The sequence below is a fragment of the Neisseria sp. RH3002v2f genome, from assembly GCF_014596375.1.
GTDB lineage: Bacteria > Pseudomonadota > Gammaproteobacteria > Burkholderiales > Neisseriaceae > Neisseria > Neisseria cinerea.
On the sequence record NZ_MAYZ01000024.1, the window covers coordinates 1 to 55,385 of the forward strand.

Below are 55,385 nucleotides of genomic sequence, written 5' to 3' on the forward strand. Positions count from 1 at the left end.
AAATGAACATTTCGAGCAAGACCTTATCCCTTACACCGTCCGTTTCAGGCTCAATCAAATCCTTCCCGAACTCGACTGCCATTGGCAGGAAAATCTGACAGAAATCTTCAAAACACTTTCTCCCGAAGCCAGACAGGACGCCTGTACGCAAATCCTTTCCCGAAAAGGCATCGGCTACAATGAATCCGACGGTTCTTTCACTTGCCTTCCCAAAAAACGTATTTCGTTCGCATCGCTGGCGGCAGACATCCCCATCCCCGATCTCAAACGGCTGGCAGGGCATATCGCGGAACGCCTGAATATATTGGCGCAATGCGAATCGCCGATTGATATTGCCGACATTCTCGAAAGCGTGCTGTCCGTCATTAAAAACGTAAATACCGAGAATAAACGCGCACGGGAAAATTTCAAACAGATTCTGAAAACCGAATTCATCTACGCCGCTGCTGCAATATTGAAAAACAAAACCCAATGGGAAATCCCCGAAAACACCCGCAACCTCGATTCGGACATCATCTGTACCTATATCTGCGAAGTGTTCCTAAAATCGCACCTGCTCGGCAACAGTTTTCCGGTGATGCGCCCGCGCGAAGTGAAGCAGATGCCCGAACCGGTGTTTAACAAAGTATTGTTTGCCGAACAGCGCACCCGTCAGTTGGAAGTTATCCGAACATCGGAATACATCTTCGCCATCGCGCCGTACTACACTGATGACCTTCCGTTTTCCTTGCGCCGCTTCCTGTCGGAAGACAAGCTCTATACCAGCTACAACCGCTATTACACCGCCATCCACATCCCCGTCCGCAACATCACTCAGAATGATGCTCTGAGCTTTGCCAACGGTTTGAAACAGATTCTCTCGATGCAAGCCGGTGTGAGCTGGGAAATCATCGATATGATGGATAAGATGGAGGAAAACTACAATGAGAAAGTATTGCCGCTGCTGTTTTCGCCATTCCCCGCGCAAGTCGAACGCACGCAGGCGATTGCTGCCAGATTGGAAGAGTTCGAGCGGTTGTTGGGCGACACTGTCCTTGATCCGTTCTACTATTGTCTGACGCGCATGGCGAAGGGAGAGGAAGATTTAAGATATATTTATATCGCCTTCCGCCAGTCTTTCGGCGGCATCTTTAATTCGTTTGAAACCTTCCGCCTGCTGCCTGTGCTGTGGATGAACAGGGATGCGGAAAACATGTCCGACCGCATGAACGCCTATATTTCCGCAATGGAACACCGCAGCCGCGAGATATTGTCTATTCAAAAAAGGAAACCGGAAGAAGAGTTTTCCGGCAAGGTGAGTGCCTGCCTGAACGACTTGGAACGTTGTTTGGAAAAGTATTCCAAGCAGCTTGAGTTGGTCTCGGAAAGCATCGAAACCTGTACTGCCAAGCTGGAAGGCAAACCGTCGTTTTTCAACAGGCTTCTGAAAACCGGTGACAAGCTCCGTAGGCAGTTAGATGTGTTGCAGAAACAGTCGGCAACCATCCACAACGAAGCTTATATTGAGATGAACACGCTGCTTTACCGCCATCGAGAAGTGGTTTCCGTCCGTACCCGTAGGGCGGATTATGTAGAAAAGGGCAAAGAGCGGATTGCGCTGTTCCCGCGCGGCTTGAACGGCATCACCAAGCTGCCTGCTGCCGTTTTGCTGCCCGAGCGTTCCGATTGTTTTGATATGAAGGAAGTTTGGCAAATGTTTAATAGAATACCGAGGTAAGCGTATTGGCTGCCTGATAAAAATGCCGTCTGAAACGGAAGCGTTCAGACGGCATTGTTACATTTAGACGGCGAGCCGTTTATTTGAATTTGTAGGTATATTGCAGGCCGATGATGTCGGCTTTGTTTCTGAAATGTGCGGAAGACGCGCCTTTGCTGTCTACATCGCTGCCGCTTGCCTTCGCCGTGCGGTAGCTGGTGTCGTTGATGTGGATGTGGGTGTAGGCAGCATCGACGACGTGGTTTTTACCGATATTGTATTTCATGCCGGTGGAGAACCAGATGCGGTTGCCGTCGGGCAGGCTGTTCATACGGTAGTCGGCGTTGCGGACGGGCGATTTGTCAAAAGCGATACCGGCGCGCAGTTGCAGCGGTTCGCTGATTTGATAAGAACCGCCGAATCCGACTTTGTAGGTGTTGCGCCAGTTGGGGGTGATGGTGGTACGGTCGGATTTGCCTCTGATGACGGCTTTTTCGTTTTCAAAAACCAGTTCCGCCTTATTGAAGCGGCTGTGGCGCGTCCAAGTTACGTCGCCGAACAGGTCGGTTTTATCAGACACTTTGTACATGCCGTGTACGGACAAAGACTCAGGCGTTACGATTTTGACGCTGGCTTTTTCATTCGGCACATAACCGCGCGCCTCCAATAATTTTGCCGCCCATAACTGTTTCGCCATTGCACTGTCTGCCGCCCATTCGGCAGTGCCTTCGAGCGTGTGTGAAACTTTGGAACGGTAGTTCACGCCCACGCGCGCGCGGTCGTTGATGTCCCACATCCACGCCAGTTGGTAGCCGAAGCCCCAATCGCTGCCTTTGACATCGGCGTGTCCGTCGGCCTGAATGGCGGCTGCACCGGCGGGATTGGACGGTGTTGCTTTCAGCATTGCTGCTTTTTGCTGGATACCCCAGTCGGCATATTTACGTAGTTCGGCGGAAGTATGTTGGGCGATGATGCCTGCGCCGAAGGAGTGACGGTCGTTGAGTTTCCATGCGGCGACAGGTTCGACGGCGATGCTGGTCAGACCGAGTTTGTTGATGTTGTGGCGCAACACAGAATCTTTTTCGTATTCGGTGGCGGAGCCGAAGGGGACGTACACGCCCAAGCCCACGGTCAGGTCGTCGGTGGCTTTGTATGCGCCGTAGATGTGGGGCGCAACCGTGGTTTTGGTGATTTTGCCGCTTTTCGAACCTTGGACGGGAATACCGGTAAAGTCGGTGGCGGAATCTGCCTCATAACGAATGCTGGGCAATACGATGTTGGCGTTGACGGAAATCTGACTGCTGTCGAGTTTGGTCAGGCCGGCAGGGTTGTAGAAGATGGTCGATGCGTCGGCGGCTTCTGCGGCGGCGGCATTTGCCGTGCTTTGCGCATTGACCGACTGTGTGCCGAAGTGGTAGCCGGATGCATGGACGGATGCGGCGGCAAAGGCAGTGCCGAGCAGCAGGACGGTTTTTTTCAGTGTGGAAGGGGTCATTTCAGTTTCCGTAAAAAGGGCAGACAAATAAAAAAGGCAGTTAAATGCCTTGTTTCTCTTTAGTATAGACACTCAATTCTATACCACGTTGCCGAATTTGCACAATTCTTTCGGCTTCGCCGAAGCGTGCCGATTGGGTTGGTTTGCTGCGGAGGGCAAATAAGATGCCGTCTGAAACCCGGCGGCATCGGTTTCAGACGGCATGGTGTACGGCTCGGATTATCGGGTGCGCAATGTTTCGGCGGCGAGTCGGGTTCGGTCGGTTTGCGGTTTGTGTTGTCCGTATGGAATTTCCCTCGGTTCGGAATCTTATGGTTTGATTTTAAAAATGGTTTAAATGGGCGGACTGATGTTTTACCTGTATCGGTGCCGGTGTGGTGCGGCATGATGGTTCAAGCTGAATTTATTTTTGTTCGGCAGCCTGCACGGTCGGGTAAAATAAAGTTTTGAACAGCTGGACGGATGAAAAGATGTGGCGGCTTTTGAGTGCTTTGCCGATAGGCGTGGTATTGGCGGATTTGGTGTACGGTTTTGTATTGAATGTGTTGCAGGGTTTGGATTTGCAGCGTGCCGTGCCGGATTCTGAAGGCGTATTGGCCGTTACCCCCGATATTGCGTTCAACAGTTTGCAGATTGTTGCAAACGGAGGTATGTCGGCGGTGGTCGGCTTCGGGTTGGTGGTTTTGTTTTTGCTCAACCGTTCGGTGTTGCGGCGGCAGGTTTTGGAAATCGGAATATTCCGGACGTTGGGTTTGGTGGCGGTTTTGGCGTTTAGCGTGCCTTCGGTGTGGGAGTGGGCAAACGCGCTGTTGTCGCTGATGCGTGGCGTTGATGTGGTCAATACGGGTAATGCGCGCTATGTCCTGACAGCTTTGTGTATGCCGTGGCTGGCGGTGTTGTGCGTGGTCAGACTGTTTGGCTGGTATAGGCTGCAGACGGTTTCGGTCAGGGCTGCAAAGGCAGGCAACGTTGAAAAATAGAATGCATATTGTGAAATGCCGTCTGAAGCATCGGGGTTCAGACGGCATTTTTTAACGGCTGTGCCGGGTTTCGATACCGGTTTTGATTTCGCCGTAAATCCGGCTGCCGCCTTGTCCGGAAAAGGCGGTGCAGGCGGCAAGGGGCAACAGGGTGCAGATGAGGAGGAGTGTTTTCATTTGGGGTCGCAACGGAAGTGGTAGGCGTAGATTTCAAAACCGTTTTTGAAATACAGGCGGTGCGCGTCGGTACGGTCGTGGTTGACGTGGACGTTAAGGTGGATTTTGGTAACCCCTGTTTCCGCACCGATTTTCCGGACTTCTTCCAGCAGGCGGGAAGCATAACCTTTGCGGCGGCTTTGCGGCAGGGTAACGATGTCGTCGATATGGATATGTCGGCCGCTGGCGAGGTTGCAGGCTTCGTGGAAACCGCAGACGGCGACGGCATTGTGTTTGCCTTCTTCAAAAATACCCAGCAGGCGGTAGCCGGCGGGACGTTGGATTTTGTTGATCTGTTCGGTAAAACGGTTGATGTCGGTCAGCATGGAGCGCAGCACGCTTAAGGCGGCAAAGGCGGTGGACGTGTCTTCCGCACCGATTTCGCGCAAGGTGTAGGCTGCAACCGCGGCGGCGGTTTCTCGTGCTTTTTCGGCAGAATGTTTTTCTTCGATTGCTTGTGCCAACGGGATGTGTTCGGCTGCGGCTTCGTCTGCTTTTCCGTGTTCGCGTTCTTCGAGCAGTGCCTTGCAGTCGATGACGCGCAGGTCGTTGTCGGCGGCAAAGTCCATCAGGAAGCGGAACATCTGGGGATTGTCGGTTTCCAGTTTTTTATCGACGGCAACGCAGCGGATGTTGTCCACCAGCATGGGGCGCACCCATTTCGAATAGGAAAGCCTGTTGTCTTTGGTAAACGAGGACAGAATGCCGCACAGGCGTTCTGCCCAGTCGCTGGGACGGAAAATCTTGCCGGAACTCGTCGTACCGTGGATGACTACCTCGTAAGGGTTGCAGACTAACATGGCGGTTTCCTGAAAAGAAATGTCTGACCGGATTATACCTTATGCTTATGCGGGCGTGTTTGGATATGCCGTCTGAAAACCGTTTGATGTGCACGGTTGAAACTTTGCGGCGGCAAATGTGCGATAATACGCGGCGTATTGCCGCTTTCGGAAACACTCGGGCGGTGTGGACGCATAACCGGATGCCTGCTTGGCGCGGGTCTTTTACGGAGGAAGGGTGAAATGCCTAATCCGCTATATAAACAGCATGTTATTTCTATTTCTGATTTGACGCGGGAACAGCTCGAGCTGCTGCTTCAGACGGCATTGAAACTGAAGTCGGAGCCGCACGGCAACCTGTTGGAAGGGAAACTTATCGGTTCGTGCTTCTTTGAACCGTCCACGCGTACGCGCCTGTCGTTTGAAACGGCGGTACAGCGGCTGGGCGGCAAAGTTATCGGTTTCTCGGACGGCGCGAATACCAGTGCGAAAAAAGGCGAGACGCTTGCCGATACCGCCCGCATCATTTCCGGATATACCGATGCTATCATCCAGCGCCATCCCAAAGACGGCGCGGCGCGTGTGGCGGCGGAGTTTTCGCGTGTCCCCGTTATCAACGCCGGCGACGGCACGAACCAGCACCCCAGTCAGACGCTGCTCGACCTGGTTACCATTTATGAAACGCAGAGACGTTTGGACAACCTCAAAATCGCCATGGCGGGCGACTTGAAATACGGACGTACCGTGCATTCGCTTTGTCAGGCGTTGAAACGCTGGAATTGTGAATTTGCCTTTGTTTCGCCGCCCAGCCTGGCCATGCCCGACTATATTACCGAAGAGTTGGACGAAGCCGGCTGCCGATACCGTATCCTCGGCAGTTTGGAAGAAGCGGCGGAATGGGCGGATATCCTGTATATGACCCGTGTTCAACGCGAACGTTTCGACGAACAGGAATTTGCCAAAATCCAAGGCAAATTCAACCTCGAAGCGTCTATGCTCGCCCGCGCCAAACCGAACCTGCGCGTGCTGCACCCTTTGCCGCGTGTGGACGAAATCCATCCCGATGTCGATGCTACGCCGCATGCCTATTATTTCGAGCAGGCAACCAACGGCGTTTATGCGCGTATGGCGATATTGTCGCTGGTGTTGAACGAAGAAGTGTGAGGAACAGATATGGAAACCCCGAAACTCAGTGTCGAAGCCATTGAAAAAGGTACGGTGATCGACCATATTCCCGCCGGCAGGGGGCTGACCATCCTGCGCCAGTTCAAACTTTTGCACTACGGCAGTGCGGTAACCGTAGGCTTCAACCTGCCCAGTAAAACCCAGGGCAGCAAGGACATCATCAAAATCAACGGAGTATGGTTGGACGACAGTGCCGCTGACCGCCTTGCCCTGTTTGCACCCGAAGCAGTGGTTAATACTATCGACAATTTCAAGGTCGTGCAGAAACGGCATTTGAACCTGCCCGATGAAATTGCCGAAGTGTTCCGTTGCCCGAACACCAATTGCGCCAGCCACGGCGAGCCGGTCAAAAGCCGGTTTTATGTTAAAAATCAAAACGGGCAGACAAGGCTGAAATGCCATTACTGCGAAAAAACCTACAGCAGGGATTCGGTGGCGGAAGCCTGAAGAATTCCCGCAGCCCGGCGGCGGAATTTTGCCTGCCGCCATTTTGCCAACTTGAAATGGAATAATGATGCACGCTTCTATCCAAAGCCGCTTTGCACCGATATTGTATGTCTTGATTTTCTTTGCCGGTTTTTTAACCGCGCAGGTTTGGTTTAACCAAAAAGCCTATACCGGAGAGCTGTTCAGGCTGGTGGCCGTCATCTCCGCCATCGCGCTGGTATGGCTGGTGTGGGCCGTCGTCTCTGTTCGTTCGAAGGTTGCGGGGGAGAAGTTTTACCGTGAGAAAATGATACAGAACGAAAGCATCCATCCGGTTCTCCATGCTTCCTTGCAGCATTTGGAACATAAACCGCAGATGCTTGCCCTGCTGGTCAGGAACCACGGCAAAGGTATGGCGGAACAGGTCAGGTTTAAGGCGGAAGTGCTGCCTGACGATGAAGACGCGCGTGTGATTGCGGCCGAGTTGGCAAAAATGGACATGTTCACATTGGGCACGGATGCGGTTGCTTCGGGTGAAACCTACGGACGCGTGTTCGCCGATATTTTCGCATTGTCTGAAGCTTTGGAGGGGCGTGCGTTCAAAGGGGTGCTGAAACTGACTGCGGAATATAAAAACATCTTCGGCGATTCCTGCCGTTCGGAAACGGTGTTGGATTTGGAGGGGCTCAATCAGGCGTTGCAGGAGATTTCAAAAACATCGGAAAAGCCTAAGCGGATATTTTATTGAAGATGGAAAAATGCCGTCTGAAACGAAAGGTGTTTCAGACGGCATTTTTGTCGGATGATGAATTATTCGGAGCGGTCGAAGCCAACCTTCACACGGCTGCGGTCCGAATCCGGCATATTTTCCAAATCGCGTCCCGGATTGGCGGCGGTATCGCCTACGGAAATATCGGAGATGTTTTCCAGAATGATGGCGGACGACAGGTGTTCGGAGGTACGGTAAACCATTGCCAGGCTCACTTCTTCTGCAGGAGTGGAAATCAGCTCGACCGTATCTTTACTCTTGGGTGCTTGTGCCAAGTTGTTGGAGAGATCGACTTTCATAACCTTGTTGCGTTTGTAGAGGCTCAGTACCGTGCCTTTGTCCAATCCGTCCGCCTCGCCTTTGTCTATCGTAATGGTTTGGAACTGGCCGGCAACCTCCGTACCTTCAAATACGGAAACGATTTTTGCCTGAACCGGACGGGACGGCTCATGCGGTATCATGTTGAATTGGTCGGTGTTTTCCGGCATTTTCAACAGATAGTCTCCCTGCTGTATTTCAGAGATGGCGGTTTCTACCACCAGCGGCTGTATCGAATGGGTGCGCAGCGGAGTAATCGAAGGATGGACGCGGGTGTAGTATTCGTTGTCTTTCAACTGTTCCGCCGCCTGTTCGGAGCGTTGTTCGAGGGCGGTATCGGTATAGGGCAGGGAGCGTACGATGCCGCTGAATGCGACTTCTTGTCCGAGGAATTTACCCGTATCCGGATCGGTGATATTTTTATTGATACGGTAGGTCAGGTAGCGGCCCGGCTCTTGCAGCCCTTTAGTGTAAACACGGTCTCCTTTGGTATACATCATCCTGCTGTCGGGCCCGGCAACCAGTCGGGGCGCGGCGGCTGTCTCTTGGTGGGAAATGATTTGCGGATGCTGCATGAAGACGCGGTAGAAGTTGACATCGATAGCGGGAATACCGTATCCGGACACTTCTTTATTCGGACTCATTTTGACAACCGGGATGTTGTCTGTTTGTTCCAGGCTGAGGCGCGGTTCGCCGTTAACGTAGCGCAACACCAAAACCTGACCCGGATAAATCAGGTTAGGATTGTGGATTTGGCTGCGGTTTGCACCCCACAGGCGGCTCCATTGCCACGGGCTGTACAGGTATTTGCCGGAGATGCCCCACAGGGTGTCTCCCTGTTTGACTGTGTACCGTTGCGGCGCATTCGGACGCACCTTCAGATTTGCCGCCAAAGTTTGTGTCGAGAATACCATGCCTGCCATGCAGAGCAGGGTTATAATACGATGTTGCATAACCGTTCCCCTTATAACTGAATTTCGGTTTGTTTGTTTGATTGGGTTGGAAAGAGTGGCGGAGGTCTTTGTGGGACGTGCCGCATTACAATAAATTGTTTGTATTTTAACATTGAATTAACCATACCATCACGGTAATTGTGAAAAACAGGCAGCGTATCTGCCGACGGAAAGAGAAAATTATGGCTTTACTGAATATCCTCCAATATCCCGACGAGCGTCTGCACACGGTGGCAAAGCCTGTCGAACAAGTTGACGAGCGCATCCAAAAGCTGGTTGCCGATATGTTTGAAACCATGTACGAGGCGCGCGGTATCGGGCTGGCGGCGACGCAGGTCGATGTGCACGAGCGCATCGTCGTGATGGATTTGACCGAAGACCGCAGCGAGCCGCGCGTGTTCATCAACCCCGTCATTGTTGAGAAAGACGGCGAAACCACTTACGAAGAAGGTTGCCTGTCGGTGCCGGGTATTTACGACACCGTTACCCGCGCCGAAAGCGTCAAGGTTGAGGCTCTGAACGAAAAAGGCGAGAAATTCACGCTGGAGGCAGACGGATTATTGGCGATTTGCGTACAGCACGAGTTGGACCACCTGATGGGTATCGTATTTGTCGAACACCTTTCCCAGCTTAAGCAGGGTCGGATTAAGACCAAACTGAAAAAACGTCAGAAACATACGATTTGACCTGTTTTGCCATGCCGTCTGAACGCTGCGGCGTTTTCATACGGCATGGCATTATCCGACAACCTTACGCATACGCAGGAATATGCTATGAAAGTTATCTTTGCCGGCACGCCCGATTTTGCGGCTGCCGCCTTAAAAGCCATTGCCGCCGCCGGTTTTGAAGTCCCGCTGGTATTGACCCAGCCCGACCGTCCCAAAGGCCGCGGTATGCAGTTGACCGCATCGCCGGTCAAACAGGCTGCCTTGGAATTGGGTTTGACCGTGGTGCAGCCCGAAAAACTGCGCAACAACGCCGAAGCCCTGCAAATGCTCAAAGAGGTCGAGGCAGACGTAATGGTGGTTGCCGCGTATGGTTTGATTTTGCCGCAAGATGTGTTGGATACGCCGAAACACGGCTGCCTCAATATCCATGCTTCACTGTTACCCCGTTGGCGCGGCGCGGCGCCGATTCAACGAGCGATTGAAGCCGGCGATGCCGAGACGGGTGTGTGCATCATGCAGATGGACATCGGTTTGGACACCGGCGATGTGGTCAGCGAACACCGCTACGCCATTCAACCGACCGATACCGCCAACGAAGTGCATGACGCGCTGATGGGTTTGGGTGCCGAAGCGATTGTTGCCGACTTGCTGCATCTGCAGGCGGAAGGCCGTCTGAACGCGGTCAAACAGCCCGAAGAAGGTGTTACCTACGCCCAGAAATTGAGCAAAGAAGAAGCGCGTATTGATTGGAACGAAAGCGTGGCAGTGATTGAGCGCAAAATCCGCGCCTTCAACCCCGTACCTGCCGCATGGGTGGAGTATCAGGGCAAGCCGATGAAAATCTGGCGGGCGGAAGTCGTGGTGCAACAAGGCTGTGCGGGCGAAGTATTGTCCTGTTCCGCGGACGGTTTGGTTGTTGCCTGTGGCGAAAACGCGCTGAATATTACGGAATTGCAGCCTGCTGGCGGCAGACGTATGAATATTGCGGCGTTTGCTGCAGGACGGTCTATTGAAGCAGGGACAAAGCTGTAAATTCCTTCAGACGGCATCTTGAACCGCAAACGGGAATACCGTCCGGAAACCATCAGTTGAAGAAAGCGAATCACATAATATGAGCATGGCACTTGCCCAAAAACTTGCCGCCGACAGCATTGCGGCAGTTGCCGAAGGATGTAACCTTCAGGACGTGTTGGCGCAAATCCGCACCGCGCATCCCAACCTTACAGTACAGGAAAACGGCGCGTTGCAGGACATCGCCTACGGCTGTCAGCGTTATCTGGGCAGTTTGAAACATATGCTCGCGCAGATGCTGAAAAAACCGATTGACAACCCGCAGCTCGAAAGCCTGCTTTTGGCGGCGTTGTACCAGCTGCATTACACGCGCAACGCGCCCCATGCCGTGGTCAATGAGGCGGTGGAAAGCATCGCGAAAATCGGGCGCGGGCAGTACCGTTCGTTTGCAAACGCGATTTTGCGCCGCTTTTTGCGCGAACGCGATAAGCTTGCGGCTTCCTGTAAAAAAGACGATGTGGCGAAATACAACCTGCCGCTGTGGTGGGTGGCTTATTTGAAAAACCATTATCCGAAACACTGGCACAACATCACCGCTGCGCTGCAATCCCATCCGCCGATGACTTTGCGCGTCAACCGCCGACACGGCAATGCCGAAAGCTATTTGGAAAAACTGGCTGCGGAAGGTATTCCGGCCAGGGCGTTGGACGAATACGCCGTGATGTTAGAAGAAGCAGTGCCGGTGAACCGCCTGCCCGGTTTTTCAGACGGCATTGTTTCGGTACAGGACTTCGGCGCGCAGCAGGCGGCGTATCTTCTTAACCCGAAAGACGGCGAACGGATTTTGGATGCCTGCGCCGCTCCGGGCGGCAAGACGGGGCATATTTTGGAATTGGCGGATTGCCGTGTTACCGCCTTGGATATTGATGCAGGCCGTCTGAAACGGGTGGAAGACAATATCGCGCGCCTGGGTTTTCAGACGGCATCGACGGCGTGTGCCGATGCACAGGAACTGCCGGCATGGTATGATGGGAAACCGTTTGACGCCGTCCTTGCCGACGTGCCGTGTACTGCCTCGGGCGTGGCGCGGCGCAATCCCGACGTCAAATGGCTGCGCCGACCGACCGACGGCATGAAAACCGCCCGTCAGCAGGAAGCCCTGCTGGATGCATTGTGGCAGGTGCTGAAAAGCGGGGGAAGGATGTTGATCGCCACCTGTTCCGTGTTCGTCGAGGAAAACGACGGACAATTGCAAAAATTCCTCAACCGCCATGCCGATGCAGAACTGATCGAATCGCGGGTACTCTTACCGAACAAACACCAAGATGGCTTTTATTACGCGCTTATTCAAAAGCAGTAAATGGCTGATTGTGCCGCTGATGCTCCCCGCCTTTCAGAATGTGGCGGCGGAGGGGATAGATGTGAGTCGTGCCGAAGCGAGGATAACCGACGGCGGGCAGCTCTCAGTCAGCAGCCGTTTCCAAACCGAGCTGCCAGACCAGCTCAAACAGGCGTTGCGCCGGGGCGTGCCGCTTAATTTCACCTTGGGCTGGCAACTTTCCGCGCCTACTGTTGCCTCATACCGGTTTAAATTCGACCAATTAATCGGCGACGACAGCAATATTTATTACAAACTGACCTTCCATCCGTTGACCAACCGTTACCGTGTTACCGTCGGTGCATTTTCCACCGACTACGATACCTTGGATGCGGCATTGCGCGCAATCGGTGCGGTTGCCAACTGGAAAGTCCTGCATAAAGGCACGCTTTCCGGTACGGAGGCAAGGGAAACCAAGGCCGAAATCCGTCTGCTGTTGTCCACTTCAAAACTGCCGAAACCTTTCCAAATCAATGCATTGACTTCTAAAAACTGGCATTTGGATTCGGGTTGGAAACCTTTAAACATTCTTGGGAACAAATAATGCGCCGTTTTCTACTGATAGCAGCCATATGCGCCGTCGTCCTGTTGTACGGACTGACGGCGGCAACCGGCAGCACCAGTTCGCTGGCGGATTATTTCTGGTGGATTGTCTCGTTCAGCGCAATGCTGCTGCTGGTGTTGTCCGCCGTTTTGGCACGTTATGTCATATTGCTGTTGAAAGACAGGCGCAACGGCGTATTCGGTTCGCAGATTGCCAAACGTCTTTCCGGAATGTTCACGATGGTTGCCGTATTGCCCGGCGTGTTCCTATTCGGCATTTCCGCGCAGTTTATCAACGGGACGATTAATTCGTGGTTCGGTAACGACACTTACGAGGCGCTTGAACGCAGCCTCAATTTGAGCAAGTCCGCATTGAATCTGGCGGCAGACAATGCCCTCAGCAATGCCGTCCCCGTCCAGATAGACCTCATCAGCACTGCCTCCCTATCCGGCAATATGGGCAGAGTGCTGGAACATTATGCCGGCGGGTTTACCCAGTTGTCCCTTTACAATGCGGCAAGCGGTAAAATCGAAAAAAGCATCAATCCGCATAAGCTTGACCAGCCGTTTCCGGATAAGGAACATTGGGAGAAAATCCAACAGGCCGGTTCGGTCAGGAGCTTGGAAAGTATAGGCGGCGTATTATACGCGCAGGGCTGGCTGCTGGCGGGTACGTACAACGGACGCGATTATGCGCTGTTTTTCCGTCAGCCCATTCCCAAAGGCGTGGCAGAGGATGCCGTCTTAATCGAAAAGGCAAGGGCGAAATATGCTGAGTTGAGTTACAGCAAAAAGGGTTTGCAGACCTTCTTTCTGGCGACGCTGCTTGCCGCCTCGCTGCTGTCGATTTTCCTTGCCCTGGTGATGGCGCTGTATTTTGCCCGTCGTTTCGTCGAGCCCATCTTGTCGCTTGCCGAAGGGGCGAAGGCGGTCGCACAGGGCGATTTCAGCCAGATGCGCCCTGTACTGCGCAACGATGAGTTCGGGCGTTTGAGCAAGTTGTTCAACCATATGACCGAGCAGCTTTCCATTGCCAAGAAAGCGGACGAGCGCAATAGGAAGCGCGAAGAAGCCGCCAGGCATTATCTCGAATGCGTGTTGGAGAGCCTGACCACGGGTGTGGTGGTATTTGACGAAACAGGCCGTCTGAAAACCTTTAACAAAGCTGCAGAACATATCTTGAGTATGTCGCTCGTGCCGCTGTGGGGCAGCAACCGGCACGGTTGGCACGGCGTTTCGGTGCAGCATACCCTGCTTGCCGAAGTGTTTGATGCTATCGATGCGACAGCGGGTACGGACAAACCGGTTCAGGTGGGATATGCCGCTCCGGACGATGCCAAAATCCTGCTGGGTAAGGCAACGGTCCTGCCTGAAGACAACGACAACGGTGTGGTTATGGTCATAGACGACATCACCGTATTGATACACGCGCAAAAAGAAGCGGCGTGGGGCGAAGTGGCCAAACGGCTGGCACACGAAATCCGCAATCCGCTCACGCCCATCCAGCTTTCTGCCGAACGTCTGGCATGGAAATTGGACGGGAAACTGGATGAGCAGGATGCGCAAATCCTGGCACGTTCGACCGAAACCATCGTCAAACAGGTGGCGGCATTGAAGGAAATGGTCGAAGCATTCCGCAATTATGCGCGTTCCCCTTCGCTCAAATTGGAAAAACAGGATTTGAACGTATTGGTCGGCGATGTTTTGGCGTTGTATGAAGCCGGTCCGTGCCGGTTTGCGGCGGAGCTTGCCGGAGAACCGCTGATGGTGGCGGCTGATACGACCGCCATGCGGCAGGTGCTGCACAATATTTTCAAAAATGCCGCCGAGGCGGCAGAGGAAGCCGATATGCCCGAAGTCAGGGTAAAATCGGAGGCGGGGAGGGACGGACAGATTGTCCTGACGGTTTGCGACAACGGCAAGGGATTCGGCAAGGAAATGCTGCACAATGCTTTCGAGCCGTATGTGACGGATAAGCCGGCGGGAACGGGACTGGGTCTGCCCGTAGTGAAAAAAATCATTGAAGAACACGGCGGCCGCATCAGTTTGAGCAATCAGGATGCGGGTGGCGCGTGTGTCAGAATAATCTTGCCAAAAACGGTATAAATTTATGCGTAGCAGCGATATTTTAATTGTAGATGACGAAATCGGCATCCGTGACCTGCTGTCGGAAATCCTGCAGGACGAAGGTTATTCGGTCGCATTGGCTGAAAATGCCGAAGAGGCGCGCAAGCTGCGCCATCAGGTACGCCCGGCGATGGTGCTGCTGGATATTTGGATGCCGGATTGCGACGGTATTACCCTTTTGAAGGAATGGTCGAAAAACGGGCAGCTTAATATGCCGGTCGTCATGATGAGCGGGCATGCCAGCATCGACACAGCAGTGGAAGCCACCAAAATCGGTGCGCTCGACTTTTTGGAAAAACCGATTTCCCTGCAAAAGCTGCTGTCCACAGTCGAAAACGCGTTGAAGTACGGTGCGGCGCAAACCGAAACGGGGCCTGTATTCGACAAGCTGGGCAACAGTGCGGCGATTCAGGAAATGAACCGTGAGGTAGGTGCGGCGGTGAAACGTGCCTCTCCTGTACTTTTGACGGGCGAGGCGGGTTCACCGTTTGAAACGGTGGCACGCTATTTCCATAAAAACGGTACGCCGTGGGTGAGTCCGGCAAGGGTCGAATATCTGATTGATATGCCGACGGAACTGTTGCAGAAGGCTGAAGGCGGTGTTTTATATGTGGGCGATATTGCCCAATACAGCCGCAACATCCAAGCCGGCATTGCCTTTATTGTCGGCAAGGCGGAACACAGCCGCGTCAGGGTGATTGCTTCGTGCAGCCACGCGGCAGGTTCAGACGGCATTTCATGTGAAGAAAAATCGGCCGGGCTTTTTTCGGAATCGGTCGTCCGTATTCCTCCCCTGCGTATGCAGCATGAAGACATTCCCTTCCTGATACAGGGGATTGCCTGCAATGTGGCGGAAAGCCAAAAGATTGCGCCCGCCTCATTCAGTGAAGATGCGCTTGCCGCATTGACCCGTTATGAATGGCCGGGAAATTTCGACCAGTTGGGCAGTGTCGTTGCAACGCTGTTGTTGGAGGCGGACGGGCAGGAAATCGGTGCGGCGGCGGTTTCTTCCCTTTTAGGTCGGGGCGTGCATGAGGACGGCACGGAAAATATGGTGGGCGGGTTCAATTTCAACCTGCCGCTGCGCGAATTGAGGGAAGAATTGGAGCGGCGTTATTTCGAGTACCACATTGCCCAAGAAGGTCAGAATATGAGCAAAGTGGCACAGAAGGTCGGGTTGGAACGTACCCACCTCTACCGCAAGCTCAAGCAGCTCGGTATCGGCATTTCCCGCCGTGCGGGTGAAAAAGCCGAAGAGTAGGTGCAAACCGCCGGTTTTCAGATTGCAGGGCTTCCGTTTTCAGACGGCATTTGGAGCAAATGCCGTCTGAAATCATAAGGGGACAGATTTCATGACAGAGAACGAACGTTTCGCATGGTTGCAGCTGGCTTTTACGCCCTATATCGGTGCGGAAAGTTTCTTGCTGCTGCTGCACCATTTCGGCAGTGCGCAAAATGCCTTGTCCGCACCGGCGGAACAGGTGGCGGCACTGATACGGCACAAACAGGCGCTTGAGGCTTGGCGCGGCGGCGACAAACGTACTGCGGCACGGCAGGCCGCCGAAGCGGCATTGGAATGGGAAATGCGGGACGGATGCCGTCTGCTGCTACTGCGGGATGATGATTTTCCTGAAATGCTGACTCAGGGTATAACCGCGCCGCCGGTTTTGTTTTTGCGCGGCAACGTGCAACTGCTGCACAAACCTTCCGCCGCCATCGTCGGCAGCCGTCATGCCACGCCGCAGGCAATGCGGATTGCCAAAGATTTCGGCAAGTCGTTGGGCGGGCAAAATATCCCCGTTGTGTCAGGTATGGCTTCCGGTATCGATACTGCCGCCCATCAGGGCGCACTGGAGGCAGAAGGCGGCACCATCGCCGTGTGGGGGACGGGTATAGACCGCATTTACCCGCCGTCCAATAAAAACCTTGCCTATGAAATCGCCGAAAAAGGATTGATTGTCAGCGAGTTTCCCATCGGTACGCGGCCGTATGCCGGCAATTTTCCGCGCCGCAACCGCCTGATTGCCGCCCTGTCGCAAGTAACGCTGGTGGTTGAAGCCGCGTTGGAATCCGGTTCGCTGATTACTGCCAGATTGGCGGCGGAGATGGGGCGCGAAGTGATGGCGGTACCCGGCTCGATAGACAATCCACACAGTAAAGGCTGCCACAAACTGATTAAAGACGGCGCAAAATTGGTGGAATGCCTGGACGACATCCTTCATGAGTGTCCGCGGCTCTTGCAAAATGAGGGTGCTTCATCATATTCTATAAATAAAGGAATACCTGAAAAGCGCATCACTGCCGTTCAGACGGCATCCGACCAGCCGTTTTCGTCTGAAGGCAAAATGCCGTCTGAAAAGACGGAGAACCGACCCATCGGCGGCGGTATCTTGGACAGGATGGGTTTCGACCCGGTTCATCCCGATGTGCTTGCCGAGCAGTTGGGTATGCCTGCCGCAGACTTATACGCCGAACTGTTGGAATTGGAACTGGACGGCAGCATTGCCGCCATGCCCGGCGGAAGATACCAGCGTATCCAAACCTGAACGCATAATTTAAGGAACATGAATGACCGAAGTCATTGCCTACCTCATCGAACATTTCCAAGATTTCGATACCTGTCCGCCGCCCGAAGATTTGGGTCTGCTGCTCGAAGAAGCGGGTTTCGATACCATGGAAATCGGCAACACCTTGATGATGATGGAAGTACTGCTCAACAGCTCGGAATTTTCAGTCGAACCTGCCGACAGCAGCGCATTACGCGTATACAGCAAAGATGAAACCGACAACCTGCCGCAGGAAGTGATGGGGCTGATGCAGTATCTGATTGAAGAAAAAGCCGTAAGCTGCGAACAGCGGGAAATCATCATTCACGCGCTCATGCACATTCCGGGCGACGAAATTACCGTAGATACCGCCAAAGTGCTGACCCTGCTGCTTTTATGGGCAAACAAGAGCGAGCTGCCCGTGTTGGTCGGCGACGAGCTGATGAGCGCACTCTTGCTCGATAACAAACCTACTATGAACTGAAACAGGTTCAGACGGCATTATCCTGATAATATGCCGTCTGAAATACCGGAACCGAGACATTTATTACCAGAGGAAACACATGGCGAAAAACCTATTAATCGTCGAGTCCCCATCCAAAGCCAAAACCCTGAAAAAATATTTGGGCGGCGATTTTGAAATCCTCGCGTCCTACGGACATGTCCGCGACCTTGTTCCCAAAAGCGGCGCGGTCAATCCGGATCAGGATTTCGCCATGAAATACGAGCTGATAAAACGCAACGCCAAACACGTCGATGCCATCGTCGCCGGAGCCAAAGAAGCCGAAAACATCTACCTCGCAACCGACCCGGATAGGGAAGGCGAAGCGATTTCCTGGCACCTTTTGGAAATCCTCAAATCCAAACGCGGCCTGAAAAACATTAAGCCGCAGCGTGTCGTGTTCCACGAAATCACCAAAAACGCCGTACTCGATGCGGTTGCTCATCCGCGCGAAATTGAAATGGACTTGGTCGATGCACAACAAGCCCGTCGCGCTTTGGACTATTTGGTCGGTTTCAACCTCTCGCCATTGTTGTGGAAAAAAATCCGCCGAGGTTTGAGCGCAGGCCGTGTACAAAGCCCTGCTTTGCGCCTGATTTGCGAACGTGAAAACGAAATCCGCGCGTTTGAAGCGCAGGAATATTGGACGGTGCATCTCGACAGCCACAAAGGCCGCAGCAAGTTTACCGCCAAACTCGCCCAATACAACGGCGCGAAACTCGAACAATTCGACCTGCCGAACGAGGCCGCGCAAGCCGATGTGTTGAAAGAACTCGAAGGCAAAGAGGCCGTCGTTACCGCCATTGAAAAGAAAAAACGCAGCCGCAATCCTGCCGCGCCGTTCACCACATCCACCATGCAGCAGGATGCCGTGCGCAAACTCGGCTTCACCACTGACCGCACCATGCGTACCGCCCAACAGCTTTATGAAGGTATAGACGTAGGGCAGGGCGCCATCGGTCTGATTACCTATATGCGTACCGACAGCGTGAATTTGGCCGATGAAGCGTTAACCGAAATCCGCCATTACATCGAAAACAAAATCGGCAAAGAATATCTGCCAAGTTTGGCCAAGCAGTACAAAACCAAATCCAAAAACGCCCAAGAAGCCCACGAAGCAATCCGCCCGACTTCCGTGTACCGCACGCCCGAAAGCGTCAAACCTTTCCTGAGCGCAGACCAGTTCAAACTCTATCAGATGATTTGGCAGCGTACCGTCGCCTGTCAGATGACACCCGCCAAATTCGACCAAACCACCGTCGATATTACCGTCGGCAAAGGCGTGTTCCGCGTAACCGGGCAAGTGCAAACCTTCGCAGGCTTTCTCAGCGTTTACGAAGAAAGCAGCGACGATGAAGAAGGCGAAGACAGCAAAAAACTGCCTGAAATGAGCGAAGGCGACAAATTGTCCGTGGACAAACTCTACGGCGAACAACACTTTACCACTCCGCCGCCGCGCTACAACGAAGCCACACTGGTTAAAGCCCTCGAAGAATACGGCATCGGCCGCCCCTCGACCTACGCCAGCATCATCTCCACGCTCAAAGACCGCGAATACGTTACCCTTGAGCAAAAACGCTTCATGCCCACCGACACAGGCGACATCGTCAATAAATTCCTGACCGAACACTTCGCCCAATACGTCGATTACCACTTCACTGCCAAACTTGAAGACCAGCTTGACGAAATTGCCGACGGCAAACGCCAATGGATTCCGGTTATGGATAAATTCTGGAAGCCGTTTATCAAGCAAGTGGAAGAAAAAGAGGGCATCGAACGCGCCAAATTTACCACGCAGGAACTTGACGAAACCTGCCCGAAATGCGGCGAACACAAACTGCAAATCAAGTTCGGCAAAATGGGTCGTTTCGTCGCGTGTGCCGGTTATCCCGAGTGCAGCTACACCCGCAACGTTAACGAAACTGCCGAAGAAGCCGCCGAGCGCATCGCCAAAGCCGAAGCTGAACAGGCGGAACTTGACGGGCGCGAGTGCCCGAAATGCGGCGGTCGCCTAGTGTACAAATACAGCCGCACCGGCAGCAAATTCATCGGCTGCGCCAATTACCCTAAATGCAAACACGTCGAGCCGCTGGAAAAACCGAAAGACACCGGCGTCCAATGCCCGCAATGTAAAAAAGGCAACCTCGTCGAGCGTAAATCCCGCTACGGCAAACTGTTTTACAGTTGCAGCACCTATCCCGACTGTAACTACGCCACCTGGAACCCTCCCGTCGCCGAAGAATGCCCGAACTGTCATTGGCCGGTTTTAACTATCAAAACCACCAAACGCTGGGGCGTGGAAAAAGTCTGTCCGCAAAAAGAATGCGGCTGGAAAGAACAAATCGAACCGCCTGCACCGAAAGAGTGAAGCGGTTGGGATTGAGATGAAAGAAATGCCGTCTGAAAACTTTTCAGACGGCATTTTGTTTATCAGAATAGACTACTTTGGATATCCTGGCTCGATGAAGAAGTTGTCGTTTTTTCAACTTCTTGTAAAATTTGATTTATTGCATCTTCAGGCTGATGAGGATTAATCACAAGCGTTGTTTTATCCTTAATTAATTCACGATTTAAATCGTATTTGGGGTTTTCTTTGTTGTTTTCATCATAAATAACAGCCCGTGATATCCCATACTGTTTTGCTTTCTCAAGTGCATGGCGTGAGCCACTATCAATTTTTTTGCTTTTTTTATCAATGCTTTCAGGTGTGTAACTGGCACTTAAAATAACAGCATCACTAAACAGTGCCTGCAGACGGTCTCGCTTAATAAAACGGCTAATAAGTTCATTATGATTTTTTGGCGGTTCATAATATTCAGTAATCAACAATCCATCGTTTGATGCAATTTCTTCTGCTAAATCTCGATTGCTAGCAGGTAAAATATCCGTTAACGGACTTGGTAAAACGGCAACGGTTGCACCTGATGATAGTAGTGCCTGTTTGTGTGCCACTGTATCACAGCCCACCGCTAGTCCACTAACAATAACGGCGTTTTTTTCCACTAATTTTTGAACAACTTTTCTTTCATCATTACAAGTATGGTCATCTGGATTTAATAAACCAATAACTGCAACATTGGAATTTTTTTTACTGAGAAGTAACAAGTCACCTTTATAAAATAAGACAACAGGTTTGTCACTGTCGGGTACATTACCACGAATTAATGGGAAGTCAGGCTCTCCTATGGCAGTAACACCATCACAGTAATTTTCAATCCCAATAAACTTTTGTTCGATTTGTTTTCTTACTCTTATAAAAGTTTCATTTGTTGCTTGTTCTTCTTTAGAAAGCTTGTTATTTAGTAAAGTTACAATTTCTTCGTATGGGGGGCGATGACTTAAGTTTCGTATAATCCATGCGTTTCCGATGCCGTTAAATTCTAAAGTAGTTAATATATTCAAGCTATGTTCTGTATATTTCATGAGAAGTTCCTGTTTGTTTTTTATAAGTTAAAACAAATTGTTCAAATAAAATCGGAAATATCTAGTAGACCTAGGTTTTTTAGGTCTTCTAGGTCTTCAGTATTTACGTTATCCTCTAAGCGGGATTTGGTTCGGGCAATAGTGAATAGGACTACTTTTTCTGCACCTTTATCCAATAAAGCCTGTATGCAGTCTTCATCAACATTAACCGTTTTGGTGTAAATATCATCAATAAGTAAAATACGTTTTCCTCGGATTTCATCTGACAAAGAACAAGTATCCATCGTTATGCCCGGGTAGGGTAAATCCCCATCTCCACCATGACCTGATTTATTCAAATGAGTTGTACGAGTATCCGTATGTCGAATAATATAGTCAGAACCATCAAAACATGAAACCTCACAAGACATCTCACTGTATTTTGATTGGATTGCAGTAATTATTTTGCGAATAACCTCTAAGAAAAATAATTGATTATCCCGATAAGAAGACCTTGCTTTAGAACGTGGAACAACACAGATCGTATTGAGATTTTCTTCTTTAAGAAGCTTTAGTATTTGATGATAGAATGGAAGAAGTTCGTGTACAGCATCAGATAACTGTTTTCCGGTAGCCGTTGCATAGGTATTTTTAAATGTAACAAGGAAATCAGGATTCCCTGGGTTACGAAATTTGGTATAGTCTAAGCAATAGTATGCATCAATATTTGTTTGCAGGAAGCGCAGGAAGCGATCTTTCTGAATAATATGATGCTTAAGAGGAAGGTTATTATCTGGATAATCTTTAATAAAATCGTGAACAGGCATTGTTATTCTCCAATTAAATAAAGTTGTGAAGTCTGCAAGCCTAAAGTGGCTGCTTGTTGAAGCTGTAATTTGTCATCATCAAAAATTAGAACACTATTTGGCAGGAGATTTAGCCTTTTAAGGGCAAATTCATATTTGTTTGGTATGGATGGGCAAAATATTTTTTCTTTGAACAAATCGTGAAGATGATGATATTCAATAAGTGAGTTGGCTCGATTCTCATCAGCGTTACTAACGAGAAAAACATCTCGATTGCTATTTTTGAGCAATTGGAATAGAGTCTCATTAAGGATAGTTTGGTTTAGAAAAGAGTGATAAATTTTTTGTTTTTGAATAAAAATCTTTTGCTGCACAGATTCTGATAGTGATGTTAAATCTGTACGAGTAATCCTAAATTGATTATGCTTTGAAAAAAGTGTAGGGAATCCCAACGAATTGGCAGCAGATAAATACGCAGCATTATTAGCTGCATTCGTAAAAATAAGAGTGTTATCTAAGTCAACAAGGAAATTCCTGTAAGGAGAGTTCAAAATATCCTGTTGAGATATATTTGAGTAAGTCATAAAGATGGTGCATAATCACTATTTATTTGAATAATATAAAAAACATTCTTGTTTAGCCAGTTAGCAAAAGTTTAAAATCTATCCCAATAATTTAACCATCTATACAGAAAGTTCAGCCTATGGAAACCCACGAAAAAATCCGCCTGATGCGCGAATTGAACAAATGGTCGCAGGAGGATATGGCGGAAAAGCTGGCGATGTCGGCGGGCGGGTATGCCAAAATCGAACGGGGCGAGACGCAGTTGAATATCCCGCGTTTGGAGCAGTTGGCTCAGATTTTCAAAATCGATATGTGGGACTTGCTCAAATCGGGCGGCGGGATGGTGTTTCAGATTAATGAAGGTGATAGTGGTGGCGATATTGCGTTGTATGCGTCGGGTGATGTTTCGATGAAAATAGAATTTTTAAAAATGGAGTTGAAACATTGTAAAGAAATGTTGGAACAAAAAGACAAAGAAATCGAGCTGCTCCGCAAGCTGACCGAAACCGTTTAAACAGATATGCCGTCTGAAAAAAGTTTTCAGACGGCATATTCTTTGACAGGTCTTGTATAATACCGTTTGAACTTACAGGTTTTTGATTATGGCGGCAGGCAAACATACCAAACACAGCAACCAGGTACGCATTATCGGCGGGCAATGTCGGGGCAGGAAATTGAGTTTTGCATCCGCCGACGGTCTGCGTCCGACACCCGACAGCGTGCGTGAAAAGCTGTTTAACTGGCTGGGACAGGATTTGACGGGTAAAACGGTTTTGGATCTCTTCGGAGGCAGCGGCGCACTCGGTATGGAGGCGGCATCGCGTAATGCAAAACGGGTCGTGATTGCAGACAACAACCGTCAAACGGTACAAACCCTTGAGAAAAACAGTCACGAACTGGGTTTGGGTCAGGTGCAAATCGTCTGTTCGGACGGCATTGCCTATTTGACAAACCTAAAAGAGAAATTCGATGTCGTCTTCTTTGATCCGCCGTTTGCGTGGCAAAGTTGGGAAAGCCTTTTCAATGCATTGGGCGCACGCCTGAATGACGGTGCATACGTCTATATCGAGGCAGGCAGGCAGCCGGACAAACCTGCTTGGCTGACGGGATATAGAGAGGGGAAATCAGGGCAGAGTACATTCGAATTAAGGGTTTTCCAAGTGGCTGAATAATATGTGCTTGATTATCATTTTTGGTTTGTAAACATTCGTTTGCGTCAGCATGGTTTAAAAAAGCTTTGTGCTATAATCCGCGCCCGAACGGTTTTGATAATTTAGTGGAAAAGGAAAAGAAATGTCGCTCTTTATTACCGATGAGTGCATCAACTGCGACGTGTGCGAACCGGAATGCCCGAATGATGCAATCTCTCAAGGTGAGGAAATTTATGAAATCAACCCCAGCCTCTGTACGCAGTGCGTCGGACACTACGATGAGCCGCAGTGTCAGCAGGTTTGTCCGGTTGATTGCATCTTGATTGACGAAGAACACCCTGAAACCCATGATGAACTGATGGCGAAATACGAGAAGATAATTCAGTTTAAATAAATTAATTACTTTTAAAAACATAATATTATTTTTGTTTTAAGATAAAGTGAAAAAAAAACTTGACGGGGAAACGAGCCGCTAATAAACTAGCGCTCTCTTTTGGAGGGATTCCCGAGCGGTCAAAGGGGGCAGACTGTAAATCTGTTGCGAAAGCTTCGAAGGTTCGAATCCTTCTCCCTCCACCAAAATTCTTACTTGGGGCAGTAGCGAGTAATGCGGGTGTAGCTCAATGGTAGAGCAGAAGCCTTCCAAGCTTACGGTGAGGGTTCGATTCCCTTCACCCGCTCCAAACAATTAGGCCCATGTAGCTCAGGGGTAGAGCACTCCCTTGGTAAGGGAGAGGTCGGCAGTTCAAATCTGCCCATGGGCACCATCTTACTCAATTATTCATTTCTTTAAAGCTTAGATATAGGAAATTGCCATGGCTAAGGAAAAATTTGAACGTAGCAAACCGCACGTAAACGTTGGCACCATCGGTCACGTTGACCATGGTAAAACCACTCTGACTGCTGCTTTGACTACTATTTTGGCTAAAAAATTTGGTGGCGCTGCAAAAGCTTACGACCAAATCGACAACGCTCCTGAAGAAAAAGCCCGCGGTATTACCATTAATACCTCACACGTAGAATACGAAACCGAAACCCGCCACTACGCACACGTAGACTGCCCGGGTCACGCCGACTACGTTAAAAACATGATTACCGGTGCTGCCCAAATGGACGGTGCGATCTTGGTATGTTCCGCAGCTGACGGTCCTATGCCGCAAACTCGCGAACACATCCTGTTGGCCCGCCAAGTAGGTGTACCTTACATCATCGTGTTCATGAACAAATGCGACATGGTTGACGATGCCGAGCTGTTGGAGCTGGTTGAAATGGAAATCCGTGACTTGCTGTCAAGCTACGACTTCCCAGGTGACGACTGCCCGATCGTACAAGGTTCTGCACTGAAAGCCTTGGAAGGCGACGCAGCTTACGAAGAAAAAATCTTCGAATTGGCTGCTGCATTGGACAGCTACATCCCGACTCCTGAGCGTGCCGTGGACAAACCTTTCTTGTTGCCTATCGAAGACGTGTTCTCTATTTCCGGTCGCGGTACAGTAGTAACCGGTCGTGTAGAGCGTGGTATCATCCACGTTGGTGACGAGATCGAAATCGTAGGTCTGAAAGAAACTCAAAAAACCACTTGTACCGGTGTTGAAATGTTCCGCAAACTGCTGGACGAAGGTCAAGCTGGTGACAACGTAGGTGTATTGCTGCGTGGTACTAAACGTGAAGACGTAGAGCGTGGTCAAGTATTGGCTAAACCGGGTACTATCACTCCTCACACCAAGTTCAAAGCAGAAGTATACGTACTGAGCAAAGAAGAGGGTGGTCGTCACACTCCGTTCTTCGCTAACTACCGTCCACAATTCTACTTCCGTACTACCGACGTAACCGGCGCGGTTACTTTGGAAGAAGGTGTAGAAATGGTAATGCCGGGTGAGAACGTAACCATTACTGTAGAACTGATTGCGCCTATCGCTATGGAAGAAGGTCTGCGCTTTGCGATTCGCGAAGGTGGCCGTACCGTAGGTGCCGGCGTGGTTTCTTCTGTAATCGCTTAAGTTTAGAGGCCAATAGCTCAATTGGTAGAGTATCGGTCTCCAAAACCGAGGGTTGGGGGTTCGAGACCCTCTTGGCCTGCCAAATAAAAAAATTAACCGGCCTTGTGCTGGTTAATTTTTTTGTATTTATAATTCGGTAAATTCTCTTGCCATTTGTATGGATCAAGAAAAGTCAGATACTGTAGTGGGTAAATAATATGACAGAACATACGTCTGAGAAAAAGACTGCCAAGGTAGGTCAGTTGGTCGAGGGGAATAAGGAGCCTTCATCCAATATTGGTAGGGAAGGGCTCTTCGCATATTTCTCAAACTCTTGGTTAGAGTTTAAAAAAGTAGTTTGGCCCAAGCGAGAAGATGCTGTCAAAATGACTATGTTTGTTATAGTGTTTGTAGCTGTGCTTTCTATATTTATCTATGCGGCAGATACGGCAATCTCATGGTTATTTTTTGATGTGTTGCTGAGAAGGGAAGGTTAAAATGGCAAAAAAATGGTATGTTGTACAAGCGTATTCAGGATTTGAGAAGAATGTCCAACGAACATTGGAAGAGAGAATTGCCCGTGAGGAGATGGGAGATTATTTCGGACAAATTCTGGTGCCTGTAGAGAAAGTTGTTGATATTCGCAATGGTCGTAAGACTATTAGTGAAAGAAAGTCATATCCGGGGTATGTGTTGGTGGAAATGGAAATGACGGATGATTCTTGGTATCTTGTAAAGAGTACGCCTCGTGTTTCCGGATTTATCGGGGGAACGGCTAATAAACCCATGCCTATTAGCCAAAGAGAAGCTGAAATTATTTTGCAACAGGTTCAAACTGGTGCTGAGAAACCCAAACCAAAAATCGAATTTGAAGTTGGTCAGCAGATACGTGTAAATGAGGGGCCGTTTGCTGATTTTAATGGTGTTGTTGATGAAGTTAATTATGAGCGGAACAAGTTGCGTGTATCTGTTCAGATATTTGGTCGTGAAACACCTGTCGAGCTGGAGTTTGGGCAAGTTGAGAAGATTAACTAATTTTATACTTGAAAAATAAGTATTAAAACGATAAAATTAAAAATTAATTTGGGGAGCGGAAATGGTTCCGCGTTATACCCGTTTCTAGGAGTCCTATAAAAGTGGCAAAGAAAATTATCGGCTACATTAAACTGCAAATTCCTGCAGGTAAAGCCAATCCATCTCCCCCAGTTGGTCCTGCTTTGGGTCAACGTGGTTTGAATATCATGGAATTCTGTAAAGCATTTAATGCTGCAACCCAAGGTATGGAACCTGGTTTGCCAATTCCAGTCGTTATTACTGCATTTGCGGATAAATCATTCACTTTTGTGATGAAAACCCCGCCGGCTTCTATCTTGTTGAAAAAAGCTGCCGGTCTGCAAAAAGGTAGTTCTAATCCTCTGACTAACAAAGTGGGTAAACTGACCCGCGCTCAGTTGGAAGAAATTGCTAAAACTAAAGAGCCTGATTTGACTGCTGCTGACTTGGATGCTGCTGTTCGTACTATTGCCGGCTCTGCTCGTTCAATGGGTTTGGATGTGGAGGGTGTTGTATAATGGCTAAAGTATCTAAACGCTTGAAAGCTCTGCGCTCTTCTGTTGAAGCTAACAAACTGTACGCAATCGACGAAGCAATTGCTTTGGTTAAAAAAGCTGCTACTGCTAAATTTGACGAGTCTGTTGACGTGTCTTTCAACCTGGGTATTGACCCTCGTAAATCTGACCAAGTTATTCGTGGTTCAGTCGTTCTGCCTAAAGGTACCGGTAAAACAACTCGCGTAGCTGTATTTACTCAAGGTGCAAATGCAGATGCTGCTAAAGAAGCTGGTGCAGATATTGTCGGTTTTGAGGATCTGGCAGCTGAAATCAAAGCTGGTAACCTGAACTTTGACGTTGTTATTGCTTCTCCTGATGCAATGCGTATTGTTGGTCAGTTGGGTACCATCTTGGGTCCTCGTGGTCTGATGCCAAACCCCAAAGTAGGTACTGTTACTCCTAACGTTGCTGAAGCAGTTAAAAATGCAAAAGCAGGTCAAGTACAATACCGTACAGATAAAGCCGGTATCGTTCACGCAACTATCGGTCGTGCTTCTTTCGCTGAAGCTGACTTGAAAGAAAACTTCAATGCGTTGTTGGATGCTATCGTCAAAGCTAAACCTGCTGCTGCTAAAGGTCAGTATCTGAAAAAAGTTGCTGTATCCAGCACTATGGGTTTGGGTGTTCGCGTTGATACTGCAAGCGTGAACAACTAAGAAATTTTCAGGTAATCCGGTTTTCTGGATTATCTGAATTTGGGCTACTTAAAATTAAGTAGATGTCCAAGACCGTAGGGATCGTAAGATTTAATTGTAACTGCCCTACGCAGACGGTAGTCCTGAAACACATTGCAAGATTGCTTGTAAGATGTCTTTTTAGGTTACCGCGCTGGTGGGATATCATTTCGGTATCCTGTTTATAAACAGTGGGAGGTAGACCTTGAGTCTCAATATTGAAACCAAGAAAGTGGCCGTAGAGGAAATTAGCGCAGCAATTGCTAACGCTCAAACTCTCGTAGTCGCTGAATATCGCGGTATCAGTGTTTCCAGCATGACTGAGCTTCGTGCGAATGCACGTAAAGAAGGCGTTTACTTGCGCGTTCTGAAAAATACTCTGGCTCGTCGCGCAGTAGAGGGTACTTCATTCGCAGGTTTGGCTGATCAAATGGTTGGTCCGTTAGTTTACGCTGCTTCTGAAGATGCTGTTGCTGCTGCTAAAGTGCTGCACCAATTCGCGAAAAAAGATGACAAAATTGTCGTTAAAGCCGGTTCTTACAATGGTGAAGTAATGAATGCTGCTCAGGTTGCTGAGTTGGCTTCTATTCCAAGTCGCGAAGAGCTGTTGTCCAAACTGTTGTTCGTTATGCAAGCTCCTGTATCAGGCCTTGCGCGTGGTTTGGCTGCTTTGGCAGAGAAAAAAGCTGGCGAAGAAGCCGCTTAATCGATTTTGTTTCATTTAATCAATTATTTTTTAATACAATATTTGGAGTATAAATAGCATGGCTATTACTAAAGAAGACATTTTGGAAGCCGTTGGTTCTTTGACCGTAATGGAATTGAACGACCTGGTTAAAGCTTTTGAAGAAAAATTTGGTGTTTCTGCTGCTGCAGTTGCAGTTGCAGGTCCTGCTGGTGCTGGTGCAGCTGCTGCTGAAGAAAAAACTGAATTTGACGTAGTATTGGCTTCTGCCGGTGATCAAAAAGTTGGCGTGATTAAAGTTGTCCGCGCTATCACTGGTCTGGGTCTGAAAGAAGCTAAAGACATCGTTGACGGTGCACCTAAAACTCTGAAAGAAGGTGTTTCTAAAGCTGAAGCTGAAGACATCCAAAAACAACTGGAAGAAGCCGGCGCTAAAGTCGAAATCAAATAATTTGATGCTTCCTATGAAGGCTGGCAGTTTTCTGCCAGCCTTATTTTGCTTCTTAAAATAAACATCAGCCATTGTTTACATTTATTTGCATGGTCTTTATAAAATCATTGCAAATAAATGTAAATATCAGATTGATGCATACCGTTTTTCAGACGGCCTATTATTTAAAATTGCTTTTCGGAGTGTATATGAGCTATTCGTTTACCGAGAAAAAACGTATCCGTAAGAGTTTTGCAAAGCGAGAGAATGTTTTAGATGTTCCTTTCCTGCTGGCAACCCAAATTGATTCTTATGCGAAATTTTTGCAGCTGGAAAATGCTTTTGACCAACGCACTGATGATGGTCTGCAAGCAGCATTTAATTCTATTTTCCCGATTGTGAGCCATAACGGTTATGCGCGCTTGGAGTTTGTGCATTACACATTGGGCGAGCCTTTGTTCGATATTCCTGAATGCCAATTGCGCGGTATTACTTATGCTGCTCCATTGCGTGCCCGTATCCGTTTGGTAATTTTGGATAAAGAAGCATCTAAGCCGACTGTAAAAGAAGTTCGTGAAAACGAAGTGTATATGGGCGAAATACCATTGATGACGCCAAGTGGCTCTTTTGTTATCAATGGTACGGAGCGCGTGATTGTTTCCCAGCTGCACCGTTCTCCCGGCGTGTTTTTTGAGCATGACCGTGGTAAAACACATTCTTCCGGTAAGCTGTTGTTCTCTGCTCGTATTATTCCTTACCGTGGTTCATGGTTGGATTTCGAATTTGATCCGAAAGATTTGCTGTATTTCCGTATCGACCGCCGTCGTAAAATGCCGGTTACGATTTTGTTGAAAGCTTTAGGCTACAACAATGAACAAATTTTGGATATTTTCTACGACAAAGAAACTTTCTATTTGTCTTCAAACGGTGTTCAAACTGATCTGATTGCAGGCCGTCTGAAAGGTGAAACTGCCAAAGTTGATATCTTGGATAAAGAAGGCAATGTACTGGTTGCCAAGGGTAAACGCATTACTGCGAAAAATATCCGTGATATTACCAATGCAGGCTTGACTCGTCTGGATGTAGAGCCAGAAAGCCTGATAGGCAAAGCATTGGCTGCTGACCTGATTGATCCGGAAACCGGCGAAGTATTGGCTTCTGCTAACGATGAAATTACAGAAGAATTGTTGGCTAAACTTGATATCCATGGCGTAAAAGAAATTACGACCCTCTATATCAATGAATTGGATCAAGGCGGTTACATCTCCAGCACTCTGCGTACAGACGAAACTGCTGATCAGCAAGCTGCACGCGTAGCGATTTACCGCATGATGCGTCCTGGCGAACCGCCTACCGAAGAAGCTGTTGAGCAGCTCTTCAACCGCTTGTTCTTCAGTGAAGACAGCTATGATTTGTCTCGCGTAGGCCGTATGAAATTTAATACGCGTACATACGAGCAAAAACTGTCTGAAGCACAACAAAACTCTTGGTATGGCCGTTTGTTAAACGAAACTTTGGACGGAGCAGCTGAAAAAGGCGGTTACGTTCTGAGCGTTGAAGACATTGTTGCTTCCATTGCTACATTGGTTGAACTGCGTAACGGTCATGGCGAAGTAGACGATATTGACCACTTGGGTAATCGTCGTGTTCGTTCTGTGGGTGAGTTGACTGAAAACCAATTCCGCAGCGGTTTGGCTCGTGTAGAACGTGCAGTTAAAGAGCGTTTAAACCAAGCAGAATCTGAGAACTTGATGCCGCATGACTTGATCAATGCGAAACCTGTTTCTGCCGCGATTAAAGAATTCTTCGGTTCTAGCCAATTGAGCCAATTTATGGATCAGACCAACCCATTGTCTGAAGTAACCCATAAACGCCGTGTATCTGCATTGGGCCCGGGCGGTTTGACTCGCGAACGTGCAGGCTTTGAGGTGCGAGACGTACATCCGACCCACTATGGCCGTGTATGTCCTATTGAAACACCTGAGGGTCCAAACATTGGTTTGATCAACTCATTGTCCGTTTATGCGCGTACCAATGATTATGGCTTCTTGGAAACACCTTACCGCCGTGTTGTCGATGGCAAAGTAACTGAAGAAATCGACTACTTGTCTGCTATCGAAGAAGGCCGTTATGTGATTGCACAGGCAAATGCCGATTTGGACAAAGACGGTAATTTGATTGGCGACTTGGTCACTTGTCGTGAAAAAGGCGAAACCATTATGGCAACGCCTGACCGCGTTCAATATATGGACGTGGCAACCGGTCAAGTAGTATCCGTTGCAGCATCTCTGATTCCATTCTTGGAACATGATGATGCGAACCGTGCATTGATGGGTGCCAACATGCAACGTCAGGCCGTACCGTGTCTGCGCCCTGAAAAACCGATGGTTGGTACCGGTATCGAGCGCTCTGTTGCCGTTGACTCTGCAACTGCAATCGTTGCCCGTCGCGGCGGTGTGGTTGAGTATGTAGATGCCAACCGCGTTGTGGTTCGTGTTCATGACGATGAAGCGACTGCAGGTGAAGTGGGTGTCGATATTTACAACTTGGTTAAATTCACCCGTTCTAACCAATCTACCAACATCAACCAACGTCCGGCCGTAAAAGCAGGCGATGTGTTGCAACGTGGTGACTTGGTGGCCGACGGTGCATCTACTGACTTGGGCGAGTTGGCTTTGGGTCAAAACATGACCATCGCCTTCATGCCATGGAACGGTTACAACTACGAAGACTCGATTCTGATTTCCGAAAAAGTGGCAGCGGACGATCGTTATACTTCGATTCACATTGAAGAGTTGAACGTTGTTGCACGTGACACTAAATTGGGTGCAGAAGACATCACTCGCGATATTCCGAACTTGTCCGAACGTATGCAAAACCGTTTGGATGAATCCGGTATCGTATACATCGGTGCAGAAGTAGAAGCTGGTGACGTCTTGGTAGGTAAAGTAACGCCTAAAGGTGAAACCCAACTGACTCCTGAAGAAAAACTGCTGCGAGCCATCTTCGGTGAAAAAGCATCTGACGTAAAAGATACTTCATTGCGTATGCCTACCGGCATGAGCGGTACCGTTATCGACGTCCAAGTCTTTACCCGTGAAGGTATCCAACGCGATAAACGTGCTCAATCCATTATTGATTCTGAATTGAAACGTTACCGTCAAGATTTGGGCGATCAATTGCGTATTTTCGATAATGACGCATTCGACCGTATCGAACGTATGATTGTGGGTCAAAAAGCCAATGGTGGTCCAATGAAGCTGGCTAAAGGCAGCGAAATCACTACCGAATATTTGGCAAGCCTGTCCAGCAAACATGATTGGTTTGATATCCGTCTGGCTGACGAAGACTTGGCCAAACAGTTGGAACTGATTAAATTGAGCCTGCAACAAAAACGCGAAGAAGCGGATGAGTTGTATGAGATCAAGAAGAAAAAACTGACCCAAGGCGACGAGCTGCAACCGGGCGTACAAAAAATGGTGAAAGTATTTATCGCCATCAAACGCCGTCTGCAAGCCGGTGACAAAATGGCGGGTCGCCACGGTAACAAAGGTGTGGTATCACGCATTCTGCCAGTTGAAGACATGCCTTACATGGCTGACGGCCGTCCGGTAGACATCGTACTGAACCCGTTGGGCGTACCTTCCCGTATGAACATCGGTCAAATTTTGGAAGTTCACTTGGGTTGGGCGGCAAAAGGTATCGGCGAACGCATCGACCGTATGCTGAAAGAGCAACGCAAAGCCAGCGAGCTGCGTGAGTTCTTGAACAAACTCTACAACGGCAGCGGTAAGAAAGAAGATTTGGACAGCCTGACAGATGAAGAAATCATCGAATTGGCTTCTAACCTGCGCAAAGGTGCATCTTTCGCATCTCCTGTATTCGACGGTGCGAAAGAGTCTGAAATCCGCGAAATGTTGAATTTGGCTTACCCAAGCGAAGATCCTGAGGTTGAGAAACTGGGCTTCAACGACAGTAAAACTCAAATCACGTTGTATGACGGCCGTTCAGGCGAAGCATTTGACCGCAAGGTTACAGTCGGTGTGATGCACTATCTGAAACTGCACCACTTGGTTGACGAAAAAATGCACGCCCGTTCTACCGGTCCATACAGTCTGGTTACCCAGCAGCCTTTGGGCGGTAAAGCTCAGTTCGGTGGCCAACGTTTCGGTGAGATGGAGGTTTGGGCATTGGAAGCATACGGTGCGGCATACACGCTGCAAGAGATGCTGACAGTGAAGTCTGACGACGTGAACGGCCGTACCAAAATGTACGAAAACATCGTCAAAGGCGAACACAAAATCGATGCCGGTATGCCTGAATCCTTCAACGTATTGGTTAAAGAGATTCGCTCACTGGGCTTGGATATCGATTTGGAACGCTACTAAACAGAAGTTTTCAGACGGCCTTTTAAGGTCGTCTGAAAAAGCGGTTTCAGAATAAGAATGAAGCAATCGGCATTTAGGCCGTCTGAAATCAAAAGTATCGTTTCTCAATATCGAAAATCCGCCATGCGGTAAAAATACTTCCTTCAAGGAGCAAAAATGAATTTGTTGAACTTATTTAATCCGTTGCAAACTGCCGGCATGGAAGAAGAGTTTGATGCCATCAAAATCGGTATTGCCTCTCCCGAAACCATCCGCTCATGGTCTTACGGCGAAGTTAAAAAACCTGAAACCATCAACTACCGTACGTTCAAACCTGAGCGCGACGGTTTGTTCTGCGCCAAAATCTTTGGCCCGGTCAAAGACTATGAATGTTTGTGCGGTAAATACAAACGCTTGAAATTTAAAGGCGTAACCTGTGAAAAATGTGGCGTAGAAGTGACCCTGTCCAAAGTACGCCGCGAACGCATGGGCCACATTGAATTGGCTGCACCAGTTGCACACATTTGGTTCTTGAAATCCCTGCCTTCCCGCTTGGGTATGGTACTGGACATGACTTTGCGCGACATCGAACGCGTATTGTACTTTGAAGCATTTGTGGTAACCGATCCCGGCATGACTCCGTTGCAACGTCGTCAATTGTTGACTGAAGACGATTACTACAACAAACTGGACGAATACGGCGATGACTTTGATGCCAAAATGGGTGCAGAAGGTATCCGCGAATTGCTGCGCACCTTGGATATTACCGGTGAAATCGAAATCCTTCGTCAAGAGCTGGAATCTACCGGTTCTGACACCAAAATCAAAAAAATCGCCAAACGTTTGAAAGTATTGGAAGCCTTCCACCGTTCCGGTATGAAACTGGAATGGATGATTATGGACGTGCTGCCGGTATTGCCGCCTGATTTGCGTCCGTTGGTTCCATTAGATGGCGGTCGTTTTGCCACTTCCGATTTGAACGATTTATACCGTCGCGTCATCAACCGTAACAACCGTCTGAAACGACTGCTGGAACTGCACGCTCCTGACATCATTGTTCGCAATGAAAAACGTATGTTGCAAGAAGCGGTTGACTCGCTGTTGGATAACGGCCGTCGCGGTAAAGCCATGACCGGTGCCAACAAGCGTCCACTGAAATCATTGGCAGACATGATTAAAGGTAAGGGCGGTCGTTTCCGCCAAAACCTGCTGGGTAAACGTGTGGACTACTCCGGTCGTTCCGTGATTACCGTAGGTCCATACCTGCGTCTGCACCAATGCGGTCTGCCGAAAAAAATGGCTTTGGAACTGTTCAAACCGTTCATTTTCCATAAACTGGAAAAACAAGGTTTGGCATCTACCGTTAAAGCAGCGAAAAAATTGGTAGAACAAGAAGTACCGGAAGTATGGGACATCTTGGAAGAAGTCATTCGCGAACATCCTATTATGCTGAATCGTGCGCCGACCCTGCACCGTTTGGGTATTCAAGCGTTTGAACCCATCCTGATTGAAGGTAAAGCCATTCAGCTGCATCCGTTGGTATGTGCCGCGTTTAACGCCGACTTTGACGGTGACCAAATGGCGGTACACGTTCCATTGAGCTTGGAAGCGCAAATGGAAGCGCGCACCCTGATGCTGGCTTCAAACAATGTATTGTCTCCTGCTAACGGCGAACCGATTATCGTACCTTCCCAAGACATTGTATTGGGTCTGTACTACATGACCCGCGACCGCATCAATGCCAAAGGTGAGGGCAGTCTGTTTGCTGATGTGAAAGAAGTGCATCGTGCATACCATACCAAACAGGTTGAGCTGGGTACAAAAATCACCGTACGTCTGCGCGAATGGGTGAAAAACGAAGCAGGTGAGTTTGAACCTGTCGTTACCCGCTACGAAACAACCGTCGGCCGTGCATTGTTGAGCGAAATCCTGCCTAAAGGCTTGCCGTTCGAATACATCAACAAGGCACTGAAGAAAAAAGAAATTTCCAAGCTGATTAACGCGTCGTTCCGCCTGTGCGGCTTGCGCGATACGGTTATTTTCGCCGACCACTTGATGTACACCGGTTTCGGATTTGCAGCCAAAGGCGGTATTTCCATTGCTGTTGACGACATGGAAATTCCAAAAGAAAAAGCGGCCTTGTTGGCTGAAGCCAATGCCGAGGTTAAAGAAATCGAAGACCAATACCGTCAAGGTTTGGTAACCAACGGTGAACGCTACAACAAAGTGGTGGATATTTGGGGTCGTGCCGGCGATAAAATTGCTAAAGCGATGATGGATAACTTGTCCAAACAAAAAGTTATCGATCGTGATGGCAACGAAGTCGATCAAGAGTCATTCAACTCCATCTACATGATGGCTGACTCCGGTGCCCGTGGTTCTGCGGCTCAGATTAAACAGTTGTCCGGTATGCGCGGTTTGATGGCAAAACCTGACGGCTCGATTATTGAAACGCCGATTACCTCAAACTTCCGCGAAGGTCTGACCGTATTGCAATACTTTATTGCGACCCACGGTGCGCGTAAGGGTTTGGCGGATACCGCATTGAAAACCGCAAACTCCGGTTACCTGACCCGTCGTCTGGTAGACGTAACTCAAGACTTGGTCGTTGTTGAAGACGATTGCGGTACTTCAGACGGCTTTGTCATGAAGGCAGTCGTACAAGGCGGTGATGTGATTGAAGCATTGCGCGATCGTATTTTGGGTCGTGTTACCGCGTCTGACGTTGTCGATCCGTCAAGTGGCGAGACCTTGGTTGAAGCCGGTACGTTGTTGACTGAAAAACTGGTGGATATGATTGACCAATCCGGTGTCGATGAAGTCAAAGTCCGTACTCCGATTACTTGTAAAACCCGCCATGGCTTGTGTGCGCACTGTTATGGTCGCGACTTGGCACGCGGTAAACTGGTTAACGCCGGTGAGGCAGTTGGTGTGATTGCTGCACAATCCATTGGTGAACCAGGTACTCAGCTGACTATGCGCACGTTCCACATCGGTGGTGCGGCATCTCGTGCGGCGGCAGCCAGCCAAGTAGAAGCCAAATCCAATGGTACAGCACGTTTCAGCAGCCAAATGCGTTATGTTGCCAACAACAAAGGCGAATTGGTTGTCATCGGCCGCTCTTGCGAAGTCGTTATCCATGATGACATCGGTCGCGAACGTGAACGTCACAAAGTACCTTACGGTGCAATCCTGCTGGTACAAGACGGCGCGGCCATTAAAGCCGGCCAAACGTTGGCAACTTGGGATCCGCATACCCGTCCGATGATTACCGAACACGCAGGTTGGGTGAAATTCGAAAACGTGGAAGAGGGTGTAACCGTTGCCAAACAAACTGACGATGTAACCGGTTTGTCCACTTTGGTGGTGATTGACGGTAAACGCCGTTCCAGCAGCGCATCCAAACTGCTGCGTCCGACTGTGAAACTGTTGGATGAAAACGGTCTGGAAATCTGTATCCCGGGTACTTCCACTCCGGTATCTATGGCATTCCCTGTGGGCGCTGTGATTACCGTACGCGAAGGTCAGGAAATCGGTAAAGGTGACGTATTGGCGCGTATCCCGCAAGCCTCTTCCAAAACCCGCGATATTACCGGCGGTCTGCCGCGCGTTGCCGAGCTGTTTGAAGCACGCGTGCCGAAAGATGCAGGTATGCTGGCGGAAATCACCGGTACCGTTTCATTCGGTAAAGAGACCAAAGGCAAGCAACGTCTGATTATCACTGACGTGGACGGTGTAGCATACGAGACTTTGATTTCCAAAGAGAAACAAATTCTGGTACACGACGGTCAAGTGGTAAACCGCGGTGAAACCATTGTGGACGGAGCTGTTGATCCGCATGATATTCTGCGTCTGCAAGGTATTGAAGCACTGGCACGCTACATTGTTCAAGAGGTGCAAGAGGTTTACCGTCTGCAAGGTGTGAAGATTTCCGATAAACACATCGAAGTCATCATCCGTCAGATGCTGCGCCGTGTGAATATTGTCGATTCAGGCGAAACTGAATTTATTACCGGCGAACAAGTGGAACGTGGCGATGTCATGACAGCCAATGAAAAAGCTTTGGAAGAAGGCAAAGAGCCGGCACGTTACGAAAACGTATTGTTGGGTATTACCAAAGCCTCCCTGTCTACCGACAGCTTCATTTCTGCTGCATCGTTCCAAGAAACGACCCGCGTTCTGACCGAAGCTGCCATCATGGGCAAACAAGACGAGTTGCGTGGTCTGAAAGAGAACGTGATTGTCGGTCGTTTGATTCCTGCCGGTACCGGTTTGACTTACCACCGCAGCCGTCATCAACAATGGCAAGAGGTGGAGCAGGAGACTGCTGAAACCCAAGTAACGGATGAATAATCTTTGGTGCGTTTATTCAATAAAAAACCGCAAGCTTTAAACTTGCGGTTTTTCTTTCAGACGGCATTTAAATTATTAGTGATTTCCTTTCTGGTAATAGTTGTTTATGAGTATAAGGGACCTAAATGTTTATCTGAAAAAAGAAAAATGATGAATTTTCCTAATCTTGCGCTTGACTGTATGCTTGCAATAAAAATATAATTCCACTCTTGTCGACATGGTGTCGGCAAGTATTTAACTCAACAGGACGAGAAAATATGCCAACTATCAACCAATTGGTACGCAAAGGCCGTCAAAAGCCTGTGTACGTAAACAAAGTGCCTGCACTGGAAGCTTGCCCGCAAAAACGTGGCGTGTGTACCCGTGTATACACAACTACCCCTAAAAAACCTAACTCTGCATTGCGTAAAGTGTGTAAAGTTCGCCTGACCAACGGTTTTGAAGTCATTTCATACATCGGTGGTGAAGGCCACAACTTGCAAGAGCACAGTGTCGTATTGATTCGCGGCGGTCGTGTAAAAGACTTGCCAGGTGTACGTTACCACACTGTACGCGGTTCTTTGGATACTGCAGGTGTTAAAGACCGTAAACAAGCCCGTTCTAAATACGGTGCTAAGCGTCCTAAATAATTATCGGGACTCAAATAGGCACGTCGGCCGCCTAAGCTGAACAACGGCCGAGTAAGTGAATACTCAATTGGGTATTCATGGGAATTGACCCAACTGAATAGATTAAAGGAAATTAAAATGCCAAGACGTAGAGAAGTCCCTAAGCGCGACGTACTGCCAGATCCTAAATTCGGCAGCGTTGAGCTGACTAAATTCATGAACGTATTGATGATTGACGGTAAAAAATCTGTTGCAGAACGTATTGTTTACGGTGCGCTGGAACAAATTGAGAAAAAAACCGGCAAAGTAGCAATCGAAGTATTTAACGAAGCCATTGCAAACGCCAAACCTATCGTGGAAGTGAAAAGCCGCCGTGTAGGTGGTGCAAACTACCAAGTTCCTGTTGAAGTTCGTCCTTCACGCCGTTTGGCTTTGGCAATGCGCTGGGTTCGTGACGCGGCCCGTAAACGTGGTGAGAAATCTATGGACCTGCGTTTGGCAGGCGAATTGATTGATGCGGCTGAAGGTCGTGGCGGTGCGTTGAAAAAACGTGAAGAAGTACACCGCATGGCTGAAGCCAACAAAGCATTCTCTCACTTCCGTTTCTAATTTTGAAAGGCTAATAAAATGGCTCGTAAGACCCCGATCAGCCTGTACCGTAACATCGGTATTTCCGCCCATATTGACGCGGGTAAAACCACTACTACAGAACGTATTTTGTTCTATACCGGTTTGACTCACAAGTTGGGCGAGGTACATGATGGCGCGGCTACTACCGACTACATGGAACAAGAGCAAGAGCGTGGTATTACCATTACCTCTGCTGCCGTAACTTCCTACTGGTCCGGTATGGCGAAACAATTCCCTGAACACCGCTTCAACATCATCGATACCCCGGGACACGTTGACTTTACCGTAGAGGTAGAGCGTTCTATGCGTGTATTGGATGGTGCGGTAATGGTTTACTGTGCGGTGGGTGGTGTTCAACCTCAATCCGAAACCGTATGGCGTCAAGCTAACAAATACCAAGTACCACGCTTGGCGTTTGTAAACAAAATGGACCGTCAAGGTGCAAACTTCTTCCGTGTTGTCGAGCAAATGAAAACCCGTTTGCGTGCAAACCCAGTGCCTATTGTTATTCCGGTGGGTGCAGAAGACAGTTTCACCGGTGTTGTTGACCTGCTGAAAATGAAATCCATCATTTGGAATGAGGCCGATAAAGGTACGACCTTTACTTATGGCGACATTCCTGCCGAATTGGTTGAAACTGCCGAGGAATGGCGTCAAAACATGATTGAAGCCGCAGCAGAAGCCAGTGAAGAATTGATGGATAAATACTTGGGTGGCGATGAGCTGACCGAAGAAGAAATCGTAGGTGCATTGCGTCAACGTACTTTAGCAGGTGAAATCCAACCTATGTTGTGCGGTTCTGCATTTAAAAACAAAGGTGTTCAACGTATGTTGGACGCAGTTGTAGAGTTGTTGCCTGCTCCTACCGATATTCCTCCGGTTCAAGGTGTTAACCCTAACACTGAAGAAGCTGACAGCCGTCAAGCCAGCGATGAAGAGAAATTCTCTGCATTGGCGTTCAAAATGTTGAACGACAAATATGTTGGTCAATTGACCTTTATCCGCGTTTACTCTGGCGTTGTGAAATCCGGTGATACCGTATTGAACTCAGTAAAAGGTACTCGTGAACGTATCGGCCGTTTGGTACAAATGACTGCTGCAGACCGTACTGAAATCGAAGAAGTACGCGCTGGTGATATTGCAGCCGCTATCGGTCTGAAAGACGTTACTACCGGTGAAACCCTGTGTGCTGAAAGCGCACCAATTATCTTGGAACGCATGGAATTCCCTGAGCCGGTAATCCATATTGCCGTTGAGCCGAAAACCAAAGCCGACCAAGAGAAAATGGGTATTGCCCTGAACCGTCTAGCTAAAGAAGACCCTTCTTTCCGTGTCCGTACAGACGAGGAATCCGGTCAAACCATTATTTCCGGTATGGGTGAGCTGCACTTGGAAATTATTGTAGACCGTATGAAACGTGAATTCGGTGTGGAAGCGAATATCGGTGCGCCTCAAGTGGCTTACCGCGAAACCATCCGCAAAGAAGTTGAAGCTGAATACAAACACGCCAAACAATCTGGTGGTAAAGGTCAATACGGTCACGTTGTGATCAAAATGGAACCTATGGAACCGGGTGGTGCAGGCTACGAATTTATCGACGAAATTAAGGGTGGTGTGATTCCTCGCGAATTTATTCCGTCTGTCGATAAAGGTATCCGCGATACCCTGCCTAACGGTATCGTTGCAGGTTACCCAGTAGTTGACGTACGCGTACGTTTGATCTTCGGTTCCTCACACGATGTCGACTCCTCTCAACTGGCCTTCGAATTGGCTGCTTCTCAAGCCTTCAAAGAAGGTATGCGTAAAGCCAATCCTGCTCTGCTTGAGCCAATCATGGCAGTTGAAGTGGAAACCCCTGAAGAATACATGGGTGACGTAATGGGTGACTTGAACCGTCGTCGTGGCGTTGTATTGGGTATGGATGATGACGGTATCGGCGGTAAGAAAGTCCGTGCCGAAGTACCTCTGGCAGAAATGTTCGGTTACTCAACCGACCTGCGTTCTGCAACCCAAGGCCGCGCTACTTACTCCATGGAGTTCAAAAAATACGCTGAAGCTCCTGCTCACGTAGCTGCTGCTGTAACTGAAGCCCGCAAAGGCTAATCAGAAAAGGCCGTCTGAAACTGAAAATAAATTTTCAGACGGCCATTGTTCTTTAATCGATCTTTATATGTAAAGGAATTAGCTCATGGCTAAGGAAAAATTTGAACGTAGCAAACCGCACGTAAACGTTGGCACCATCGGTCACGTTGACCATGGTAAAACCACTCTGACTGCTGCTTTGACTACTATTTTGGCTAAAAAATTTGGTGGCGCTGCAAAAGCTTACGACCAAATCGACAACGCTCCTGAAGAAAAAGCCCGCGGTATTACCATTAATACCTCACACGTAGAATACGAAACCGAAACCCGCCACTACGCACACGTAGACTGCCCGGGTCACGCCGACTACGTTAAAAACATGATTACCGGTGCTGCCCAAATGGACGGTGCGATCTTGGTATGTTCCGCAGCTGACGGTCCTATGCCGCAAACTCGCGAACACATCCTGTTGGCCCGCCAAGTAGGTGTACCTTACATCATCGTGTTCATGAACAAATGCGACATGGTTGACGATGCCGAGCTGTTGGAGCTGGTTGAAATGGAAATCCGTGACTTGCTGTCAAGCTACGACTTCCCAGGTGACGACTGCCCGATCGTACAAGGTTCTGCACTGAAAGCCTTGGAAGGCGACGCAGCTTACGAAGAAAAAATCTTCGAATTGGCTGCTGCATTGGACAGCTACATCCCGACTCCTGAGCGTGCCGTGGACAAACCTTTCTTGTTGCCTATCGAAGACGTGTTCTCTATTTCCGGTCGCGGTACAGTAGTAACCGGTCGTGTAGAGCGTGGTATCATCCACGTTGGTGACGAGATCGAAATCGTAGGTCTGAAAGAAACTCAAAAAACCACTTGTACCGGTGTTGAAATGTTCCGCAAACTGCTGGACGAAGGTCAAGCTGGTGACAACGTAGGTGTATTGCTGCGTGGTACTAAACGTGAAGACGTAGAGCGTGGTCAAGTATTGGCTAAACCGGGTACTATCACTCCTCACACCAAGTTCAAAGCAGAAGTATACGTACTGAGCAAAGAAGAGGGTGGTCGTCACACTCCGTTCTTCGCTAACTACCGTCCACAATTCTACTTCCGTACTACCGACGTAACCGGCGCGGTTACTTTGGAAGAAGGTGTAGAAATGGTAATGCCGGGTGAGAACGTAACCATTACTGTAGAACTGATTGCGCCTATCGCTATGGAAGAAGGTCTGCGCTTTGCGATTCGCGAAGGTGGCCGTACCGTAGGTGCCGGCGTGGTTTCTTCTGTAATCGCTTAATTGAAGGATATTGATAAATGGCAAACCAAAAAATCCGTATCCGCCTGAAAGCTTATGATTACAGCCTGATTGATCGTTCTGCCCAAGAAATTGTTGAAACTGCAAAACGTACTGGTGCCGTTGTAAAAGGCCCGATTCCGTTGCCGACTAAAATCGAGCGCTTCAACATTCTGCGTTCTCCACACGTGAATAAAACTTCTCGTGAACAATTGGAAATCCGCACCCACTTGCGCCTGATGGACATCGTGGATTGGACTGATAAAACTACTGAAGCACTAATGAAGCTGGACTTACCTGCAGGTGTTGATGTAGAAATCAAAGTTCAATAATCAGGACTACTGAGAATCCCCAAGCAATAAATGCTTGGGGATTTTTTATTTTATGCCGTTTGAAAATATGCGGTGGAATAACAGATTCAAGACAAAACGGTAAAATTAAAGAAGTACATGCCAAAGAAGTCGGTTTATTTTTTGTTTCAAAAATTTTCAGACGGCATTACCCAATATTTTTTAGTGAACAAAACAGGATATGTTTTATCCATCGCCTTTCGAAGGCTTGCCCTATAATCGACTTGGTTTTGGTACTGCTTGACGGCGGCTCCTGGGACTTGGGGACATCATACGAACTGATTAACAATGTAATCATCAATACATTGAAGAAGAGCAGGGAAGGTCGTATAGACCGGTTGCTTGTTGCGATTAATCAGTGTGATATGGCGATGAAAGGGTGGAATTGGGATGCGGAAGCCGTCCGTCCGAACGCCGCCTTGGAAAACTTTTTGGAGGAGAAAGTGTGTTCGAGACGTATATGCCGTCTGAAAAACGGGTGATTGTGGCAGAGAGGATTAATGTGGAAGAAATCGAACGAGATACCAGCCGCCGCAAACAGGAGGAGCGGTAAGAAATCGACAGCAGTATCGGCAGTGTGCTGGAGAAAATATTGGGGGCTGCGGGAGGCTCGGTTAAAGAAGTTGTTTCAACGATAGCGAGCGGCGTTGGGACGTTGATCGGCGGTGCTGCAAAAGCGATTGGAGGGATGATTAGCACGTTTGCCTCTTGGTTTGGCTGGTAGGGGTGCATATGCATCGTTAACGTATTTCTGAAATCGGGCAAAAGGTCACAGCAGTTGCTTTCCGTCCTTTGGATGTCTTGCTTGTCGGTACGACAGGTGTCAGCGAGTCTTCAATCTTAAATGTTTTCATCTCAAAGAAATAATGGATGCAGTCATCAACCATATTCCGGTTTGTCGAAGAAAGATGGATACGCTGTGATGATTGGATACAGGCCTTTTTAAAGAGTCCGACCCTATGCCGTCTGAAGATTCAAAACGCTTCAGGCGGCATATTTAAGATATTTTTGTTGATATTTCTTTGACTTGTCAGATATAATGTCTGACTTGGTACATTCGTTCCAAGTTTAACTTTGTCTGAAAGACAGGCCAATCGTAGCCTGTCCCTTTACTTTAAAAGGAAAATAATCATGACTTTAGGTCTGGTTGGGCGCAAAGTTGGTATGACCCGCGTGTTCGACGAACAAGGTGTTTCTGTTCCGGTAACCGTTTTGGATATGTCTGCCAACCGCGTTACACAAGTAAAATCCAAAGATGCTGACGGCTATACTGCCGTTCAAGTTACCTTTGGTCAGAAGAAAGCTAACCGTGTCAATAAAGCTGAAGCTGGACACTTTGCAAAAGCAGGTGTTGAAGCCGGTCGCGGTTTGATTGAGTTTGCTTTGACTGAAGAAAAACTGGCTGAATTGAAGGCCGGTGACGAAATTACCGTTTCTATGTTTGAAGTCGGTCAACTGGTTGATGTAACCGGTACCTCTAAAGGTAAAGGTTTCTCCGGTACAATCAAACGTCATAACTTCGGTGCTCAACGTACTTCTCACGGTAACTCCCGTTCTCACCGTGTTCCAGGCTCTATCGGGATGGCGCAAGACCCGGGTCGCGTGTTCCCTGGTAAACGCATGGCTGGTCAATACGGTAACACCAAAGCAACTGTCCAAAAACTGGAAGTTGTACGTGTTGATGCAGAACGCCAACTGCTGTTGGTCAAGGGTGCTGTTCCAGGTGCGGTCAACAGCGATGTTGTAGTTCGTCCTAGCGTGAAAGTAGGTGCGTAATGGAATTGAAAGTAATTGACGCTAAAGGACAAGTCTCAGGCAGTCTATCTGTTTCTGATGCTTTGTTCGCTCGCGAATACAATGAAGCGTTGGTTCATCAGCTGGTAAATGCCTACCTGGCAAACGCCCGCTCTGGTAACCGCGCTCAAAAAACCCGTGCCGAAGTAAAACATTCAACCAAAAAACCATGGCGTCAAAAAGGTACCGGCCGTGCACGTTCCGGTATGACTTCTTCTCCGCTGTGGCGTAAAGGTGGTCGCGCGTTCCCGAACAAACCTGACGAAAACTTCACTCAAAAAGTAAACCGTAAAATGTACCGTGCTGGTATGGCGACTATTCTGTCCCAATTGGCTCGTGACGAGCGTTTGTTTGCTATCGAAGCGTTGACTGCTGAAACTCCTAAAACCAAAGTTTTTGCTGAACAAGTGAAAAATCTGGGTCTGGAGCAAGTGTTGTTTGTAACCAAACAGCTCGACGAGAATGTTTACTTGGCTTCACGCAACTTGCCAAACGTGTTGGTTTTGGAAGCTCAACAAGTTGATCCTTACAGCTTGCTGCGTTACAAAAAAGTAATCATCACTAAAGATGCAGTTGCACAATTAGAGGAGCAATGGGTATGAATCAACAACGTTTGACTCAAGTGATTTTGGCACCTATCGTTTCTGAAAAAAGCAACGTATTGGCTGAAAAACGCAACCAAATGACGTTTAAAGTCTTGGCAAATGCAACCAAACCTGAAATCAAAGCTGCTGTTGAGCTGCTGTTTGGTGTTCAAGTTGCTTCTGTAACTACCGTTACAACTAAAGGCAAAACTAAGCGTTTTGGTCGTACTTTGGGCCGCCGCAGCGATGTTAAAAAAGCTTATGTAAGCTTGGCAGCCGGTCAAGAGTTGGATTTGGAAGCCGCTGCTGCAGCTGCAGATAAGGAATAAACAAAATGGCAATCGTTAAAATGAAGCCAACTTCTGCAGGCCGTCGCGGCATGGTTCGCGTGGTAACAGAAGGTTTGCACAAAGGTGCGCCTTATGCACCTTTGCTCGAAAAGAAAAATTCTACTGCCGGTCGTAACCATAATGGTCATATCACCACCCGTCATAAAGGCGGCGGTCATAAACACCATTACCGTGTTGTAGACTTTAAACGTAACAAAGACGGTATCCCTGCAAAAGTAGAGCGTATCGAATACGATCCTAACCGCACTGCCTTTATTGCATTGTTGTGCTATGCAGACGGCGAACGTCGCTACATCATCGCTCCTCGCGGTATTCAAGCCGGTGCTGTATTGGTTTCCGGTGCTGAAGCTGCCATCAAAGTAGGTAACACCCTGCCGATCCGCAATATTCCCGTTGGTACGACTATCCACTGTATCGAAATGAAACCTGGTAAAGGTGCACAAATTGCACGTTCTGCCGGTGCTTCTGCGGTATTGCTGGCTAAAGAAGGCGCATACGCTCAAGTCCGTCTGCGCTCTGGCGAAGTTCGTAAAATCAACGTAAATTGCCGTGCAACCATCGGTGAAGTCGGTAACGAAGAGCAAAGCCTGAAGAAAATCGGTAAAGCCGGTGCTAATCGTTGGCGCGGTATTCGTCCGACCGTTCGTGGTGTTGTCATGAACCCTGTCGATCACCCGCATGGTGGTGGTGAAGGTCGTACCGGTGAAGCTCGCGAACCGGTTAGCCCATGGGGTACTCCTGCTAAAGGCTACCGCACTCGTAATAACAAACGCACGGATAACATGATTGTTCGTCGTCGTTACTCAAATAAAGGTTAATTAGTATGGCTCGTTCATTGAAAAAAGGCCCATATGTAGACCTGCATTTGCTGAAAAAAGTAGATGCTGCTCGTGCAAGCAACGATAAGCGCCCGATTAAAACTTGGTCTCGTCGTTCTACCATTCTGCCTGATTTTATCGGTCTGACCATTGCTGTACACAACGGCCGCACTCATGTGCCCGTGTTTATCAGTGATAACATGGTTGGTCATAAATTAGGTGAATTCTCATTGACCCGTACCTTTAAAGGCCACCTGGCTGATAAAAAGGCTAAAAAGAAATAAGGTGAATCATGAGAGTAAATGCACAACATAAAAATGCCCGTATCTCTGCTCAAAAGGCTCGTTTGGTAGCTGATTTGATTCGTGGTAAAGACGTTGCCCAAGCTTTGAATATTTTGACTTTCAGTCCTAAAAAAGGTGCTGAGTTGATTAAAAAAGTATTGGAATCAGCTATTGCTAATGCTGAGCACAATAACGGTGCTGACATTGATGAGTTGAAAGTAGTAACTATCTTTGTTGACAAAGGTCCAAGCTTGAAACGTTTCCAAGCTCGTGCCAAAGGTCGCGGTAACCGCATTGAAAAACAAACTTGTCATATCAATGTGACAGTGGGCAACTAAGGAAAAGCTATGGGACAAAAGATTAACCCTACAGGCTTTCGCCTGGCGGTAACTAAAGACTGGGCTTCAAAATGGTTTGCTAAAAGCACCGACTTTTCTGCTGTTTTGAAACAAGATATTGATGTTCGTAACTACCTGCGTAAAAAATTGGCGAATGCTTCTGTTGGTCGCGTAGTTATTGAACGTCCTGCAAAATCTGCACGTATTACCATCCATTCCGCCCGTCCAGGCGTAGTAATTGGTAAAAAAGGTGAGGATATCGAAGTTCTGAAACGTGATTTGCAAGCCTTGATGGGTGTGCCTGTTCATGTGAATATTGAAGAAATCCGTAAACCTGAATTGGATGCACAAATTATTGCTGATGGTATTGCTCAGCAATTGGAAAAACGCGTTCAATTCCGCCGTGCTATGAAACGTGCTATGCAAAATGCTATGCGTTCAGGAGCAAAAGGTATCAAGATTATGACCTCAGGTCGTCTGAATGGTGCGGATATTGCTCGTAGCGAATGGTATCGTGAAGGTCGTGTACCTCTGCATACTTTGCGTGCAAACGTAGATTATGCGACTAGCGAAGCTCATACCACTTATGGCGTGCTGGGTCTGAAAGTTTGGGTTTATACTGAAGGTAATGTGAAGACTTCAGCTAAACCTGAGCATGAAAAGAAACAAAGAAAGGCAGGTGGACGTAATGCTGCAGCCAACTAGACTGAAATACCGCAAGCAACAAAAAGGTCGCAATACTGGTATTGCTACTCGCGGTAACAAAGTAAGTTTCGGTGAGTTCGGTTTGAAAGCCGTTGGTCGTGGTCGTTTGACTGCCCGCCAGATCGAAGCTGCTCGTCGTACGATGACTCGCCACATTAAACGTGGTGGTCGTATTTGGATTCGTGTATTCCCTGACAAACCAATTACTGAGAAACCTATTCAAGTTCGTATGGGTGGCGGTAAAGGTAACGTGGAATATTACATTGCCGAAATCAAACCAGGCAAAGTGTTGTATGAAATGGATGGTGTTCCAGAGGCTTTGGCTCGTGAAGCATTTGAATTAGCTGCTGCCAAATTGCCTATTCCTACGACCTTTGTAGTAAGACAGGTAGGTCAATAATGAAAGCAAATGAATTGAAAGACAAATCTATTGAGCAATTAAATGCAGATTTGTTGGACTTGTTGAAGGCTCAATTTGGCTTACGTATGCAAAATGCAACTGGTCAGTTGGGTAAACCAAGTGAATTAAAACGTGTACGTCGCGATATTGCTCGTATTAAAACCATTTTAACTGAAAAAGGTGCTAAGTAATGAGCGAAAATAAAAATGTTCGTACTTTGCAAGGCAAAGTGGTAAGCGACAAGATGGACAAAACCGTTACGGTATTGGTTGAACGTAAAGTAAAACATCCTCTGTACGGTAAAATTATCCGTTTATCAACTAAAATCCATGCCCATGATGAAAGTAATCAATATGGGATTGGTGATGTAGTAGTAATTGCGGAGACTCGTCCACTGTCAAAAACCAAATCTTGGGTTGTTAAAGAACTGGTTGAGAAGGCACGTGCTGTTTAGAAATTAAGACAGTTAGCTTTAATAGGAAACGAAGTATTGCGCCAAAGTAAATTTGAGTGTAAACTTCGTTTCTTATCTTTCAGTTTCTTCTGGAAGTTCTCCCCTTCGGGATCCAAGACTGGTTTACTAGAACCTTGATGGTTTCATTTAATAAGCAGCTGTAGTTAGATGCAAGTTATATGAAAGTGGTAAATTAAGTTGGTTAATTTAAAGGTACTAATATGATTCAAATGCAGACCATCTTAGATGTGGCTGATAACTCTGGTGCACGACGTGTAATGTGTATCAAAGTATTGGGCGGATCTAAGCGTCGCTACGCTTCTGTTGGCGATATTATTAAAGTTGCAGTTAAAGATGCAGCCCCGCGTGGCCGCGTCAAAAAAGGTGATGTATACAATGCAGTAGTTGTTCGTACTGCTAAGGGTGTGCGTCGTCCAGATGGCGCGTTAATTAAATTTGATAATAACGCTGCTGTATTGTTGAATAATAAACTTGAACCCTTGGGTACTCGTATTTTTGGTCCGGTAACCCGTGAATTGCGTACTGAGCGATTTATGAAAATCGTTTCATTGGCGCCTGAAGTATTATAAGGAATAGCGCGATGAATAAAATCATTAAAGGCGATCAGGTTGTAGTAATTGCCGGTAAAGATAAAGGTAAGCAAGGTCAGGTAGTTCGAGTATTGGGTGATAAAGTTGTTGTTGAAGGTGTGAATGTTGTGAAACGCCATCAAAAACCTAATCCGATGCGTGGTATTGAGGGTGGCATTATTACTAAAGAAATGCCTTTAGATATTTCTAATGTTGCAATCCTGAATCCAGAAACTAATAAAGCAGACCGTGTTGGTATTAAGCTGATTGAAAATGAAGGCAAAGTTAAACGCGTTCGTTTCTTCAAATCAAATGGCTCTATCATTGGAGCATAAGGAGATAACATGGCTCGTTTAAGAGAGTTTTATAAAAATACAGTTGTTCCTGAACTGGTTAAGCAATTTGGTTACAAATCAGTAATGGAAGTTCCGCGTATTGAGAAAATCACCTTAAATATGGGTGTAGGTGAGGCCGTTGCTGATAAAAAAGTCATGGAGCATGCTGTTTCAGATTTAGAGAAAATTGCTGGCCAAAAACCGGTTGTTACGGTTGCTCGTAAATCTATCGCAGGTTTTAAAATCCGTGATAACTATCCGGTTGGTTGCAAAGTAACATTGCGTCGTGATCAAATGTTTGAATTCTTAGATCGTTTGATTACTATTGCATTGCCTCGTGTACGTGACTTCCGTGGTGTAAGCGGTAAATCATTTGATGGTCGTGGCAATTACAATATGGGCGTTCGTGAGCAAATTATTTTCCCGGAAATTGAATACGATAAAATTGATGCTTTGCGTGGTTTGAATATTACAATTACAACTACCGCAAAAACTGATGAAGAAGCGAAAGCTTTGTTGTCACTGTTCAAGTTTCCGTTTAAAGGATAATCATGGCTAAGAAAGCACTTATTAATCGTGAGCTGAAACGTCAGGCATTGGCAAAAAAATTTGCAGCTAAACGTGAGGCAATTTTTGCTGTTATTAATGATGCAAATGCGACTGAAGAAGAGCGTTTTGAGGCACGTTTGAAATTTCAATCCATTCCTCGTAATGCAGCACCTGTGCGTCAACGTCGTCGTTGTGCTTTAACAGGTCGTCCTCGTGGCACTTTCCGTAAATTTGGTTTGGGCCGTATTAAAATCCGTGAAATCGCTATGCGTGGCGAGATTCCTGGTGTTGTTAAAGCTAGCTGGTAATAGGAGTATAAATAATGAGTATGCATGATCCTATTTCCGATATGTTGACTCGTGTTCGCAATGCGCAACGTGCTAATAAAGCAACAGTTGCCATGCCTTCCTCTAAATTGAAATGCGCAATTGCAAAAGTTTTGAAAGATGAAGGTTATATCGAGGATTTTACGGTTTCTGCTGATGCAAAACCGGTATTGGAAATTCAATTGAAATACTATGCAGGTCGTCCTGTGATTGAGCAAATCAAACGTGTTTCACGTCCAGGTTTGCGTATTTACAAAGCATCCAGCGAGATCCCTAGTGTAATGAATGGCTTGGGTGTTGCTATTGTTAGTACTTCTAAAGGTGTGATGACTGATCGCAAAGCCCGTTCTGAGGGTGTTGGTGGTGAGTTGTTGTGCATCGTAGCCTAGTGGAGAAAAGTAAATGTCACGCGTCGCAAAAAACCCAGTGACTGTTCCTGCTGGTGTAGAAGTAAAATTCGGAACAGATGCATTGGTAATCAAAGGTAAAAATGGCGAATTGTCTTTTCCTTTGCATTCCGATGTTGCTATTGAATTGAACGATGGTAAATTGACTTTTGCTGCAAAAAATAACAGTAAGCAGGCTAATGCTATGTCTGGTACTGCTCGTGCATTGGTTAATAACATGGTTAAGGGTGTTTCAGAAGGTTTTGAGAAAAAACTTCAATTAATTGGTGTGGGTTATCGTGCCCAAGCTCAAGGTAAAGTTTTAAACTTGTCTTTGGGTTTCTCTCATCCGATTGTGTATGAAATGCCTGAAGGTGTTTCTGTTCAAACACCTAGTCAAACAGAAATTATTTTGACTGGTGCAGATAAACAAGTGGTTGGCCAAGTCGCTGCTGAAATTCGTGCATTCCGTTCTCCTGAACCTTATAAAGGCAAAGGTGTTCGTTATGTAGGTGAAGTAGTAGTGATGAAAGAAGCCAAGAAAAAATAATTGAGGTTCACTAATGGATAAACATGCAACCCGACTCCGTCGTGCACGCAAAACCCGTGCACGTATCGCGGACTTGAAAATGGTAAGATTATGTGTGTTCCGCAGCAATAATCATATTTATGCTCAAGTAATTAGTGCTGAAGGTGATAAAGTATTGGCTCAAGCCTCTACATTGGAAGCTGAAGTACGTAGTAGCCTGAAATCAGGTGGCAACGTTGAAGCAGCAGCTGTAGTTGGTAAGCGTATTGCTGAAAAAGCTAAAGCAGTAGGTGTTGAAAAAGTTGCTTTTGACCGTTCAGGTTTCCAATATCACGGTCGTGTGAAAGCTTTGGCTGAAGCTGCACGTGAAAATGGTTTAAGCTTCTAATATTTGGAGACTTTCAGATGGCAAAACATGAAATTGAAGAACGCGGTGACGGTCTGATTGAAAAGATGGTCGCAGTTAATCGCGTAACTAAAGTAGTTAAAGGTGGTCGTATTATGGCTTTCTCTGCGCTGACTGTTGTTGGTGATGGAGATGGTCGTATCGGTATGGGTAAGGGTAAATCAAAAGAAGTACCGGTTGCTGTTCAAAAAGCAATGGATCAAGCTCGTCGCTCTATGATTAAAGTACCTTTGAAAAATGGTACGATTCATCACGAAGTTATTGGTTGTCATGGTGCTACCAAAGTATTTATGCAACCTGCTAAAGAAGGTAGTGGTGTGAAAGCCGGTGGTCCAATGCGTTTAGTATTTGATGCTATGGGTATCCATAACATTTCAGCTAAAGTACATGGCTCTACTAATCCTTACAATATTGTACGAGCTACATTAGACGGTTTATCTAAACTGTATACTCCTGCTGATATTGCTGCTAAACGCGGGTTGACAGTAGAAGATATTTTGGGAGTAAACCATGAGTGAGCAAAAAAAGATTAAAGTTACTTTGGTTAAGAGCTTGATTGGTACAATTGAATCTCATCGCGCTTGTGCTCGTGGTTTAGGTTTGCGTCGCCGCGAGCATGTAGTGGAGGTTTTGGATACCCCTGAAAACCGTGGCATGATTAATAAAATCAGCTACTTGTTGAAAGTGGAGTCTTGATATGTTTTTGAATACTATTCAACCTGCTGAAGGGTCTACTCACGCTAGTCGTCGTGTAGGTCGTGGTATTGGTAGCGGCTTGGGTAAGACAGCTGGTCGTGGTCATAAAGGTCAAAAAAGCCGTGCTGGTGGTTTCCACAAGGTAGGTTTTGAAGGCGGTCAAATGCCTTTGCAACGTCGTCTGCCAAAACGTGGTTTTAAATCTTTGACTGCTGCTGCTAATGCTGAAGTTCGTCTAAGTGAATTGAATCTGATAGCTGTTGATGAAATTGATGTCTTAGCTCTGAAGCAAGCTGGTCTGATTCCCGCAAATGCTTCTAATGTAAAAGTTATTGCTTCTGGTGAAATTTCGAAAGCGGTTACCTTGAAAGGTGTAAAAGCTACTAAAGGTGCTAAGGCTGCAATTGAAGCTATTGGTGGCAAGATTGAGATATAAGGTTTAATTATTGTGGCTAAACAGCAATTGTCATCAGCTTTGTCCAATTTTGGAGATCTTAAGAAACGTCTTTTATTTCTATTTGGGGCGTTAATTGTTTTTCGAATTGGTGCTCATATACCCGTTCCTGGAGTTGATGCTGTTGCTTTAGCCAAGTTATACGAAAGCGCTGGGAACGGTATCCTAGGAATGTTAAATATGTTTTCCGGTGGATCGTTAGAGCGCTTTAGTATATTTGCAATAGGCATTATGCCGTATATTTCTGCATCCATTATTGTTCAGCTGGCTTCAGAAATTTTACCCTCATTAAAGGCACTAAAAAAAGAAGGTGAAGCTGGTAGAAAGTTAATTACGAAATATACTAGATATGGCACTGTATTATTAGCAATACTACAGAGTTTAGGTGTTGCGTCCTTTGTATTTCAGCAGGGAGTTGTTGTAACAAGCTCATTTGAGTTTCATGTTTCCACCATAGTTTCTTTGGTAACAGGAACTATGTTCCTTATGTGGCTTGGCGAGCAGATTACTGAAAGAGGTATTGGGAACGGAATTTCTCTGATTATTACGGCTGGCATAGCTTCAGGCATTCCATCAGGTATTACGAGGATCATTACCTTGACAAATCAAGGTGCTATGAGCATGTTGATGGCATTATTTATTGCTTTTGGTGCCTTATTATTAATTTATTTGGTTGTATATTTTGAAAGTGCACAGCGTAAGATTCCTATTCATTATGCTAAACGCCAGTTTAATAGCGGGTTGGGCGGTCAGAATACGCACATGCCTTTTAAGTTAAATATGGCTGGTGTTATTCCTCCTATTTTTGCTTCTAGTATTATTCTGTTTCCATCTACTCTTTTGGGTTGGCTTGGTTCAGCTGATCCAAATAATATTTTGCATACAATAGCAGGATTATTGCAGCACGGCCAAATTCTGTACATTGTTTTATTTGCGGTGACAGTAATTTTCTTCTGCTATTTTTATACGGCTTTGGCCTTCAGCCCTAAGGAGATGGCGGAGAATTTGAAGAAGAGTGGTGCTTTTGTTCCTGGGATTAGACCTGGTGAACAAACTTCTAGATATTTAGAAAAAGTTGTATTGCATTTAACATTGTTTGGGGCACTCTATATTACGATTATTTGTTTAATTCCGGAGCTCTTAACTACGTTTCTAAATGTGCCTTTTTATTTGGGAGGTACTTCTTTACTGATTCTAGTTGTTGTGACGATGGATTTTAGTACGCAGATAAATTCATACAGGCTTACTCAGCAGTATGATAAGTTAATGAGCCGTTCAGACGTGAAGTCATTTTCTCGGAAATAGAATTATGGCAAAAGAAGATACTATTCAAATGCAGGGTGAAATCCTTGAAACTTTACCTAATGCTACTTTTAAAGTAAAACTAGAGAATGACCATATAGTATTAGGTCATATTTCCGGAAAGATGCGGATGCATTACATCCGTATTTCTCCGGGAGATAAGGTTACAGTGGAACTGACGCCTTACGATTTAACTAGAGCTCGAATTGTTTTTAGAGCAAGATAAACCAAAAAGGAAAATATGATGCGTGTACAACCATCCGTTAAGAAAATTTGTCGCAATTGTAAGATTATTCGCCGAAATCGTGTGGTTCGTGTAATTTGTACTGATCCCCGTCATAAACAGCGTCAAGGTTAATAGAATATTTCTTTTAATGTGATTCTGTGATATAGTGACACACTTTACCCTAAAAAGGAAAAAATATGGCTCGTATTGCAGGGGTAAATATCCCTAATAACGCTCATATCGTGATTGGTCTTCAGGCTATTTACGGTATTGGTGCGACTCGTGCTAAATTGATTTGTGAGGCAGCAAATATTGCTCCTACTACTAAAGCAAAAGATTTGGACGAGGCTCAATTAGACGCTTTGCGTGAACAAGTTGCTAAATATGAAGTTGAAGGTGATTTGCGTCGTGAAGTAACAATGAGCATCAAGCGACTGATTGATATGGGTTGCTATCGTGGCTTCCGTCATCGTCGTGGCTTGCCTTGTCGTGGTCAACGCACTCGCACAAATGCTCGTACCCGTAAAGGTCCGCGCAAAGCGATTGCCGGTAAGAAATAAATTTTAAGGAATTTGATTAATGGCTAAAGCAAACACAGCTTCGCGTGTACGTAAAAAAGTACGTAAAACCGTAAGCGAAGGTATTGTTCACGTTCATGCATCTTTCAACAATACCATCATTACAATCACTGACCGTCAAGGCAATGCATTGTCTTGGGCTACCTCTGGCGGCGCTGGTTTTAAAGGTTCTCGTAAAAGTACACCATTTGCAGCACAAGTTGCAGCTGAAGCAGCTGGTAAAGTTGCCCAAGAGTATGGCGTTAAAAATTTAGAAGTTCGCATTAAAGGCCCTGGCCCTGGTCGCGAATCATCTGTACGTGCTTTAAACGCTCTTGGTTTCAAGATTACCAGCATTACTGACGTTACCCCGTTGCCTCATAACGGTTGCCGTCCGCCTAAAAAACGTCGTATTTAATATTGGAGTGATTTAAAACATGGCACGTTATATTGGCCCTAAATGTAAATTAGCACGTCGTGAAGGTACAGATTTGTTTTTGAAGAGTGCACGCCGCTCTTTGGATTCCAAATGTAAAATTGATTCTGCTCCTGGTCAGCATGGTGGAAAAAAACCACGTTTGTCGGACTATGGTTTGCAGTTGCGTGAAAAGCAAAAAATTCGTCGCATTTATGGCGTATTAGAGCGTCAGTTCCGCCGTTATTTCGCGGAAGCAGAGCGTCGCAAAGGATCTACCGGCGAGTTGCTATTGCAGTTGTTAGAGTCTCGTTTG

The 55,385-nt window shown here is 47.5% G+C and carries 66 protein-coding genes, 4 tRNA genes and 1 pseudogene (1 of these 71 running past the window's edge); 62 read left to right on the forward strand and 9 right to left on the reverse strand.

Going from position 1 to position 55,385, the window contains the following annotated elements:
* A partial coding sequence (locus BBW69_RS08000) for a hypothetical protein (RefSeq protein WP_223169984.1) occupies positions 1–1,717 on the forward strand: 1,717 nt, incomplete at its 5' end.
* A gap of 79 nt (positions 1,718–1,796) precedes the next feature.
* Here BBW69_RS08000 and BBW69_RS08005 read toward each other — a convergent pair.
* Both BBW69_RS08005 and BBW69_RS10060 read right to left on the reverse strand, forming a co-directional pair.
* Complete coding sequence (locus tag BBW69_RS08005; RefSeq protein WP_188210986.1) at positions 1,797–3,191, reverse strand: OmpP1/FadL family transporter; 1,395 nt, start codon at positions 3,189–3,191, stop codon at positions 1,797–1,799.
* 78 nt (positions 3,192–3,269) lie between these two features.
* Positions 3,270–3,395 (reverse strand): hypothetical protein, encoded by a 126-nt coding sequence (locus tag BBW69_RS10060; protein ID WP_255489363.1) that lies wholly within the window; start codon positions 3,393–3,395, stop codon positions 3,270–3,272.
* A gap of 266 nt (positions 3,396–3,661) precedes the next feature.
* Between BBW69_RS10060 and BBW69_RS08010 the strand changes: the two genes are divergently transcribed.
* Positions 3,662–4,171, forward strand: coding sequence for a hypothetical protein (locus BBW69_RS08010; protein WP_107859626.1), 510 nt, complete (start codon positions 3,662–3,664; stop codon positions 4,169–4,171).
* A gap of 51 nt (positions 4,172–4,222) precedes the next feature.
* On the opposite strand, the gene BBW69_RS10065 is transcribed toward BBW69_RS08010, so the two are convergent.
* Genes BBW69_RS10065 through BBW69_RS08020 form a run of 3 tightly spaced genes read right to left on the reverse strand, consistent with a single transcriptional unit; the run spans position 4,223 to position 5,363 of the window.
* The gene (locus tag BBW69_RS10065; protein WP_255489364.1) at positions 4,223–4,348 is read right to left on the reverse strand and encodes a hypothetical protein; all 126 of its coding nucleotides are present in this window, start codon (positions 4,346–4,348) and stop codon (positions 4,223–4,225) included.
* Positions 4,345–5,187 carry a GNAT family N-acetyltransferase gene (locus BBW69_RS08015; RefSeq protein WP_188210987.1) on the reverse strand — a complete coding sequence of 281 codons (843 nt, stop codon included), beginning with the start codon at positions 5,185–5,187 and terminating at the stop codon, positions 4,345–4,347. The genes BBW69_RS10065 and BBW69_RS08015 overlap by 4 nt, the downstream gene beginning before the upstream one ends.
* Positions 5,188–5,219: 32 nt before the next feature.
* Positions 5,220–5,363, reverse strand: coding sequence for a hypothetical protein (locus BBW69_RS08020; protein ID WP_159068921.1), 144 nt, complete (start codon positions 5,361–5,363; stop codon positions 5,220–5,222).
* A gap of 46 nt (positions 5,364–5,409) precedes the next feature.
* Between BBW69_RS08020 and pyrB the strand changes: the two genes are divergently transcribed.
* From pyrB to BBW69_RS08035, 3 genes are all read left to right on the forward strand, one after another.
* A complete protein-coding gene (gene pyrB, locus BBW69_RS08025) occupies positions 5,410–6,330 on the forward strand; it encodes an aspartate carbamoyltransferase (RefSeq protein WP_188210988.1) in 921 nt (306 codons plus the stop codon).
* Between the two features lie 9 nt (positions 6,331–6,339).
* Positions 6,340–6,798: an aspartate carbamoyltransferase regulatory subunit gene (pyrI, locus tag BBW69_RS08030; protein WP_107859623.1), complete on the forward strand. Its 459-nt coding sequence runs from the start codon at positions 6,340–6,342 to the stop codon at positions 6,796–6,798.
* 67 nt (positions 6,799–6,865) lie between these two features.
* Entirely contained in the window at positions 6,866–7,525 is a 660-nt protein-coding gene (locus tag BBW69_RS08035; protein WP_188211043.1) for a hypothetical protein, read from the forward strand.
* Between the two features lie 62 nt (positions 7,526–7,587).
* Here BBW69_RS08035 and BBW69_RS08040 read toward each other — a convergent pair whose 3' ends face one another.
* Complete coding sequence (locus BBW69_RS08040; RefSeq protein WP_188210989.1) at positions 7,588–8,817, reverse strand: LysM peptidoglycan-binding domain-containing protein; 1,230 nt, start codon at positions 8,815–8,817, stop codon at positions 7,588–7,590.
* Positions 8,818–8,999: 182 nt separating this feature from the next.
* On the opposite strand from BBW69_RS08040, the gene def reads away from it, so the two are divergent.
* From def to topA, 9 genes are all read left to right on the forward strand, one after another.
* Positions 9,000–9,503 (forward strand): peptide deformylase, encoded by a 504-nt coding sequence (gene def / locus BBW69_RS08045; protein ID WP_003677952.1) that lies wholly within the window; start codon positions 9,000–9,002, stop codon positions 9,501–9,503.
* Between the two features lie 87 nt (positions 9,504–9,590).
* Positions 9,591–10,517 (forward strand): methionyl-tRNA formyltransferase, encoded by a 927-nt coding sequence (gene fmt / locus BBW69_RS08050; RefSeq protein ID WP_188210990.1) that lies wholly within the window; start codon positions 9,591–9,593, stop codon positions 10,515–10,517.
* A 79-nt stretch (positions 10,518–10,596) separates the two neighbouring features.
* Positions 10,597–11,856: a 16S rRNA (cytosine(967)-C(5))-methyltransferase RsmB gene (gene rsmB / locus BBW69_RS08055; protein ID WP_188210991.1), complete on the forward strand. Its 1,260-nt coding sequence runs from the start codon at positions 10,597–10,599 to the stop codon at positions 11,854–11,856.
* On the forward strand, positions 11,822–12,418 hold the full coding sequence (locus BBW69_RS08060; protein WP_188210992.1) for a DUF4390 domain-containing protein: 597 nt from the start codon (positions 11,822–11,824) through the stop codon (positions 12,416–12,418). The genes rsmB and BBW69_RS08060 overlap by 35 nt, the downstream gene beginning before the upstream one ends.
* Entirely contained in the window at positions 12,418–14,523 is a 2,106-nt protein-coding gene (locus BBW69_RS08065) for a PAS domain-containing sensor histidine kinase (protein ID WP_188210993.1), read from the forward strand. The genes BBW69_RS08060 and BBW69_RS08065 overlap by 1 nt, the downstream gene beginning before the upstream one ends.
* Positions 14,524–14,527: 4 nt before the next feature.
* Positions 14,528–15,805, forward strand: coding sequence for a sigma-54 dependent transcriptional regulator (locus tag BBW69_RS08070; protein WP_188210994.1), 1,278 nt, complete (start codon positions 14,528–14,530; stop codon positions 15,803–15,805).
* A gap of 91 nt (positions 15,806–15,896) precedes the next feature.
* Positions 15,897–17,090 (forward strand): DNA-processing protein DprA, encoded by a 1,194-nt coding sequence (dprA, locus tag BBW69_RS08075; protein WP_188210995.1) that lies wholly within the window; start codon positions 15,897–15,899, stop codon positions 17,088–17,090.
* Between the two features lie 22 nt (positions 17,091–17,112).
* Complete coding sequence (locus BBW69_RS08080) at positions 17,113–17,574, forward strand: DUF494 domain-containing protein (protein ID WP_108044376.1); 462 nt, start codon at positions 17,113–17,115, stop codon at positions 17,572–17,574.
* Between the two features lie 79 nt (positions 17,575–17,653).
* The gene (gene topA, locus BBW69_RS08085; protein WP_188210996.1) at positions 17,654–19,960 is read left to right on the forward strand and encodes a type I DNA topoisomerase; all 2,307 of its coding nucleotides are present in this window, start codon (positions 17,654–17,656) and stop codon (positions 19,958–19,960) included.
* 62 nt (positions 19,961–20,022) lie between these two features.
* Here topA and BBW69_RS08090 read toward each other — a convergent pair whose 3' ends face one another.
* From BBW69_RS08090 to BBW69_RS08100, 3 genes are read right to left on the reverse strand one after another with little or no spacing between them, the layout of a single operon-like run.
* Positions 20,023–21,015 carry a DNA-processing protein DprA gene (locus BBW69_RS08090; RefSeq protein WP_188210997.1) on the reverse strand — a complete coding sequence of 331 codons (993 nt, stop codon included), beginning with the start codon at positions 21,013–21,015 and terminating at the stop codon, positions 20,023–20,025.
* Between the two features lie 41 nt (positions 21,016–21,056).
* Positions 21,057–21,821, reverse strand: a complete 765-nt coding sequence (locus tag BBW69_RS08095) for a ComF family protein (RefSeq protein ID WP_188210998.1) — start codon at positions 21,819–21,821, stop codon at positions 21,057–21,059.
* A gap of 2 nt (positions 21,822–21,823) precedes the next feature.
* Complete coding sequence (locus BBW69_RS08100; protein ID WP_188210999.1) at positions 21,824–22,384, reverse strand: HAD family hydrolase; 561 nt, start codon at positions 22,382–22,384, stop codon at positions 21,824–21,826.
* 119 nt (positions 22,385–22,503) lie between these two features.
* On the opposite strand from BBW69_RS08100, the gene BBW69_RS08105 reads away from it, so the two are divergent.
* From BBW69_RS08105 to rpsD, 48 genes and pseudogenes are all read left to right on the forward strand, one after another.
* Positions 22,504–22,878 (forward strand): helix-turn-helix transcriptional regulator, encoded by a 375-nt coding sequence (locus BBW69_RS08105; protein ID WP_188211000.1) that lies wholly within the window; start codon positions 22,504–22,506, stop codon positions 22,876–22,878.
* A gap of 88 nt (positions 22,879–22,966) precedes the next feature.
* Positions 22,967–23,536: a 16S rRNA (guanine(966)-N(2))-methyltransferase RsmD gene (gene rsmD / locus BBW69_RS08110; RefSeq protein WP_188211001.1), complete on the forward strand. Its 570-nt coding sequence runs from the start codon at positions 22,967–22,969 to the stop codon at positions 23,534–23,536.
* A gap of 121 nt (positions 23,537–23,657) precedes the next feature.
* A complete protein-coding gene (locus BBW69_RS08115) occupies positions 23,658–23,909 on the forward strand; it encodes a YfhL family 4Fe-4S dicluster ferredoxin (RefSeq protein WP_003677924.1) in 252 nt (83 codons plus the stop codon).
* A gap of 101 nt (positions 23,910–24,010) precedes the next feature.
* Positions 24,011–24,094 (forward strand) — tRNA-Tyr (locus tag BBW69_RS08120).
* A 30-nt stretch (positions 24,095–24,124) separates the two neighbouring features.
* Positions 24,125–24,198 (forward strand) — tRNA-Gly (locus BBW69_RS08125).
* A gap of 9 nt (positions 24,199–24,207) precedes the next feature.
* Positions 24,208–24,282, forward strand: a tRNA-Thr gene (locus BBW69_RS08130).
* Between the two features lie 48 nt (positions 24,283–24,330).
* On the forward strand, positions 24,331–25,515 hold the full coding sequence (tuf, locus tag BBW69_RS08135) for an elongation factor Tu (protein ID WP_002215366.1): 1,185 nt from the start codon (positions 24,331–24,333) through the stop codon (positions 25,513–25,515).
* Positions 25,516–25,521: 6 nt separating this feature from the next.
* A tRNA-Trp gene (locus tag BBW69_RS08140) sits at positions 25,522–25,597 on the forward strand.
* 115 nt (positions 25,598–25,712) lie between these two features.
* Complete coding sequence (gene secE / locus BBW69_RS08145; RefSeq protein ID WP_003677922.1) at positions 25,713–25,991, forward strand: preprotein translocase subunit SecE; 279 nt, start codon at positions 25,713–25,715, stop codon at positions 25,989–25,991.
* Between the two features lies 1 nt (position 25,992).
* Positions 25,993–26,529, forward strand: a complete 537-nt coding sequence (gene nusG, locus BBW69_RS08150) for a transcription termination/antitermination protein NusG (RefSeq protein WP_003677920.1) — start codon at positions 25,993–25,995, stop codon at positions 26,527–26,529.
* A gap of 101 nt (positions 26,530–26,630) precedes the next feature.
* On the forward strand, positions 26,631–27,065 hold the full coding sequence (rplK, locus tag BBW69_RS08155) for a 50S ribosomal protein L11 (RefSeq protein WP_002220151.1): 435 nt from the start codon (positions 26,631–26,633) through the stop codon (positions 27,063–27,065).
* The gene (gene rplA, locus BBW69_RS08160; RefSeq protein WP_188211002.1) at positions 27,065–27,760 is read left to right on the forward strand and encodes a 50S ribosomal protein L1; all 696 of its coding nucleotides are present in this window, start codon (positions 27,065–27,067) and stop codon (positions 27,758–27,760) included. The genes rplK and rplA overlap by 1 nt, the downstream gene beginning before the upstream one ends.
* Before the next feature lie 223 nt (positions 27,761–27,983).
* Entirely contained in the window at positions 27,984–28,484 is a 501-nt protein-coding gene (gene rplJ, locus BBW69_RS08165) for a 50S ribosomal protein L10 (protein WP_003677917.1), read from the forward strand.
* Positions 28,485–28,542: 58 nt separating this feature from the next.
* A complete protein-coding gene (gene rplL / locus BBW69_RS08170; protein WP_003677916.1) occupies positions 28,543–28,914 on the forward strand; it encodes a 50S ribosomal protein L7/L12 in 372 nt (123 codons plus the stop codon).
* 188 nt (positions 28,915–29,102) lie between these two features.
* Positions 29,103–33,281, forward strand: coding sequence for a DNA-directed RNA polymerase subunit beta (rpoB, locus tag BBW69_RS08175; protein WP_188211003.1), 4,179 nt, complete (start codon positions 29,103–29,105; stop codon positions 33,279–33,281).
* A gap of 156 nt (positions 33,282–33,437) precedes the next feature.
* Positions 33,438–37,613, forward strand: a complete 4,176-nt coding sequence (gene rpoC / locus BBW69_RS08180; protein ID WP_188211004.1) for a DNA-directed RNA polymerase subunit beta' — start codon at positions 33,438–33,440, stop codon at positions 37,611–37,613.
* 257 nt (positions 37,614–37,870) lie between these two features.
* Complete coding sequence (rpsL, locus tag BBW69_RS08185) at positions 37,871–38,242, forward strand: 30S ribosomal protein S12 (protein WP_002218431.1); 372 nt, start codon at positions 37,871–37,873, stop codon at positions 38,240–38,242.
* Positions 38,243–38,359: 117 nt separating this feature from the next.
* Positions 38,360–38,830, forward strand: a complete 471-nt coding sequence (gene rpsG, locus BBW69_RS08190) for a 30S ribosomal protein S7 (RefSeq protein WP_002240962.1) — start codon at positions 38,360–38,362, stop codon at positions 38,828–38,830.
* Between the two features lie 18 nt (positions 38,831–38,848).
* Entirely contained in the window at positions 38,849–40,954 is a 2,106-nt protein-coding gene (gene fusA / locus BBW69_RS08195) for an elongation factor G (RefSeq protein ID WP_003677908.1), read from the forward strand.
* A gap of 85 nt (positions 40,955–41,039) precedes the next feature.
* Positions 41,040–42,224: an elongation factor Tu gene (gene tuf, locus BBW69_RS08200; RefSeq protein WP_002215366.1), complete on the forward strand. Its 1,185-nt coding sequence runs from the start codon at positions 41,040–41,042 to the stop codon at positions 42,222–42,224.
* 17 nt (positions 42,225–42,241) lie between these two features.
* On the forward strand, positions 42,242–42,553 hold the full coding sequence (gene rpsJ, locus BBW69_RS08205; protein ID WP_003675871.1) for a 30S ribosomal protein S10: 312 nt from the start codon (positions 42,242–42,244) through the stop codon (positions 42,551–42,553).
* A 233-nt stretch (positions 42,554–42,786) separates the two neighbouring features.
* Positions 42,787–43,295, forward strand: a pseudogene (locus BBW69_RS08210) (GTPase family protein); the annotation flags it as partial.
* A gap of 407 nt (positions 43,296–43,702) precedes the next feature.
* Positions 43,703–44,347, forward strand: a complete 645-nt coding sequence (gene rplC, locus BBW69_RS08215) for a 50S ribosomal protein L3 (protein ID WP_003675875.1) — start codon at positions 43,703–43,705, stop codon at positions 44,345–44,347.
* On the forward strand, positions 44,347–44,967 hold the full coding sequence (gene rplD, locus BBW69_RS08220; RefSeq protein ID WP_002218573.1) for a 50S ribosomal protein L4: 621 nt from the start codon (positions 44,347–44,349) through the stop codon (positions 44,965–44,967). The genes rplC and rplD overlap by 1 nt, the downstream gene beginning before the upstream one ends.
* Positions 44,964–45,278 (forward strand): 50S ribosomal protein L23, encoded by a 315-nt coding sequence (rplW, locus tag BBW69_RS08225; RefSeq protein WP_002231529.1) that lies wholly within the window; start codon positions 44,964–44,966, stop codon positions 45,276–45,278. Before rplD ends, rplW begins: the two co-directional genes overlap by 4 nt.
* 5 nt (positions 45,279–45,283) lie before the next feature.
* A complete protein-coding gene (rplB, locus tag BBW69_RS08230) occupies positions 45,284–46,117 on the forward strand; it encodes a 50S ribosomal protein L2 (protein ID WP_003675876.1) in 834 nt (277 codons plus the stop codon).
* A gap of 5 nt (positions 46,118–46,122) precedes the next feature.
* A complete protein-coding gene (gene rpsS / locus BBW69_RS08235) occupies positions 46,123–46,401 on the forward strand; it encodes a 30S ribosomal protein S19 (RefSeq protein WP_002215422.1) in 279 nt (92 codons plus the stop codon).
* Positions 46,402–46,409: 8 nt separating this feature from the next.
* Positions 46,410–46,739 carry a 50S ribosomal protein L22 gene (gene rplV / locus BBW69_RS08240; protein WP_003675877.1) on the forward strand — a complete coding sequence of 110 codons (330 nt, stop codon included), beginning with the start codon at positions 46,410–46,412 and terminating at the stop codon, positions 46,737–46,739.
* A gap of 9 nt (positions 46,740–46,748) precedes the next feature.
* A complete protein-coding gene (rpsC, locus tag BBW69_RS08245) occupies positions 46,749–47,444 on the forward strand; it encodes a 30S ribosomal protein S3 (protein ID WP_003675878.1) in 696 nt (231 codons plus the stop codon).
* Positions 47,428–47,844, forward strand: coding sequence for a 50S ribosomal protein L16 (gene rplP, locus BBW69_RS08250; protein ID WP_003675880.1), 417 nt, complete (start codon positions 47,428–47,430; stop codon positions 47,842–47,844). The genes rpsC and rplP overlap by 17 nt, the downstream gene beginning before the upstream one ends.
* Entirely contained in the window at positions 47,844–48,035 is a 192-nt protein-coding gene (rpmC, locus tag BBW69_RS08255; protein ID WP_003675882.1) for a 50S ribosomal protein L29, read from the forward strand. Before rplP ends, rpmC begins: the two co-directional genes overlap by 1 nt.
* Positions 48,035–48,298 (forward strand): 30S ribosomal protein S17, encoded by a 264-nt coding sequence (gene rpsQ / locus BBW69_RS08260; protein WP_003675883.1) that lies wholly within the window; start codon positions 48,035–48,037, stop codon positions 48,296–48,298. Before rpmC ends, rpsQ begins: the two co-directional genes overlap by 1 nt.
* 221 nt (positions 48,299–48,519) lie before the next feature.
* Complete coding sequence (rplN, locus tag BBW69_RS08265) at positions 48,520–48,888, forward strand: 50S ribosomal protein L14 (protein ID WP_002215434.1); 369 nt, start codon at positions 48,520–48,522, stop codon at positions 48,886–48,888.
* Between the two features lie 11 nt (positions 48,889–48,899).
* Positions 48,900–49,223, forward strand: coding sequence for a 50S ribosomal protein L24 (rplX, locus tag BBW69_RS08270; RefSeq protein WP_107859601.1), 324 nt, complete (start codon positions 48,900–48,902; stop codon positions 49,221–49,223).
* A 9-nt stretch (positions 49,224–49,232) separates the two neighbouring features.
* On the forward strand, positions 49,233–49,772 hold the full coding sequence (rplE, locus tag BBW69_RS08275) for a 50S ribosomal protein L5 (RefSeq protein WP_003675887.1): 540 nt from the start codon (positions 49,233–49,235) through the stop codon (positions 49,770–49,772).
* Between the two features lie 2 nt (positions 49,773–49,774).
* On the forward strand, positions 49,775–50,080 hold the full coding sequence (gene rpsN / locus BBW69_RS08280) for a 30S ribosomal protein S14 (RefSeq protein ID WP_003684736.1): 306 nt from the start codon (positions 49,775–49,777) through the stop codon (positions 50,078–50,080).
* A gap of 14 nt (positions 50,081–50,094) precedes the next feature.
* Positions 50,095–50,487 (forward strand): 30S ribosomal protein S8, encoded by a 393-nt coding sequence (gene rpsH / locus BBW69_RS08285; RefSeq protein WP_003675890.1) that lies wholly within the window; start codon positions 50,095–50,097, stop codon positions 50,485–50,487.
* A gap of 13 nt (positions 50,488–50,500) precedes the next feature.
* Positions 50,501–51,034, forward strand: a complete 534-nt coding sequence (gene rplF / locus BBW69_RS08290; RefSeq protein ID WP_003675892.1) for a 50S ribosomal protein L6 — start codon at positions 50,501–50,503, stop codon at positions 51,032–51,034.
* 13 nt (positions 51,035–51,047) lie between these two features.
* A complete protein-coding gene (gene rplR / locus BBW69_RS08295; RefSeq protein ID WP_003675895.1) occupies positions 51,048–51,401 on the forward strand; it encodes a 50S ribosomal protein L18 in 354 nt (117 codons plus the stop codon).
* A 17-nt stretch (positions 51,402–51,418) separates the two neighbouring features.
* The gene (gene rpsE / locus BBW69_RS08300; protein WP_107859599.1) at positions 51,419–51,937 is read left to right on the forward strand and encodes a 30S ribosomal protein S5; all 519 of its coding nucleotides are present in this window, start codon (positions 51,419–51,421) and stop codon (positions 51,935–51,937) included.
* Positions 51,930–52,115 carry a 50S ribosomal protein L30 gene (gene rpmD, locus BBW69_RS08305; RefSeq protein ID WP_003675900.1) on the forward strand — a complete coding sequence of 62 codons (186 nt, stop codon included), beginning with the start codon at positions 51,930–51,932 and terminating at the stop codon, positions 52,113–52,115. The genes rpsE and rpmD overlap by 8 nt, the downstream gene beginning before the upstream one ends.
* A gap of 1 nt (position 52,116) precedes the next feature.
* Complete coding sequence (gene rplO / locus BBW69_RS08310) at positions 52,117–52,551, forward strand: 50S ribosomal protein L15 (RefSeq protein ID WP_003675902.1); 435 nt, start codon at positions 52,117–52,119, stop codon at positions 52,549–52,551.
* Positions 52,552–52,563: 12 nt separating this feature from the next.
* A complete protein-coding gene (gene secY, locus BBW69_RS08315) occupies positions 52,564–53,874 on the forward strand; it encodes a preprotein translocase subunit SecY (protein ID WP_107859598.1) in 1,311 nt (436 codons plus the stop codon).
* A gap of 4 nt (positions 53,875–53,878) precedes the next feature.
* Positions 53,879–54,097 carry a translation initiation factor IF-1 gene (infA, locus tag BBW69_RS08320; protein ID WP_002215452.1) on the forward strand — a complete coding sequence of 73 codons (219 nt, stop codon included), beginning with the start codon at positions 53,879–53,881 and terminating at the stop codon, positions 54,095–54,097.
* Positions 54,098–54,115: 18 nt separating this feature from the next.
* Positions 54,116–54,229: a 50S ribosomal protein L36 gene (gene rpmJ / locus BBW69_RS08325; RefSeq protein ID WP_003697674.1), complete on the forward strand. Its 114-nt coding sequence runs from the start codon at positions 54,116–54,118 to the stop codon at positions 54,227–54,229.
* Between the two features lie 65 nt (positions 54,230–54,294).
* The gene (gene rpsM, locus BBW69_RS08330) at positions 54,295–54,657 is read left to right on the forward strand and encodes a 30S ribosomal protein S13 (protein WP_003675906.1); all 363 of its coding nucleotides are present in this window, start codon (positions 54,295–54,297) and stop codon (positions 54,655–54,657) included.
* 19 nt (positions 54,658–54,676) lie between these two features.
* A complete protein-coding gene (gene rpsK / locus BBW69_RS08335) occupies positions 54,677–55,072 on the forward strand; it encodes a 30S ribosomal protein S11 (RefSeq protein ID WP_002216249.1) in 396 nt (131 codons plus the stop codon).
* A 19-nt stretch (positions 55,073–55,091) separates the two neighbouring features.
* Positions 55,092–55,385, forward strand: the 5' end (the start) of a protein-coding gene (gene rpsD / locus BBW69_RS08340) for a 30S ribosomal protein S4 (protein ID WP_188211005.1). The gene runs 327 nt beyond the window's last position; 294 of the gene's 621 nt are visible here — the first part of the coding sequence; it begins with the start codon at positions 55,092–55,094; its stop codon lies beyond the right edge, outside the window.

Bases quoted from the DNA above. Each gene is read 5' to 3' on its own strand.
- BBW69_RS10060 (WP_255489363.1), bottom strand. From the start codon at position 3,395: ATGCCGTCTGAAACCGATGCCGCCGGGTTTCAGACGGCATCTTATTTG.
- BBW69_RS08040 (WP_188210989.1), bottom strand. From the start codon at position 8,817: ATGCAACATCGTATTATAACCCTGCTCTGCATGGCAGGCATGGTATTC.
- rpmD (WP_003675900.1), top strand. From the start codon at position 51,930: ATGAGTGAGCAAAAAAAGATTAAAGTTACTTTGGTTAAGAGCTTGATT.
- BBW69_RS08035 (WP_188211043.1), top strand. From the start codon at position 6,866: ATGCACGCTTCTATCCAAAGCCGCTTTGCACCGATATTGTATGTCTTG.
- rplF (WP_003675892.1), top strand. From the start codon at position 50,501: ATGTCACGCGTCGCAAAAAACCCAGTGACTGTTCCTGCTGGTGTAGAA.
- fusA (WP_003677908.1), top strand. From the start codon at position 38,849: ATGGCTCGTAAGACCCCGATCAGCCTGTACCGTAACATCGGTATTTCC.
- BBW69_RS08080 (WP_108044376.1), top strand. From the start codon at position 17,113: ATGACCGAAGTCATTGCCTACCTCATCGAACATTTCCAAGATTTCGAT.
- nusG (WP_003677920.1), top strand. From the start codon at position 25,993: ATGGCAAAAAAATGGTATGTTGTACAAGCGTATTCAGGATTTGAGAAG.
- BBW69_RS08020 (WP_159068921.1), bottom strand. From the start codon at position 5,363: ATGCGTCCACACCGCCCGAGTGTTTCCGAAAGCGGCAATACGCCGCGT.
- rplR (WP_003675895.1), top strand. From the start codon at position 51,048: ATGGATAAACATGCAACCCGACTCCGTCGTGCACGCAAAACCCGTGCA.
- rpoB (WP_188211003.1), top strand. From the start codon at position 29,103: ATGAGCTATTCGTTTACCGAGAAAAAACGTATCCGTAAGAGTTTTGCA.
- rplC (WP_003675875.1), top strand. From the start codon at position 43,703: ATGACTTTAGGTCTGGTTGGGCGCAAAGTTGGTATGACCCGCGTGTTC.
- rpsM (WP_003675906.1), top strand. From the start codon at position 54,295: ATGGCTCGTATTGCAGGGGTAAATATCCCTAATAACGCTCATATCGTG.
- dprA (WP_188210995.1), top strand. From the start codon at position 15,897: ATGACAGAGAACGAACGTTTCGCATGGTTGCAGCTGGCTTTTACGCCC.
- rplN (WP_002215434.1), top strand. From the start codon at position 48,520: ATGATTCAAATGCAGACCATCTTAGATGTGGCTGATAACTCTGGTGCA.
- BBW69_RS08100 (WP_188210999.1), bottom strand. From the start codon at position 22,384: ATGACTTACTCAAATATATCTCAACAGGATATTTTGAACTCTCCTTAC.
- rplX (WP_107859601.1), top strand. From the start codon at position 48,900: ATGAATAAAATCATTAAAGGCGATCAGGTTGTAGTAATTGCCGGTAAA.
- BBW69_RS08015 (WP_188210987.1), bottom strand. From the start codon at position 5,187: ATGTTAGTCTGCAACCCTTACGAGGTAGTCATCCACGGTACGACGAGT.
- rpsS (WP_002215422.1), top strand. From the start codon at position 46,123: ATGGCTCGTTCATTGAAAAAAGGCCCATATGTAGACCTGCATTTGCTG.
- rpsN (WP_003684736.1), top strand. From the start codon at position 49,775: ATGGCTAAGAAAGCACTTATTAATCGTGAGCTGAAACGTCAGGCATTG.
- BBW69_RS08095 (WP_188210998.1), bottom strand. From the start codon at position 21,821: ATGCCTGTTCACGATTTTATTAAAGATTATCCAGATAATAACCTTCCT.
- rpsH (WP_003675890.1), top strand. From the start codon at position 50,095: ATGAGTATGCATGATCCTATTTCCGATATGTTGACTCGTGTTCGCAAT.
- def (WP_003677952.1), top strand. From the start codon at position 9,000: ATGGCTTTACTGAATATCCTCCAATATCCCGACGAGCGTCTGCACACG.
- BBW69_RS08115 (WP_003677924.1), top strand. From the start codon at position 23,658: ATGTCGCTCTTTATTACCGATGAGTGCATCAACTGCGACGTGTGCGAA.
- rpoC (WP_188211004.1), top strand. From the start codon at position 33,438: ATGAATTTGTTGAACTTATTTAATCCGTTGCAAACTGCCGGCATGGAA.
- tuf (WP_002215366.1), top strand. From the start codon at position 41,040: ATGGCTAAGGAAAAATTTGAACGTAGCAAACCGCACGTAAACGTTGGC.
- rsmB (WP_188210991.1), top strand. From the start codon at position 10,597: ATGAGCATGGCACTTGCCCAAAAACTTGCCGCCGACAGCATTGCGGCA.
- BBW69_RS08090 (WP_188210997.1), bottom strand. From the start codon at position 21,015: ATGAAATATACAGAACATAGCTTGAATATATTAACTACTTTAGAATTT.
- infA (WP_002215452.1), top strand. From the start codon at position 53,879: ATGGCAAAAGAAGATACTATTCAAATGCAGGGTGAAATCCTTGAAACT.
- BBW69_RS08010 (WP_107859626.1), top strand. From the start codon at position 3,662: ATGTGGCGGCTTTTGAGTGCTTTGCCGATAGGCGTGGTATTGGCGGAT.
- fmt (WP_188210990.1), top strand. From the start codon at position 9,591: ATGAAAGTTATCTTTGCCGGCACGCCCGATTTTGCGGCTGCCGCCTTA.
- BBW69_RS10065 (WP_255489364.1), bottom strand. From the start codon at position 4,348: ATGAAAACACTCCTCCTCATCTGCACCCTGTTGCCCCTTGCCGCCTGC.
- BBW69_RS08070 (WP_188210994.1), top strand. From the start codon at position 14,528: ATGCGTAGCAGCGATATTTTAATTGTAGATGACGAAATCGGCATCCGT.
- rpsL (WP_002218431.1), top strand. From the start codon at position 37,871: ATGCCAACTATCAACCAATTGGTACGCAAAGGCCGTCAAAAGCCTGTG.
- rpsJ (WP_003675871.1), top strand. From the start codon at position 42,242: ATGGCAAACCAAAAAATCCGTATCCGCCTGAAAGCTTATGATTACAGC.
- rplB (WP_003675876.1), top strand. From the start codon at position 45,284: ATGGCAATCGTTAAAATGAAGCCAACTTCTGCAGGCCGTCGCGGCATG.
- BBW69_RS08105 (WP_188211000.1), top strand. From the start codon at position 22,504: ATGGAAACCCACGAAAAAATCCGCCTGATGCGCGAATTGAACAAATGG.
- rplP (WP_003675880.1), top strand. From the start codon at position 47,428: ATGCTGCAGCCAACTAGACTGAAATACCGCAAGCAACAAAAAGGTCGC.
- topA (WP_188210996.1), top strand. From the start codon at position 17,654: ATGGCGAAAAACCTATTAATCGTCGAGTCCCCATCCAAAGCCAAAACC.
- rpsE (WP_107859599.1), top strand. From the start codon at position 51,419: ATGGCAAAACATGAAATTGAAGAACGCGGTGACGGTCTGATTGAAAAG.
- pyrB (WP_188210988.1), top strand. From the start codon at position 5,410: ATGCCTAATCCGCTATATAAACAGCATGTTATTTCTATTTCTGATTTG.
- BBW69_RS08065 (WP_188210993.1), top strand. From the start codon at position 12,418: ATGCGCCGTTTTCTACTGATAGCAGCCATATGCGCCGTCGTCCTGTTG.
- rpsC (WP_003675878.1), top strand. From the start codon at position 46,749: ATGGGACAAAAGATTAACCCTACAGGCTTTCGCCTGGCGGTAACTAAA.
- secE (WP_003677922.1), top strand. From the start codon at position 25,713: ATGACAGAACATACGTCTGAGAAAAAGACTGCCAAGGTAGGTCAGTTG.
- rpmC (WP_003675882.1), top strand. From the start codon at position 47,844: ATGAAAGCAAATGAATTGAAAGACAAATCTATTGAGCAATTAAATGCA.
- rpsQ (WP_003675883.1), top strand. From the start codon at position 48,035: ATGAGCGAAAATAAAAATGTTCGTACTTTGCAAGGCAAAGTGGTAAGC.
- rpmJ (WP_003697674.1), top strand. From the start codon at position 54,116: ATGCGTGTACAACCATCCGTTAAGAAAATTTGTCGCAATTGTAAGATT.
- BBW69_RS08060 (WP_188210992.1), top strand. From the start codon at position 11,822: ATGGCTTTTATTACGCGCTTATTCAAAAGCAGTAAATGGCTGATTGTG.
- rplO (WP_003675902.1), top strand. From the start codon at position 52,117: ATGTTTTTGAATACTATTCAACCTGCTGAAGGGTCTACTCACGCTAGT.
- rplA (WP_188211002.1), top strand. From the start codon at position 27,065: ATGGCTAAAGTATCTAAACGCTTGAAAGCTCTGCGCTCTTCTGTTGAA.
- rplD (WP_002218573.1), top strand. From the start codon at position 44,347: ATGGAATTGAAAGTAATTGACGCTAAAGGACAAGTCTCAGGCAGTCTA.
- rpsG (WP_002240962.1), top strand. From the start codon at position 38,360: ATGCCAAGACGTAGAGAAGTCCCTAAGCGCGACGTACTGCCAGATCCT.
- rpsK (WP_002216249.1), top strand. From the start codon at position 54,677: ATGGCTAAAGCAAACACAGCTTCGCGTGTACGTAAAAAAGTACGTAAA.
- BBW69_RS08005 (WP_188210986.1), bottom strand. From the start codon at position 3,191: ATGACCCCTTCCACACTGAAAAAAACCGTCCTGCTGCTCGGCACTGCC.
- rplW (WP_002231529.1), top strand. From the start codon at position 44,964: ATGAATCAACAACGTTTGACTCAAGTGATTTTGGCACCTATCGTTTCT.
- rplL (WP_003677916.1), top strand. From the start codon at position 28,543: ATGGCTATTACTAAAGAAGACATTTTGGAAGCCGTTGGTTCTTTGACC.
- rplV (WP_003675877.1), top strand. From the start codon at position 46,410: ATGAGAGTAAATGCACAACATAAAAATGCCCGTATCTCTGCTCAAAAG.
- rsmD (WP_188211001.1), top strand. From the start codon at position 22,967: ATGGCGGCAGGCAAACATACCAAACACAGCAACCAGGTACGCATTATC.
- pyrI (WP_107859623.1), top strand. From the start codon at position 6,340: ATGGAAACCCCGAAACTCAGTGTCGAAGCCATTGAAAAAGGTACGGTG.
- rplE (WP_003675887.1), top strand. From the start codon at position 49,233: ATGGCTCGTTTAAGAGAGTTTTATAAAAATACAGTTGTTCCTGAACTG.
- tuf (WP_002215366.1), top strand. From the start codon at position 24,331: ATGGCTAAGGAAAAATTTGAACGTAGCAAACCGCACGTAAACGTTGGC.